This is a genomic window from Candidatus Flexicrinis affinis (genome assembly GCA_016716525.1).
Taxonomy (GTDB): Bacteria; Chloroflexota; Anaerolineae; order Aggregatilineales; family Phototrophicaceae; genus Flexicrinis; species Flexicrinis affinis.
Map to the genome: position 1 here is coordinate 1,730,145 of JADJWE010000001.1, position 57,671 is coordinate 1,787,815.

The following is a 57,671-nucleotide window of genomic DNA, read 5'->3' on the forward strand; positions in this document are numbered from 1 at the left end:
AACTGGCAATATTGAACGGAACGCCGAGGAAGAGGTCGGCGCTGCGCTGGAACAACATGCAGCTCAGGCGCCCTTCCTGCACGTTGAACTGAAATAGCGTGTGACAGGGCGGAATCGCCATCGACGTGCCGGGCGCGGCCATCTCGTAGATGTACTCCGGGTTCCAGGCGCTCACGACGACGTGCTTTCGATCCGGGTACTTCTTTAGTTTCTGCACTGCCCACGTCAACTGGTCGATCTCACGGCCATCCGAGGCGGGCCAGCGCCGCCACTGACGCCCGTACACCGGGCCAAGTTCGCCCCACCGGGCCGCAAAGTCGGCATCGTCGCGAATCTTGCCGATGAACGACTCCTCGGTCAACTCGGGCACGCTGCCGGCGGACGCGGCTTTCTTGTACTCCTTGTACGCCCAGTCGTCCCAGATGTGCACGTTGTTGTCGACCAGATACTTGATGTTGGCATCGCCGCGCAGAAACCACACCAGTTCGTGGATGATCGCCTTCGCATACACTTTCTTGGTGGTCAGCAGCGGGAAACCCTGAGACAAGTCGAAGCGCATCATGCGGCCGAACACGCTGCGCAAGCCGATACCCGTGTTGAACTCCTTCTTCTCGACGCCGTTGTCGAGCACGTCTTGAAGCAGGTCGAGGTACTGATGCTCCGGGTGTCGTGTCATGCGTCGCTCCTTTTCGTAGCAGGCTGATCGGGGTCGTCGCCGATCCTGCTGCCCTGCGCGCTGTCCTGATTCCGGTATTTCGCTTCCGCCTTCTTCCAGTACGGCGTGTCGACCGGTGTGCTCAGCGGTTCGAACGTCACCGAACACACGCGCATCCCCGGATAGAGCGCAACCGGCATCTGCCCGTGATTGGCGAGTTCGAGGACGATTCTTCCGCGCCAACCAGGGTCGATCACGCTTGCCGTGGCATGGACGATGATTCCGAGCCTGCCGAGGCTGCTTCGCCCTTCGAGCCGCCCGACGATGTCATCCGGCAGTTCAACGCGTTCGAGAGTGATACCAAGCACAAAGCTGCCCGGATGCAGCACGAAGGGTTGCTCCGGCCCTACCGTCAGCGACTTCATGATGCTTTGGCTGGCACTCGGGTCGCGCACGTCGATAAACGGGTGGCGGTTGTACTCGAACACGCTGAACTCGCCGCTCAGCCGTAGGTCAAGCGAGCATGAGCCAAGCTGTGTGGCAATGTCCGGCGCGGGGTCGACGATGATGCGGTTTTCCCCGAGCAGGCGCTTGATGTCGCGGTCGCTAAAGATCACCGCTCTTCCCCCAGCTGATGTCGATACGGATAGTTGGCAACCCAGTACGACTGCGCTTCAAGGACCCGGTCGCGCTTTACGTCGACCGAAATGCCGTACCCGTCCGGAACTTCGATGGTGCTGTTGATGCCCAACACGAACGGCGGTTCGGTCAAGTCGCGCTGATAGTACCGGTCGGTCGCGGAAATGTCACACGGCAGGTTGACTCCCGGAAGCGACGCGAATGCGAGATTGGCGGCGCGTCCAACACCGGTCTCCAGCAGCCCTCCGATCCACAGCGGAATCTCGTGCTCGGCGCACACCTTGTAGATCTCGAGGCTTTCGGTGTAACCGCCGACCCGCGCGGGCTTCAGGTTAATGATCTTGCACGCCCCGATTCCGATGGCCAGGCGGGCGTCGCCGGCGCTGTGGATGCTCTCGTCAAGACAGATCGGCGTGCGAAGCTGCGGTTGAAGCTTGCTGTGATCGTAGATGTCGCTGGAGCCGAGCGGCTGTTCGATCATCAACAAGTAGAACTCGTCCAGCTTCTTGAGGTGCTCGGTATCGGCAAGCGTGTACGCACTGTTGGCGTCCAGCATCAGCGACAGGTCGGGATGCTCTTCACGGACGGCGCGCGCGAGTTCGATGTCCCACCCGGGCTCGATCTTGAGCTTGACACGCCCGTAGCCCTGATCGACGCGCTTGTTGACGATGTCCATCGTCGCTTCGACCGAGTCCTGAATACCGATGCTCACGCCGACCAGCGCCCGACCGGACGGGGCATTGCCCTCTGGCAAGTGCTTTGCGAATGCGTCGGAAAGACCGATCAGGTTCGACTTTGCCCATGCGTCCCAAACGGCGGCCTCAAGCGCGTACTTCGCCATCGGGTGCCCACGAATCGGCGCAAGGCGCTTGGGGACTTCGGTCGGCGAGCTGAAGCGGTGGCCGACCAGCGCCGGCACAAGGAATTCGCGCATCACGTGGAGTGCAGTGCCCATCGTCTCGTAGGCATAGCTCGGGCGCATCTTGGTCGGGCACTCTCCCCAGCCCACAGCGCCTTCGGTGGTTGTTACTTCGACGATTATGGCGGACTTGAAGGGTTCGGCGCCGTAACTGGTCCGAAGCCGTTCAACGAGCGGTAGTCCGACCGGGTACAGCCGGACATCGGAAATGGTAATCGCGTGCATTTCATGCATCCTTATTGCGGTGAAGAGAAATCAAATCCATAGTCCGCGCTGAACAGGTAGAAGACGCGGTCGCGCCCATCCACCATCCCGCGCAGAAAGTCCGAAATGAAGTAGCCGTGCTGAAACAGCGGCAGCATGGCATCGCGTATGTGGGCCTGCCAACCCTGTGCGATCTGCGGCTCGGTATCGGCGATGGCGTCGAAGGCGAGCGGTACCTCGACCAGCGCAAACGACGTGTCGACGTCGTTGTAATGCTGACCGTAGACCGTCATGCCGTCAATCGTCGACGTCGGATTGACGATCACCGCGCCTGCGTCGAGGTACTGCTTCACCTGAAGGTCGACCCGGCTCCCAAACAGCCGTTCCTCGACACGACGGTGGGTAATCCACCACTGCACGCGCAGACGATCCGACCAGCCAAAGCGCGTCAGGCCGCCGCCGTCGCGGGTGCCATACGCGTTAATCTTGTAGTCGCGGACGATACCGCCTAGTTTACGTAAGTTCAGGTACGCGTTCTGCGCTCTGAGCGGATCGAACGTCCACGTAACAAGCCGGATCCCGAGGGCGCGCGCAACGTCACGCTGGGTGAGCTTGAGCCGATACCCGACCCCAGCGCCGCGATATTCGGGCAGCACGACCATCCGTTTGCTGCCGATCACCAGATTGGCCATGGCCGGACGATCCTTCACCTCCGTGTCAGTGCCGATCAGCCCGATCAACACGCCAACCATCCGTGGACCGTCATACGCCGCCAGCACGTGCCCGCCGTACTCGACGATCGAGTGCAGCATCTGTGCCGGCACGACCGACTCGGTGTCGTTTCCCCAGTACGTACGCTGGAGGTCTACCGCCTCGTAAAACTCATCGAGCGAACTCAGCGCCCGAATTTCAACCTCAGTCGTTCCCATGCCTCACCCTTTAGGCTTCGCGCGGGCGTGCGCGCAGGACGTACGCCAGCGCCCGCAGGAGATAGCGTTTGTTTGGCAGATAACCTACCAGCGAATCTTCGAGTCGGCGCGGCCGTACCCCGAACACGTCGTAGGCGTTAGCGATGCGTGCCGTGTGATTGGTGGCAAGCAGATCCAACCATTGTGGCGTCAACAGCGACCGGCGCCACACGGCCGCCGCAAGGCGCGCGGACATGCGAAGCAGATACGGTGGCGTCGGTATGATCAACCGCCGCATTCCGGTTACGCGCATTATCGTCCGTATCAGGTCGAGGAGCGTCGTGTATTCCGCTCCGCCAACCTCTGTCGTCAAGTCTACCGTATCGACCCGCTCGAGCGCCGCTACCAGCACCGACACGACGTCTTCCACGTGAATCGGATGCAGCACGATCTCACCACTTCCGGGCATGAGAAAAAAGACCGGGTTGGTGCTCAACATCATCGCGATGTGGTTGATGAACGCGTCGTCCGGGCCATAGATCAAGCCGGCGCGCACAACCGTATACGCCAGTCCGCTGGCCTTCACTGCCTCCTCAACCTGACCTTTGACGTTGAGCAGCGTGTAACCGCTCGACGGCGACGCGCCAAGGTGGCTGAGCACAATGATCCGCCCGACGCGCGCGGCACGTGCCGCGGCGGCAAGGTAACGAATCCCTACCAGCTCGACACGTTCGAGGTTGCGCCGCCTCCCCCACCACTGGGCACTGTCGAGGTGAAACACGACGTGCACGCCGGTCAATGCGCGGTACAACGTCTCTTCGTCGCTGAGCACGCCGGTGACGATCTCGACGTTCGGGTGTGACGACCACTCCGGCAAGCTGCGCGCTTTGCGCGCGCTAACGAGCACCCGTACCGGATAGCCCGCCTCCAGCAGTCGCTCCACCAGATGACGCCCGACGAATCCGGCCGCGCCGGTTACGAATATCATCGCGTAAGGTCCTACCACATTACGCGGTCATTATAAGCAGGATGTCGGGGCACGTCACCCATCAACGTCGTTGGGGTTCTATTCAATGTGAGACCGACTACGACCTTACCGGAGCGCCGCACGATGGGCTATGATTGGTGCTAAGTCAGCGGCGCTTTGAGGGAATGGAGATTGCGACGTGTCGAGGAGACGGGTTGTCGTTACCGGCCTGGGCATTATCTGCCCGATCGGAAACACGGTAGAAGAATCGTGGCAAAACGCCGCCAACGGCGTGTCAGGCATCGCGCCGATCCAGTCGTTTGATCCGAAGAACCTCGAAAACCGGTTCGCCGGCGAGGTGAAGGGATTCGACGCGGAGGCATTTCTTGGCAAGCGGGAAGCGCGCAGAACGGATCGTGTCACGCAGCTAGCGCTTTACAGCGCGTATTATGCGATGCAGGACAGCAAACTCGAAGTTACCGACGACAACCGCTATGAGATCGCGTCGATCGTCGGCACTGGTATTGGCGGCATCCACACCATCTACGAGAGTGTGCTCAAGTTCCTCGAAGGCGGCGCAAAGCAGGTCAGCCCGCTGCTCGTGCCGATGATGCTTCCCGACGCGGTCAGCTCGCGAATCTCGATGCAGTACGGCACACGTGGCCCGAACTTCTCGTTAGCGACGGCATGCGCAACCGGCAACAACTGCATTGGCGAAGCGACCGAGATCATTCGCCGCGGTCAGTCCGTAGCTGCCCTTGCCGGCAGCAGCGAGTCTGCGCTTGTCGAGCTGACGATCGCCAGCTTCAACAACATGACCGCCATCAGCCGTCGAAACGATGAGCCGCAGCGGGCAAGCCGCCCGTTCGACAAGGGGCGCGACGGCTTCGTGGTATCTGAGGGCGCCGGCGTCATCGTGCTTGAGGAACTCGAACACGCCAAGGCGCGCGGCGCGCACATCTACGCCGAGATTCTCGGCTATGGGCACACGTCCGACGCGTATCACGTGACCGCGCCGATGGAAACCGGTGAAGGCGCGGCAATGGCCATGACGCGTGCGATGGAAGACGCAGGGATCACGGCCCAAGACATCGACTACATTAATGCGCATGGGACGTCCACCCCGCTCAACGACAAGGCCGAGACGACCGCCATCAAGCGTGCGCTGGGCGAGCAGGCCTATAACATCCCGATCAGCTCGACCAAGTCGGTCACGGGCCACTTGATGGGAAGCGCAGGCTCGGTCGAGGCCGTCCTCACGATCATGGCCATGCAGAATAACTTCGTCCCGCCGACAATCAACCTCGACGACCCCGACCCGGAATGCGACTTGAACTACACGCCCCACAAGGGCATCCATCACACCATCGACATCGCTATGTCCAACAGCTTCGGCTTTGGCGGGCACAATGCCGTGCTCATATTCGGCAAGTACTCAGAGAATGGCCGCAACTAACCTCAACGGATCGTCACCATATTACGCGCATATCGTCGGCTGGGGGCTGGCGGTACCGGATAATGTGATGACCAACGACGATGTATCTGCCATCGTTGACACCAGCGACGAATGGATCGTCGCGCGTACCGGCATCCGCGAGCGGCGCATTGCCACCGAGCGCGAGTCGACATCGACACTCGGGCTGAAGGCGGCACAGGTCGCGCTGGAAAAAGCGGATATGCTGCCGATCGAGCTTGACTTGATCATTTGCGCGACATCGACGCCGGAGAACATCTTCCCAAGCGCAGCCAGCCTCATACAGGATTGGCTCGGCGCGTCGAAAGCCGGTGCATTCGACCTGAGCGCGGCGTGCTCCGGCTTCGTTTATGCCGTGCAAATGGCGGCGCAGTCGATTCGCGCCGGCGCGATTTCACGCGCGCTGGTTATCGGCAGCGAGACGATGAGCCGGGTACTGGACTGGCAGGATCGCGGCACGTGCATCCTGTTTGGGGATGGCGCAGGCGCGGTCGTTCTCGAGCGCAGCACCGAGCCGGGCGGGGTGCTATCCGGCGTGCTGCGGTCGGACGGATCGGGTGGCGACCTGCTCGGCATCCCGTCGGTCGGCAGCATCGACGTGTCGCTCGCTCAGATCATGGTGGACGGGCACAGGCCCTACAAGATGCACATGTCCGGCGGCGAGGTCTTCAAGTTCGCCACGCGCGTCATCGGCGACAGCATCCGTCAGGCATGCACCGATGCCGGAATCACCCTCGAGGATCTCTCACTAATTGTGCCGCATCAGGCCAACTTGCGGATCCTCGAAGCAGCGGCGCGCGCGCTCGGCGTCGATAAGTCGCTGTTCATGTGCAACCTTGATCGCTACGGTAACACATCCGCCGCAAGCATTCCCATTGCTCTGGCCGAAGCTGCCGGGCAAGGTCGTATTAAGCCGGGCGACTACGTAGCGATGGTCGGTTTCGGTGGGGGTCTCACATGGGCGGCGATGGTCGTCCAGTGGACCGAGCGCCAAGCCGGAACCCGCTTCGGCGCGCCGCGCCGGCAGTTCAGCTACACGCTGTCGTCCGCACGCTCGACCGCCCGCCGGATCGGCAAGCGCTATTCGGAGATCCTCAACCGCATTCGGCCCGAGCGCGGACGCATGGAACGCCTTCGCCGCCGCATCGAAAAAACCGAGCTTGAGTAGGTAACTGGCAGCGCGTTTCAGCGCTCGGTGTTATCTTCACTCGCTCAACATCCTCTATCCACACCAAGCAGGCCCCTTGCGACTGTTTCGCGTCGAGAGGACGCTGACATGATCAAACTCATCCGCCGTGCAATCGTGCGCTCGGCGTTGCCGCGAGTTATTGTCGGGATCGTTTGCGTTTCGGGTGCTCTGTTGGCCACGCAGTCCGTCCGCGCGTTCCGCACTGCAACGGCATCAGCTCCGGTCGAAATCACTGCATCGCTGCTCGCTCAAGTGAGCCCGCCGCTTCCTCTGTACAATGTGCGGGCACACGCTCGGAGAGTCTTCGCGACTGAGATCATGACGGTCGTAGCCAACGGGAGTACGGTCAACCACTATTACGTGCTCATCTTCGATGACGGACTTCTGCTGATGTCCAGCGAGGATCCGATCGACACTGCACAGCGTACGTGGAGCGGAAGTCTCGTTCCTATGGAGCCTGTCGAGCTGTCCGATGTCTATGCACCGGTTCTGCGCGGCAATCCGGAATTCGAAACGCGGTTCCCGCGCGCGATCCTGCGCGCAGGAGGACTGGCAAGCGAGAACTTCGATACGCTTGGTGTAGTCGGGCTAATTTTCGGAGTCTACGGCTTGGTTCTGATCCTGATCAGTACGTGGCGCGCCAGTCAGTTCAAGCTGCATCCGTACTATCGCGCGCTCAAGCGGTTCGGAAGCGATGCCGAGGTATTGACACTGCTGGAACAGGTTGAGGCGGAACTTCCCTCGGGAAAACGCGCAGGACGACTCACCGTGACGGACAATTGGGTCGTACTTGCGGATTCGGTGTTTGGCCTCATGCGCAAAGACGACATTGTGTGGATCTACGAAGCACGGGAACGCGGGATTGTCTACGCCACGACGGTGGGTCGTGTCCAGGTCATCGCTGTCGACCGCCTCGGCGGGAAACTCACGGCCAAGGGCTCCAAGTCACTGATGTTCGAAGATATGAGCGCACTGCAAGACGCTGCGCCGTGGGCAACCGTCGGTTTCAGTACGACCAACCGAATGCTTTGGGAGAGTCAGCGCGACACCTTCATCGCCAGAGTCGACGCTCGTCGCGCAGCGCGGTCGCAGACGCCACCGCAGTCGTGAGGGAACGAAACAGGGCGCCCCGCAAACGGAGCGCCCTGCTTGTCGATGCTGCGACCGCGGTCGAACTAGAACGAAGACGCAGCTTCCAGCTCGGCGTTAGCGAATTCGTTCAGCTCGTCGAGGATCTCTTGTACCGGCCGTGTGTCGCTACCGGTGAAGATCAACGGCATCACGCGCGCGGTTTCTTCACGGACCGGATCGTAACCCGGAACGGGCGGCTCGGCCTTGGTGTACGGCAGCAGGTCGAATGCAGCCTTGTAGGCCGGATACGACTCGATGTACTCCGCCAATGCCTCTGCGCTGCTGGCGCGCACCGGGAAGTAGTTGCTCGCCAAGCCCCACTCGGCCTGAACTTCGGCAGTGGTGTAGTACTTGACGAACAGCCACGCAGCCAATTCAGCCTCCGGCGTCGTACGCGGGATGCTCACGCTGGCACCGTAGATGTTCTGCACCGGGTTCTCGGTCGTGTGCGGGATGGCCGCGAGGCTAAACGTGTGTCCAGCGCCTTCGCTGACGGCGGTCTCGTAGAACGGCAGACCCGAGCTGCTGCCGACCGTGAACATCGTCACACCGTTACCGAAGTTCGTCTGGTCTTCGAAGCGCTCGAAGATTTCACCCGCGCAGCCCTTGTCGTACAGTCCCTTGAGGAACGTCATCGCCTCGACGGCCTCAGGGCTGTTCAGCGTGTATTGATTGGCCTCAAGGTCGAAGATGTCGCCACCGCGCGCGAACGTCCAACTCGCGAAGCGCGAGCCGTCGTAGCTGAGCTGATAGCCGATGGCCCCTGTATCGCTGGTCGCGCCGCTGAACGGATTCGCGGTTGCGGCGCAGGCGGCTTCTTCAAACTGCTCAGGGGTGGTCGGCGGGCCGTCGAAGCTGATCGCGCCGGCAGCGCGCAGCTCAGCAAGCCAGTCGATGTTGTAGTACATCACTTCCATCGAACGATTGGGCGGGAAGCCGAGGCGCACGCCGTCGTACTGCGGGAAGACGTCACCCTCATAGAAACCGGGGAAGAAGTCAGCGACCTCTTCCTCCGATAGACCCCACATCTCGCTGTCGATCAGACCGTTGATGTCGACCAAGCCATCAAGCAGGTAGTAAACGGCCGACTGATTGGCGTAGGCGACGACGAGGTTGGGAAGCGCCTCACCGGTAGAAAGGCTAACGGTCATACGGTTGTAGATGTCGTCGTAGCTGCCCTGATTGATCGCTTCAACCGTGATGCCCCACTCATTGCTCGCGTTGAAATCGGCGACGATCTTCGCCAGTTCCTCTTCACGAGCACCGCTGTGCTGATGCCAGAAAACGACAGTTTGGCCGGACGGGTCGACGCTTTCCCAGTCCATTGCCATCATGTCATCCTGCGCGCCTACCGGGAACACGAAGCCCGCCAGCAGCAGCGCGAAAACAAGCACCTTACCGAGTCTGCTAACCATGCTGATTTGTCTCCTCCTGATCAGCGTTCCTACACAGCCCCGCAGGCGATCTGCAGGGCGGGTTCCATTATACGGCGGTGCCTTTTCCGCACCTCCGCAGAACCTCCTAGCCTTTCAGCCCCGTCGTCGCGATACCTTCCGTAAACGTCTTTTGCGTTAGGAAGTAAAGCACGAGGATGGGGGCAATCGTGATCAGCGCGCCGGCCATCAAGAGCTGCGTTCGCGTACCAGCTTCGTCGCTGAAGTTGTACAGCCCGACCGTGATCGGCCGCAGGCGGTCGCTGTTGGTGACGATCAAGGGCCACAAGAACGAATTCCAGCTCGCAATGAACGTCAGCAGCGTGACCGTCATGATCGGCGCGCGGCTGATCGGCAGCACGATCTGGATCAAAAACCGGAAATGCCCCGCCCCATCGATGCGCGCGGCGTCCCACAGCTCGTTCGGAATGCCGACAAAGAACTGACGCAGCAGGAAGATACTGAACGCGCTGCCCATAAACGGGATCGTCAGGGCCGCATAGGTATCAATCCAACTGTTATCGTAGGACCATGAGAAGATACCCGCGTCGGTCCCAATCGCCGGCAGGGGAAAAATCCGGCCCGCAACCATCAAGTAGTTCGGAATTAGCGTCACCGACTCCGGAATCATCAACGTGATCAGCAGCAGCGTAAACACGACGTTGCGGCCGCGGAACTTGATTCGCCCGAATGCATACGCCGACAGGATCGACACCACGAGCAAGCCGGCGATCGTAATCCCTACGATGATGCACGAATTGAGGAAATAGCGGCTGAACTGCGCCTCTTCCCAAGCTTCGATGTAATTGTAGAACTGCGGCGACTCAGGCAGCAAGCGACGCACCTGAGTCTCGCCCAACGTCATCAGCGAGTTCGAGATCATCCACAAGAACGGAAACATCGCGACCAACGCGAAGATACTGATGCCCACGTAAAGCAGCACGTCGCCGACAGACACGCCAAGTTCCCGCAGCGGATTCCGCTGTGACGGGGGCGGTAACGCGGTGCGAGGCAGAGGTGCATCAACCATAGAACACCCGCTTCTCCAGCAAGCTCCGTTGAATCTGCGTCATCGCCAGCACGAGCAGCATGAGCACAATCGCTTGAGCCGTGGCTTCCGCCCATCGATTCTGCGCTCGGAACGTGTCAAAGATCACGAGCGCTGACGTGTCAAGCGTACCGGCGTTGGTCGGTGTTCGCATCACGAACAACGTGTTGAACGCCGTAAACGTGCCGATAAAACCGAGCACAGATAGGTAGAACGTTACCGGCGACAGCAGCGGCAGTGTGATGTGCCGAAAGATGTTCCAGTCGGTCGCGCCGTCGACGCGCGCCGCTTCGTACAGGTCGCCGGGAATGTTGCCCAAGCCGGCCATAAAGATGACCGCGTTGTAGCCGGTATAGGTCCAGATGCCGAGGATAATAACGACCACCAGCGCCATGCTGGGACCGGCAATGAACCCCTCCAGGTTCCACCCGAATGCGACGTTCAGGAATGGCCGCGGTTCTGCTAACCATCGCTGTACGTCGCCGCCAAACAACTGCACGAGCTGGTTCATCGGCGAAGTGTCGCGTCCGCTGAATACGGTACCGAAGACAACCGCCGCCGCTACGGTAGGCGTCACGTATGGAAGGAAGAAGATGGTCCTGAAGAACGCCTTCGCCTTAACACGGTGGTAGAGCACGTAAGCCAGGACCAAGCCGAGCGCAAGCTGCAGAGGAATGCTGCCGAATGCGTAGTAGATCGTGATCTGCAAGCCCTTCAGGAAGGCTTGGTCGCGCGGGCGCAGCGCGCCGGTCATGGTGTTGTAGCCTTCGCTGATGAGCGTAATGCCCACGGCCATCACCAACAGCCCGGCAACGATTCGCAGCACGGCGTAGACGTTCTCGTGCCGCTTCGAGAACAGGCGAGTCCACACGATGTACGCGACGAACAGTCCGACAAGTCCGAGGGCAAAGAGTGCCGCCCCGCCCCAATCGCCAAGCACAGCCGATTCGTAGTTGCTCAGGCAGCTTCGGACTAACGCAATAAAGTCAACCGGCTCGGAATCACACAAGATCGCACCCTGCCGGATGCGCCATGTGTGGATGCTCATGTACGCGGCGTAGCCGATGGGGAAGATGCCGAATATGAAGATCAAGATCACCGAAGGAGCGACGAACAACCACCCGGTGATGTTTTCGGTGGTCCGCTGATGCTTCAGGAACGAAAGCCACCGCCTCGAGTGTGCCGAAGAAGAGGCGCTGGTCGCTGCATGTTGCTCAGTGACGGTCACAAGCTGATCCCAGTGTCTTCGACCCGGCGGACAGATTGGTCCCGACTCTATCGGACCGTCGTTATGCGCGGGTCATCACGATGTTAAGCACTGTTTAAGGCGCTCAGCGATTGTACACATGCACAAGGAAGTCCAGCAAATCTTTGTTGAAAGCCTCGCTCTGTTCCTCCATCGGGATGTGGCCGGTCTCAGGATAGGTTATCAGTTCAGCGTCGGCGAGCACGTCGGCGAGGGATTCGCCGACGGTGAGCGGCACCCACGTGTCGTCCTCGCCCCAGATGAGAAGGATCGGCATTTCGAGATTCGCCAGTGCCGTGTCGTCGGTTTCCATGTCGGGCATGCCTTGCGTCAGCAGCTTGAGGAAGGCTGCCTCCCATCCCGGTAGTTCGAACGTCCTGCCGTAGACTTCAACGGCATCCGCCGGAATCTTGTCGGGGTCGTAATAGGTGCTGAAAAGAATATCCGCGAACCGTTCAGGCGTGAACACGGCGCGGACGGCCAACTGCGCCAACGGTGACTCCGGATCGATAGCGCTGATGCCGCTAGCCAGCCCGGCCAGCGGCGAATCTCCGGCCGGTGAACCCATCGCTTCCGCCGCTTGCCGCGTGAAGACCGCGCCCGCCGCGAACACCAGCCCGGCTACGCGTTCAGGATATGCGATTCCGACATTGGCAACGACACTGCCTCCGGCGCTGTGTCCCACCAATACGGCGCGATCGATGCCAAGCTCGTCCATCACACTGATCGTGAGGTCGCGGTAGAAGGCGTCATCCCACGTGATGTCGATGCGCTTATCGGCAAAGCCATACGGCGGGCGATCAAACGCCACAACCCGATAGCCCGCTTCTACCAAGGGGTCCATCGTGTAGCGCCATGTCACGACCGACCCTCCAAACCCGTGCAGAAGCAGTACAGCCGGAGAATCCGGATCTCCGCGGTCGATGGCGTATACACGAACGCCTTCAATCGTGAGGTAGACGCCTCCTTCATCCGGCACTGGCAGCGTTTCCTGCGCCTGAGGCAACAGTGTCATGCTTAACATCAACAGCACGGCCAGCACGACTCTTGTCATGATTTCGCTCCCTTGAAGGCATTGAGTGCGCGCAACCGCGCGTCCCGATGATCGACCATTGGCGGCGGATAGTCCCGCGGCGATTCCGGCGCTTCCCACGGTGCGTGTAGGTACTTCGCGGGCACGTCGGCCAGCTCCGGCACCCACCGCCGGATGAACGAACCGTCCGGATCGAATCGCTCGGATTGGTTGACGGGGTTGAAGATTCGGAAGTACGGCTGCGCGTCAGTGCCTGTGCTGGCAGCCCACTGCCACCCACCGTTGTTTGGCGCGATGTCGCCGTCGAGCAAGTAGCGCATGAAATGCGCCTCGCCATGGCGCCAATGGATCAGAAGGTCTTTAGTCAAAAAACTGGCAACGATCATGCGCGCGCGGTTGTGCATCCATCCCGTCGCGCTGAGCTGGCGCATTGCCGCGTCCACGACCGGAAAGCCGGTGCGCCCTTCCGCCCACTCATCGAACTCGTCACCCGCGTCGCGCCACGGCACGCCATCGTAGGCACTGTTGAAGTTTCGGCGGGTCACGTCAGGAAAGTGCCACAGGATATGCGTGTAGAACTCATGCCAGATGATCTCGTCCATCCACGCTACCACCGAGGCGCGTGCTTCGTCGTCGGGCGCCTCGCGATATGCGTCCGCGGCAGCCGCACGAATCTGGCGGGGCGAGGTCATCCCCCAACGAATGTACGGGGACAGCGACGAAGTTCCGCTGTTCGCGTCGAACGGGTCGGCAAGACGGTTGCGCGTGTCCCGATACGCGAAGATTCTATCATCCAGAAAGGTGGAGAGTCGGTCAGCCGCTGCGTCTTCACCGGCCGCGGGCAACGGGATGTCGTTGGTCATCCCAAACATGTCGAGTGCCGGCAGCGCGCCGGCATGTTCGTCCGGAATCTCTGCCAACTTACCCCTGAGGTCGTATGCGAGGGGTTCGCGATTCGACTTTGGCACACTGCGCCACCGGGTCTTGAACGGCGTATAGACCGTGTACGGCTTGCCCGACGTGCTCTCGATGTCCCACGGCTCGACCAGCAGGCGGTCTTGCACGAGCGTAAGCGGAATGGGCTCAAGCGCAGATTCGACGCGGGCTTCGCGGACGCGGGCGTAGGGGGAGTAGTCACGGTTGCCGACGACAGACTCCACATCGAGGGCCCGGGCGAGCCGCGCAATCTCAGCCTCGGGCTGGCCGCTCGCCACGACGAGTCGTCCTCCCAAGCCTTCCAAGTCCCGCTGGAGCGACCGAAGGCCAGCGAGCATGAACGCCGTGCGCGACGGGCTGGCAAATCGGCCGTTCAGCAAGCGGTCGTCAAACACATAGGCGAATAGGGGCGCAAGACCGCGCTGCAGTGCCCAATGTACCGCGGCGCTGTCGTGCAGTCTCAAGTCGCGACGCAGCCAAATCAGCGCGCGTCGACTCACGAGTCAATGTCCTGCGGCGAGTCAGGATTGACCGAATTGGCGCGAACGGCAACGATGCTGGCGCGGCTCGCACGCAGGGCCAAACTGCGCTTGACATCTTCGGCAACGCGCAGCGCACCGAGCGAGACCCCAGCGGTCGACTGGCCCGGGAAGATCGAGTCTCCGACGAGGCGCAGGTTCGCGACCCCTGTGCGCGGGCCGCGTGCCTTGAACAGCGACGTGATTGGAAACCCGCCGACCAGCCCGTCATGACGATCGGTGTAGTACTGATAGGTCACCGGTGTACCCGGCAGGGCCAGCGCAATGCCGTCACGAAGTCCTGGCAGAATGCCATCTACGGCAGCGATGATCTTCTCGCTGTAATCGTCCTTCTTCGCGTAGTATGCGTCGCGGTCGCTTTCAAGCTCGTGCCACCATTGTGACGGATCGGTATGCGTGGTGATGGTCACCGCCCGCATGCCCTCGGGCGCTCGGGTATCGTCCCACTCAGGCGAAACTGACATGAAGATACTGCGTGTCTCGCCCAACGGCCCGTCAAGATCGAGCAGAATCTGGTGATGATCCGGGTACCCGGTCGGGAATACGTCGCAATCGACGCCGAGGTGGAGCACGAACGCACCCCATCCGCGTTTCGGCCGTGAAATCTCGCGCTGCAGCTTGGGCGGGGTGTTCGACCCAAGCAAGCGAGCCGCATCCCACGGGGTCGTGTTTGCGACTACGAAATCGGCCGGCATGAACAGCTCCTCGGTCGAATGCCGGCTGCGTGTCACCCACACGCCAACGATGCGGCCGTCGATGACCTCGAGACGTGACGCCCGGTGCCGGTAAAGGATTTCGCCGCCATATCGACGCAGCGTATCCACAAGCGTTTGGGCCAGACCGCCGATTCCACCTCGTACATGGTAGACGCCCTGACGCGCGAGATCGAGCGCCGTTGCGCCCCACAGCGCATTGACGTGCCTGCTCGTTGTCTGCGCGCTAATCAAGAGCTGGCCGTCAAGAAAGCGCATGAACTGCGCGTCATGGGTCAGGCCGAACCTCGCGGCCCAATCGTATACGGTTGCAAAGACGTACGGCACGGCTTGTAGATCATCCGGAAAGTTGCCCAGCGCGATCCGCGCGAGCCGCATGGCCTCGTGGCCCGAAGTCGGCGGCCACGGCATGTTCTGCGCGGACAAGCGCCACGTCAAGTTCGCGAGACGGGACTGAGTCTCCCAGAACTTGGCGGTATGCGGAAACTTCGCCAGCACGTCCGCGTTGTCCGCTGTGAGCGAAACCTGCGTGCCCGGCAAGTGTACGACCCACGCGGGGTCGTGACGCCTCACCGGCCACTGGATGTTCAGCGCTTCGCCCACGACGTGATGCGGTCCGTTGGGTTGAAACCCGCCGGCGACCGTCGCACCGCTCTCGAATCGATAGCCCATGTGCGTCCACGTGCTCGCGCATCCTCCCGGATAGGTCTGCGCCTCGAGCACCTTGACGTCATAGCCTGCCTGCGCCAACAGAGCCGCCGTGGTCAACCCACCGACGCCTCCGCCGATCACGATGACTTGCGATACGACTTTGGTTGCCACGGCGGCCTAGTTCTCCACTGCTCGTGCCGTCCGCCAGTGACGGTACGCGAAGAGGATCTGCAGCGGGATACCGTCGAACATTAGACGTGTGAGAATGCCTCTCAGCCCCGGATGGTGCGCAATCGTGATTCGGTCGGTCAACGCCGCGCCGCCTTCGACGTCCTCCATGATGTGCTCATGGTTCCAGTACGCCAACGGACCCTTAACCTGATAGTCGCGAAAGCCGGTGCCGGTATCCAGCGAGGCATGGCGCGCCGTCCAACGGACGGGTAACGGCCCGAACCACAACGTGAACTCGATCTCACCTTCGGTGATTGAGGTGCGGCGATCGTCATGAAGCCGCATGAAGATCGGTGGCGGCGTTAACTTTCGCAGCGCACTTGGATCTTGATGGAAAGCCTGCAACTGCGCTAACGTCATCTTGAATACGCTGCGCTTTACGAAGACGTGTGTATTTGCTGGTAGAACAGTCACGGTGATTCCCTTCTCGATCAACGAGAAGTGTAGCGGAACTTCCCTAGCCCGGACTAACAGCACACTGAATTCTCGATAAGACGGATACGTTCCATGCCCTCGTCAGCAAGCCGCCGCTGGACTCTTCTGAGCCTGTGGCTCCCGTTCTTTGTGTTCGGCGTTGAGATCGCGAGCGTTGGCCCGCTGCTCAACGAGTTTTCCGCCAAAACCGGCGCCTCGATCGAATCACTTGGCACACTGTTCACTGCACAGTTTCTGCTTGGCCTCGTGTCGACAATCCTGGCCGGCCCCGCGATCGACCGATTCTCGTCGCGCCCGCCCCTACTCGTCGGCATTGCGCTGTTCGCGGCAGGCATCGGAACGCTGGCAATCGGCGAATCCCTCGTGGCGCTGCTGATTGGCGCGGCATTGTTCGGGCTTGGCGGCGGATTCATCGACATCGGCGGCCAGCTCATGATCTTGCGTTTGTATCGTGATGAGGCCGCACGTCCGCTCAACTCAATGCACTTCGTATTCAGTCTCGGCGCTGTAGCCGGCCCTCTGCTTGCTGTGCAGGCAAACCGTCTGCTGGGCAGCGGCATCGCGATGTTCTGGCTGGCCGTCGTGCTTCTGCTCATCGCCCTGCCAGCCCTTACTATCGTCGGCCCGCGTAACCTGCGCGGAGAAGTGCAGCAGTTGGGCGAACGCAGCATCTTCCGGTCGCCGACCTTGTGGCTGCTCGCAGCCGTTTTCCTACTGTATGTCGGCATCGAGGTCGGCGTCGGCGGGTGGACAACCGAGTTCACGTTTAACGCGGGCGTCTTCGACCGCGATCAGGGTGGCGTTCTCACCAGCCTGTACTTCGTCGCATTCATGGTTTCACGCTTGATCATGACCGCTGTGGGGTCACGGGTGTCGTTCCAGCGACAGTTTGTACTGGGAGTCGTGCTGTCTACGATCGCGTCTGCGCTCTACGTCTTCAGCGGTAGCAGTGCCCCGCTGATCGTGATCTCTACGCTGCTGCTCGGTTTCGCCTTCGGCCCGATCTATCCGGCCGGGTTTGCGCTGCTTGCCCGGCGTTTCACGTCTGCGGCTGGGTCGGCTGCGTCCGTCATCGGGGCAGCGGGCAGTTTCGGCGGTATGGTGATCCCGCCGCTGATGGGCGTTTTTCTCGAGCGGCTCGGCCCGGACTCGATGACGACGCTTGTACTGGTTATCTCGGCCATGATGACGGTCGCGGCACTGCTCAGCCTACGCGGCGTACGGGCGGCGCTGGTCATCCGACCGGCTACTGCGCCGTAAACGAACACGAGCCGCCGTCGCTCAGGTTGGGCGTGCCCGGCCCGAACTTCGCATACCCATCGTCGATGGAACGTACCCACGTGACGTCGATGGTCGTCCAGTGGGAGCCTGCGCCAACCTGCCCGACCGGTGCGTACAAGTAGACGGTCGGGTCGCCGCCGTTGGCCTCGTCAGGCGCGATGCGTGACACGAACACCCACGGCCGAACGACGACGCTGTCCAGCGTCAGCACGAATACCGCCGCATCGAGGTATTCGCGAACCTGCGCCTCGGTCGCGGCGTACCAGCTCCACACCAAACTGACCGTCTGCCCGCCAACCGGTGGCACCGCACTTGGACCGACACCCAAATCCGAGCAGGCGGCTACGACGTTCACTTGCCTCAGACCTGCGAGGAATTCGGCATCGAAGCTCGAATCCTCGGCTGACCACAAGCGCAGCGCCCCTCCGCCGACCGATGCGATCAGTGTGCCGTCCGGGCTGATCGCCACATCGCGCACGCCCGGATGAGCCAACGTCTCGACGGCAAAGGCATCCCGGTAGTGCCACACGACGACGGCGCTCTGCTCCGGAGAACGTCCTATTCCAGCGCCAGCAAGCAGATTGCCTCGCGGGTTGACGTCCCAGCCGTAAACCTGGCTGAACGCAGCCGGCAGCGCATACTCGGCTTCAACCGCGCCGTCGGCGGTCGCGCGTCGGGCAAAGGAGATCGGGCCGGCAGCAATCTGCGTTACGATCGATCTCTGCCCGGCCGGGGCGGCCGCAGCGCGCAGCACCGAATGCCCCTCCTGTTGAGAAACCAACGGTGACATTGATACAGTCGATTGGCGAAGGACAGGGTCGAGAATGACACCTCCCCCTAATCCGTCCGAGACGACGATAGACTGCCCATCGCGTGAGAATGCCACGCCTTCGGCCGGCGCCGTCACCGGCATGCTCGCAACCGAGCGATCCGTCACCGCGATGACATCGACCGTGGACTGACGGGTCAAGACCGCAAGACGCGAGTCATCGGGGCTGACCGCGATACGGCGCGCATCGACCACATAGCGTGCGGCAGTTGCGCCTGTGTCGACGCTCCACGTCGTAATGCTGCCCGCTTGAGCGATATACAGCAGCGCTCCGGACCGACTGAACGCCAAATCGACGACAGGCTGCGCGCTGCGGAGGCGGACCGGCTCGGCAGTCCAATCTGCGACCGTGAACAACAGCACATCCACATCATCGACGACGGCAAGCAGCGACCCGCCCGGCGACCACACAATTCGATCGGCACGGATGGAGCGCGCCATATACAACGACGCATCGACGACCGCTTCCGGCGAAAGCCGGCTGCGCGCCGGCAATCGAACAGTCTGGGCCGACGCGATCGTGGCGACAACCAGCATCAACACAACTACAATCAAGAATCGACGCACGTTAGTCCCCCGGGCGCACCCGGACGCGGCCAAGCAGCACGCGGTCCATGCCATCCGTCCCGTCGATCGTCAGGCGTTCACCTGTGAGCGTGTCGTAGATTCCCAGCGACACGACATAGCGACCTGAAGCGGACGGCCCCATAATGACAAAATTGTCCTGCACGATGACCGTTCCTGCGATCCACTGATTCGACGGCATTCCCATCAAATCACGCTGCGCATGAATCGTGCCGTCGCGGTTGAGGACGTGGACAAAGACGCTCAACGGCCGATCGTCTCGGGCCAGCGGCCGCAGGTAGAGCTGCAGGTTGACACCGTCGAATTCGGTCGCGATATCCCGGTCTGCCAGTTCGAACCCGATCAGCTCGACCACGCCGCCGAACGTCACGGGAAGCGTGAGCGAGTGGGCGTACTCAGCGAGGTCGCCGCGACCGAGTTCAATCTGCGGCCAAACATACACAGGAGACGCGGCGGCCGCCGCGATTCGCTGGCTGAGGCCGCCGGTGGACGCGAGATCGAAGCGCTCGAATGCAACGCGCCCGAATTGGTCTGCGATCGGTTCGCCGGGCACAGCACCCATGTCCGGCGCGGCAAACGGTATGTGTGGCGGGCTGAGCGGACTAAGGGCCGACAATGCTAACACCGCACCTTCACCCAGCGCGACCGTCGTGTCCCCGTCGAAGAATCCGACCCGGTGCATCACGTCCGACGCGTACAGCGAAAAAGTCAGCGCGTCCTGCTCGACATCGGGTGTACTGACCAACCACGGGCGGTCGTCTGCAGCCACATGGCGTGCCAATTGTTCAAGATCGTCGCGATAGATGGCCGAGACCTCGGGCAGTTGAGCCCATGTCGAGAAGTACGCCGGCACGTCCAGCACCGCCGTAAGCCCAATCCCGGCAATCATCACAGCTGGCGCGAGACGACCGGGCAGCAGCGCACAGCCAAACGCGAACGCAAGTGCGACTGCCGGCATCAGCGCGACCAAGCGCAGGTAAGCAGGTGCCGACACGGTGAGCAGGCTCGGCACAATGCCAGCGGCAATCACGCCGACCCAATACGCGTACTCCGGGCGGCGACGCGCACGCCACACGATGACTGCAAGGCCGGCGTATGCGATCAACCCGACTGGAAGCGCAAACAGCGGCCGGTCCGGGATGTTGTAGCGTGCTTCGGGGTCACCGGTGAACGCTAGCATCCCGGCGATTCGCAGCCCGTTATCGATCAGCTCTTGCGGCCGGCCCTCGAGCGCGTCGGCGAATGGACGCGTGATCGAGCTCGACCGGTTGAAGCCCTCAGGATCGGTTACGCGCGCGAAGATCATCGGAAGGCCGACCGCCGTGCCTATCACTGCCACGAGCACCCAGCGCCCCGCCGTCTCCCACCATATCCGGCGTGCCCTGATCACGGCGATAAGACCGGTAGCAGCGGCGCCGGCCCACAGCGCAAACGACGACGTATACGTGTACAGTGCTGCGCCCATGACTGCGCCGACGACAACCGCAGCCGAAACACGTGGCCGCTTCGCGAGGGAGATAACACACAGGCCCAGCAGCGCGGCAAACACCGGCAGCATTCCTGCACGAAGGCTCACACGGCTCGTGAACACTCCCCACATACTCACGGCAAGCAGTCCGCCAGAGGCGAGGCCGACCGAGCGCCCGCCGAGGCGAGCACCGAGCCGGGTCGTCAGCGCAACCGTCAGCATCCCCATAATGAACGCCGGGAACTTGATCGCTGCGACGTTTGCGCCAAACAATGCCGCCGAGGCGGCCAGCATCCACACATAGCCGCCTTCGTGACCTTGATTCGAAGGATAGAAGATCCGGAAGTAGCCGTCGGCGAGAAACTGACGCGCCTCGAGCGCCTTGAACATTTCGTCATGCTGGAGGCCGGGAGGAACTTCACCGAATGCGGCGAAACGCAATACGCCGGCCAGCAGCAGGATCGCTACGGCTGCGCCCAGCCCCCAGCCACGACTCACGGCAGGCCGCGGGCGGCTTGCGGCAGCATGTAGAACAGTGGCCGGGCCTTGGTGTACTGCACGTAGTCGTCTGCCATAACGAGCAGGCTGTAGCCAGCAATCTCGTCACGGTTCGCTAACGTAAACGGATTAGCGTAGTTCAGATTCCACAGGAACATCACGCCGATGTCCGAACGCGAAAGCCCGATCTCGAAAGCGCGAATGGCGAAGTTCGCCTGATCGATCGGCGAATTCTCGGACATCCACAGGTTGTCGGCCTGCGGTTCGGGGATGCCGACACCAAGATCGTCCCACGACGTCCAGCCGAATTCCGTCACCCACATCGGAATTCCGCCGTGCCCATTACGGTTCATGATCGCCCGCGTATCCTCGATCGTGTCGAGGAAGAAGAACTGCGGCTGATCGTCCCATCCGCGTTCCGGCGACGGGTCACAGCAGCGTGCGTCGGGCGGGTTGGCCCATCCATACGGATGCACGCCGATCACGATGTCCTGATAACGCCCGAGGCCGGCGTCGTACATCTCTTGCAGGAATTGGCGGTCGTTGCGCGTGCCTTCGCTGTTCCCCGTAGGCGCAAGCCCGGACGTCACGATGATAATGTCGCTGCGGTAGCCACGGATCGCGCCGTATGCCGGGCCGAAGAGCTGCATGTACCCTGCCCCGGTGAACGGGTACTGGTCGGTCACCCAGTCGATCATCAGGTTCGGCTCGTTCCAGACCTCGATCGCGTCCACGATCGGGCCCATTTTGGTCTGCAGCAGCATGGTCAGGAAGTTGCCCAGCTCCTGCGGATCGTTGGGCGGGCCGGAGAACTCGTTGGTAGAACGCGCCCAGTTCGGAGCCTTCGCAACGCTGAACAGGATCTTGAAGCCGAACTGATCGGCCGTCTCGATGTTGATCAGGAACGTGTTGACCCGATCCTCATTGGGATCATAGCCATTAGGCTGCAGATAGTTCCAGTCAACCTGCACCTTGATCCACTCTACGCCCAACTCTTTGGCACGCGTCAAGCTGGCATCCCACTCGACACGGCCCATGTTGCTCGCGAGCTGGATGCCCATGCGCGAACTGTCCAACTGCGGGATCGGGGTCGCTGTTGCCGTCGGTGGGCCTGCCAGCGGGTCAGGCGTCGGCGAGTTGGTGGGCCGGGTCGGGATCGGCGTCCAGCTTGGCCCCGGCGTGAACGTCGAGGGGCGTGGCGGGACGGTCTCGGTAGGCGGGCCAGCGGTGAAGCGCGGCGTGCTGGTCGGCTCGATCGTGTAATCGGCGCCCACAGCAGGCCCGAGCGTGACCGGCGCGCGCGTATCCGTCGCCTGCACCTGCGGCGCAAGCGTATTGATCGCCGTTGGCCCGGCCGCCTGCGGCGTCGGAGTCACGACAAGGACGTTTGGCTGTGGAAGTATCGTGCAGCCGACACAAATCAGCAGCAGCAGTAGAATTGCAGGTCGTCGCATTTAGCGTTCCATCTCAGTGGTGCGTCGTGCGCAGTCTACCATAACGCACGGCGGACGTTCCAGCATGTACGGGCCGCGCTACTCGTGCGATTCCCCGCCGTTTATGCTACAATAGAACATAATTTCTGCTATTCACCGGATCGCTGGTTTGCGTTAGACTACGCGGCGACCGCGCCGGTCAAGAGCAATCCTACAGGACGCCCTGATTCTTATGGACAACGGACATACCCGTCAAATCACGATCGAGCAGGAAATGCGTGACGCGTACATCGATTATGCGATGAGCGTGATCGTCTCGCGCGCGCTTCCTGATGCACGCGATGGCCTAAAGCCGGTCCACCGCCGCATCTTGTACGCCATGTACGACATGGGCGTGCGGGCCAACACGCCTTACAAGAAGTCCGCGCGTATCGTTGGCGAGGTGCTTGGCAAGTATCACCCGCATGGGGACGGGGCGGTGTACGAGTCGCTCGTGCGTATGGCGCAGAACTTCGCCATGCGCTATACGCTGATCGACGGTCAGGGCAACTTCGGTAGCATCGACGGCGACAGCGCCGCGGCGATGCGTTATACCGAGGCTCGTATGGCCGAGGTCGGCGACGAATTGATGGCCGATATCGAAAAAGAAACGGTCGATTTCGGCGACAACTTCGACGGGAGCTTGCAGGAACCGCTCGTCCTGCCCTCGACCGTGCCGAACCTGCTGGTCAACGGCGCCACCGGCATCGCGGTCGGCATGAGCACAAACATCCCCCCGCACAACCTCGGCGAAGTGGTCGACGCGCTGATTTACATGCTTGACCGTTGGGACTCGTATGAAGACCTGACGACCAACGACCTGATGCAGTTCGTGAAAGGGCCGGACTTCCCGACCGGCGGCCTCGTCTATCATCACGAAGATGGTGCCGAGGAAGACGGAGACAATCCTCTGGTCGCGGCGTACGCCACCGGCCGCGGCAAGATCACCATACGCGCCAAGGCGCATATCGAAGATATGGGGCGCGGCAAGCAGCGCATCATCGTCACCGAGCTGCCCTATCAGGTCAACAAAACGTCGCTGGTCGAACGCATCGCGTATCTGGTGCGCGAGGGCAAACTCGAGGGACTTTCCGACCTTCGTGACGAGTCCGACCGACAGGGCTTGCGGCTCGTGATCGAGCTGCAGCGCGGCGTCGACGCGGCCGAAGTGCTGGTGCGTATGTACAAGCTCACCCAGCTCCAAGAGACGTTTGGCATCATCATGTTGGCGCTGGTCCACGACGAGCCGCGCATCCTCTCGCTCAAGCAGCTTTTGCGCGTGTATCTCGATCATCGGCTCGAGATTGTGCGCCGTCGCAGCGTATACGACCTCGCCAAAGCGCGGGCGCGCGCGCACATTCTCGAAGGTCTGCTCAAGGCCATCGACGCGATCGAAAAGGTGATTCGCACGATCCGGTCGGCAGCAGATGCGGAGGCCGCGCGCCAAGGACTCATCAAGCTGCTTGGCATCACCGACGAGCAGGCCCAGGCCATTCTCGACATGCAGCTGCGCCGGTTGGCCGCCCTCGAACGGGCCAAGATTCAGGAGGAGTACGACGAGAAGCTCAAGCTGATCGCGTACCTCGAAGGGTTGCTGGAGAGCCAACCGCAGATGCGCGGCGTGATCGCGCAGGAGCTGCGCGACGTGCGCGCCGCGTATGGCGACAAGCGCCGCACCGTTATCGTAGACAGCACCGCCGGTACCGGGGCCGCCGAGGCGCTCTTCCTGCCCGAAGAGCCGGTCCTGTTGGCGGTAAGCCACAGCGGACGGATTGCGCGCATGACCGGCCAACAGGTCCCGCGAATTGCCGCCGACGTCAAGGATCCCCCGCGCGAGCTGGTGGAAGGCTCAGGCAATCACGTCGTTTACCTGATTACGACGCGTGGTCAATGTGCGACTGTTCCCATGCAACAGATTCCCGAGTTGGAAGACGTCGCCGCTGCACCGATGTTCCATGAGCTAAGCCCGTTCAGTTCCAGCGATGAACTCGCCGCCGTGCTGAGTCTCCCCGCCGGCAACGAGACGGGTTACCTGTTCATGGCAACTACACAGGGCATGGTCAAACGTGTGCGGCTGTCGGACTTGCCCGGGCTGGTTATGAAGCCGTTCCCGGTGATGAACGTCGCCGAGGACGATGCACTTGGATGGGCCTATACGACGACTGGGGCGAACGACGTGCTGCTGTCTAGCTCGGCAGCACAGGCCATTCGCTTCTCGGAAAAGGACGTGCGCCCGACTGGTCTCCCTGCGGGCGGCATGAAAGGTATCAAGCTGCCAAACGAACGGGCACGAGTGATCAGCGCGCACGTCGTCGCAGACGGGCTGTTCGTCGTCGCGGTCAGCGATGACGCGGTCGCGAAACTGTCGGCAGTGTCTGACTATCCTCAGCAGGGACGCGCCGGCGGAGGAGTCATTACCATGCGCCTGCCCAAGTCCAGCCGCGAACTTGCGGCCGCCGGCGTCATTGACGCAGACGGTACCGTCTATCTGCTAAGCAACCGCGGTAAGGCCGTCAAGGTCTCGGCGAAGCGCATCCCGCAGGTGATCCGCGGCAGGCCCGGCGGCGACATACTGATGTCGATGGATCGCAAGGACGAACAGATGGCGAAGGTCGTCACCGTCACGCCACGATTTGTCGCGCCGGAGCCGACGGATGAGAATGGCGGGGCCGGCGAGACCGACGAGGCCGCGGCGGAACCCGCTGCCGAGCTATAGGCGATGACACCACCAGAGATTAGGGCGCGTCAGCGCAGCGAAAGGAAGTGCCGCCTGACGCGCCATATTGCCAGAACGAGCAGCCCGGAAATCGCGACCTCATGCGTGAGGCACCAAATGCACCATGCGTGGATGATGTTGGCCTGCGCGTAAACGAGCCACATCGAGAAAAGCCAACCGAGCAGCACGACTCCGAAGAAAAGAATCTCGCCGTTTGACTCGAGGATTGCCACGCGGCCCCGCCCGAATTCGAGCACAGCGAGAGCAGCATACATCAGAAGCCCCAGCACGGAGACCGGTATTCCTGCGATCTGGCCGATCGGATGAGCTTGCACCGTTTCGCAGTTGAAGGCGGTGCCTTCAACACAAGCGACCGGGATGTCCGCAAGCTTTGTGTACGACAAGTACAGGCTGACGGAGAACCCAACGGCGATCAGAAGCAGGGCGACGACGCCAAATGCGCGAGGACTCGACGGCGAGGCGGATGTTTGCATGAGCAGACCTCCCCCCGGTGCATCTGGCTAGCTAGAATCAGTTTACGCTAACCGTGATTGGCACGCCATAGGTCCAATACACGCGATTCCTTGTCCGCAGCGAGGCCGGCGCGCGGCGCATAGTCTGAAGGCCGAGTTGCCGTCCAAGCCAACAGGTCGCGCACGGTATCGACCAGTGGTCGGTTTCGCAGTCCCGCGTCAACAGCCCGTTTGACCGACACTTTCGACATGTGCGCAAAACCCGCTTCGCTTTCCGGGATCCACAGCGGAAGTTCCATCCACATCTGCACGTCGTTGTCGGACAAGAATTGGGCGTCGACGTAGATCGGCGCGGCGTCGCTGCCCGTGACCTGCTGCACCGCTTGGACGACGTCACCGAACAACATTTGTTCGCTGGTGACGTTGAACGTGCCAGCAGCGCCTGATTGTGCCATCCGCAGCACCCAGTCGACGATGTCGCGCGCGTCGATCACCTGTACGCGATATGCCGGGCTTTCCGGCGCGAGGAAGTCCCCGCCGCGCTGGATGCGGGTCGCCCAGTATGTGAAGCGATCGGACGGATCGTACGGCCCTACGATGAGACCGGCACGGACGTTGAGCGCCTTTCCCGGGAACGCATCCTCGACAACCTGCTCGCACAGTGCCTTCAGGGGGCCGTACGTCTCGTTGTTGACTTCGGTGACGGTCGGATCGTCAATCGTGCCAACCGGATAGGTTTCATCGATTCCGGGCTGCATGAAATCCCGATACACGCTGATGCTCGAGATGAAGACGTAGTACCCGACGGCCCCGTGCAGGGCGTCCACGGTTTGCCGGACGACGCCGGGCAGGTAGCCGCTGGGGTCAAATACAGCGTCCCACGTGCGTCCCGCCAACTTGGCGAGATCGTCGGGGTTCGTGCGGTCGCCCGTGATCGTCTCTAGGTCAGGAAACAAGTCCGGGCCGGACATCCCCCGGTTAAACAACGTCACTTCGTGTCCGTCGGCAACCGCCTGTTCGACAAATGCACGACCCAAGAAACGTGTACCGCCAATCACAAGCCACTTCACGATGGATTCCTTTCAAGATTCTTCCAATGTTGTATTCCAGTCTAACACGCTTGCAGCGTGCGTTACAATCCCAGCCGGATCTTGAGGAGGTCACCGATGAATCGCGAAGATGCATGGGCGCTAGTCACGGAGTACACCGAAAGCGATTCGCTTCGCAGGCACATGCTCGCCGTCGAAGCTGCGATGCGCGCCTACGCCCGCCACTTTGGCGAGGATGAGGAGCTTTGGGGGCTTGTCGGGCTGCTGCACGACTTCGACTACGAGAAGTATCCGGACATGGAGAATGGCGGCCATCCGATCGTCGGCAGCCGCATTCTGCGTGAGCGTGGCGTGAACGAGGTCGTCGTCAGGGCAATCCTGTCGCATGGCTACGAACGCACCGGCGTCATGCCGGAATCGTTGATGGAGAAGTCGCTCGTCGCCGTGGATGAACTTACCGGTTTCCTGACAGCCGTTACGCTCGTGCGCCCGTCAAAGAGCATCGCCGAGGTCGAACTCAAGTCGGTCAAGAGCAAATGGAAGGACAAGGCATTCGCCCGCCCAGTCAACCGGCAGGAGATCGCGCATCACACCGAAGCGCTTGGCGTGCCGCTGGACGAGCACATCGTGCGTGTGCTCGATGCGATGAAGGCCGAGGCGGCGGCGCTCGGCCTTGCGGGGAGCTAGATCACGGAACGCTAGATCTTGACGTGAACCGGCGTGCCGATGGTGGCCCAGTTGTACAGCCAGTACGCGTCGGCATTGGTCAGGTTCACGCAGCCGTGGCTCATGGGCTGGCCAAAGTTGTTATGCCAGTACGTGCCGTGTAGTGCGTATCCGGAGTAGAAGTACTGCACCCACTGGACACCCGGCAGGTAGTAGCCGGGCCCACTCATCGTCTGCGAGTCGAGCCGGTAGTACACCTTGAAATCGCCGGTCACCGTCGGCGTGGCCGGCAGGCCGGTCGATGCGATCGCAGTCCAGACGAGCGTACCGTTTTCGAAAGCATAGACGCGCTGCTCGCTGAGGTCAACAACGACCTGCTTACCTTCGGTGATGGTCGCCTGCGGCGGCGTAACTGCAGCGAGCGCGTCGGCAGACGAGCCGGTTGACGCGTCGGCGGTGCGGCCGGGGATGACGAGGCTGGTACCGGCATAAACGTAGTTCGGGTTGGCGATATTGTTGGCTGCCACTAACGCCGATAGACTGACCCCGTAGCGCGTCGCAACTGCGCCCAGCGTCTCTCCCGCACGGAGGGTGTGCATTAGCGGCGGTGCAGAAGCCTCGACCGCCGCCGCTGCATCTGTCTCGGCTGCGGCCGACGCTTCCGTCCAGATGCTCAGGACTTGACCGTATAGGATCAGATTCGGATTGGTGATGTTGTTGGCGCGCATCAGCAAGTCCACCGATACGCCGTATCGGGTGGCAATCGCGTTCAACGTCTCGCCGGGGCGGATCGTGTGTTGAATCGGCGCCGAAGCGACAAGCGGGTTTGCCACATCGACATCGCCGGTCGGGTCTTCCAACCCCGGGATGACCAGCACCTTCCCGATGTCGATACGCCACGTGAATTCGATATCGTTGGCCTCTGCCAGTTCAGCAACCGTGACGCCATAGCGTAGGGCGATGCTGTAGAGCGAGTCGCCATACCTCACCGTATAGGTTTGACCACTGCTCTGCTCTTGTGCCACCGCGGACTGAGCGACCAACACCATTCCGATCACCGCTAGTAGGAAACGCATCGAGCGCATGGCCCCCTCACATAAACCCTTGTTACGCGTACCGGCGCACGATTATAGAGAGCGCGCGGCGCGAGTGCTACTAATCGTCAGGGTTCCGTCAATTGCCGGCACCGATGATTGTGTTTACAATTCGGCGGTGTCGTCCACGCATTAGAAAACGACTGCATGCTCCTTCGCGCGTATCGCCTGACCGACCGACTTTCGCTCATCTTCCTGAAGACCATCGGCGTATTGTCGTCGCTGCTGGCCGATGGACTGCTGATCTTTGCGGGCAAACCCGTCGGACAGCGATCCGGCATATTGGGGTTGGTCGGCTTCGTCGTGTCGGTGATCGTGGCGATTCTCGCTGCCATCGGCACCGTCCTGGCACCTGTCGGCAGGTTGATATTACGGCTCTTCGGCATCAGCGTGACATCGACCGCCAGCGGGTATCAGGGCGCGATGGCCCGCCGTTCGGCACGTTCGGACATGCGCTCTGCCGTGCAAGAGGACCCGCTGCGCGCACGTAACCGCGCCTTGAGCGCGCTGCTCGCGCTGAGCTTGATCGCCGTTATTGTCGTGATCCTGTGGGCCACCCAGCCCCGGCCGCAAACCGTGGCCGTTCTGCCAAACCCCGACCTTGCGATCGTCGGCGCGGCGACCGCAACGCCGACCAATGTAGTTCCGATTGCCGTCGCGTCGCCAATCCCGACCGCCACGCAAATCCCGGCCGTGCTTCAGTCACGCGGGAGCATTTCGTACACCGTGCGCGAGAACGGCCAGACCGACCTGTGGGTTGTGCCAGTCACGAGCCGTCAGCCCCTGCGCATTACCAACGACGCAGCCGACGAACGTGACGCAGTATGGTCGCCTGATGGCACAAAGCTCGCCTACGCCTCGAATCAAGACGGCAATTGGGAACTGTACATCTACGATCTCATCACGTCGCAGACCCGCCGCATGACCTTCAACCTCGCGTTCGAAGGCGCACCGTCGTGGTCGCCGGACGGCAACTGGCTCGTGTATGAGACGTATCAAGGCGGCAGCTTCGACGTCTACGTGCTGCCCGTGACCGATGTGAACGCAAGCGTGCAGGCGATTGTGCAGCATCCCAGCGCGGACATGCGCCCTGCGTGGTCGCCACAAGAGGGACAGCAAGGTCGGCTGATCGCGTTCGTCAGTTGGCGCGACGGAAACGGCGACATCTACATCGTGTCGCTAGACGACATCGGCTCGCCCTACAACCTGACGCGCACGGCCGGAATCGACGAGGATTACCCGTCTTGGTCGCCGGATGGCCGCTACCTCGCCTACAGCGCACTGGACGCTGGAATCGAGAAAGTCTTCGTACACGACATGAACGATCCCAACGCGGCGCCGCAGGTGATCGGGCGCGGGCGCGCACCGGCATGGTCGCCAGATGGCACGGCGCTGGTCGCGGCGGTCGATACGCGCAGCGCAACCGACCTAACGGTGTATCCGTTCGGCGGCGCGGATGCGATCCCGCAGTTGATCCGCGTGCCGGCGCGTTCGAACAGCCCATCGTGGACGGGTCAACCGCTGCCCTCTGCCCTCGTCAACAGCGGAGGGCTGCCGTCAGGCACGTCGGCGTTGTACACGGAGCAGGAGACGCAGTTCGCCAACGGGCTGTACCCGCTGGGTATCCTGACACGCAACGTGCAAGCGCCAAGCCCGCGGCTCAGCGATCGAGTCAACGATTCGTTCAACGCACTGCGCGAGCGGGTCAATTCGCTCACCGGGCGCGACTTCCTCGGGCGGCTTGACGACGCGTTCTGGGACATCAATCAACGCCCGCAGTTGGGCGAAGAAGTCCGAAATTGGCATAAGACCGGCCGCGCCTTCTCGATCAACAAGAACAGCGCGCTCGCCGGCTTCCCGCGCGAGGTCGAGATCTTCCGCGAGGATACCGACATCGAGACGCGCTGGCGCGTGTTCGTGCGGGTCGCTGAAGATGCCCAGTCCGGCCAGCTTGGTGAACCGCTGCGCGGCCTGCCGTGGGACTTCGAGGCTCGAACCAGCGGCGACGTCTCGGCCTACGAGGCCGGCGGCAAGCTGCGCGACTCGATCCCTGAAGGCTATTATGTCGACTTGACCGACGTTGCTGCGGACTTCGGGTGGCTGCCCTATCCCGCTTCTTCGGACTGGCGCCTCAATTTCAACGCCATCAATTACTGGATGTTCCACAAGCCCGACGGCTTGAGTTGGTTGCAAGCCATGCAGGAACTGTGGACAGACGATCAGCTCGGCGGGTTCCTGCCCACCCCCACGCCCAACCAGCAAGCATCGACCGGGGGCTGATATGGGTCGGAGTAGCTTCGCCGCCGCGGTGATCCTGTTCGCAGCTGTCGCCGGACTGGTCGCGCTGCTGTCCAGCAACGCCGACCCGACTGCTGGAACCCTGCGGCCCGTCGTCCCGACCGAACCGGTCAACACCGGCCCTTCACAGCCGTGGCAGGACATCCTGCGTATCGGCGTTAGCGGCGCTGGAACACCAGTACCGACGGTCGCGCTGCCCGGCCAGAGTTTCGTCGTGCCAACGCTTCCGGTCGACACGCAGCCGACGTCTGCCCCGCTTCCCGCGGGTGAGCTGGTTCAACGAGTCGTGATCGACGCGCCGCTGTCGGGAGTCACCGCGACCCCGGCCGCAGTCGCCGCGCTTGACACGACGGCCGTGCCGATCGCGACCCGATTGGCGCAGACCCCGCGCCCGGTACCGACCAATCCACCGTCGCTTCCCGTCCCGCTGGCGATCGACCCGCGCGACCACTACTGGTTTGTTCGGCCAATCGACGCCGACCGCACCAACCGCGGCCTCGACTACTATGAATACGGCACCGATGGTCCGCGCGAAGACCCGTATCCGATCCACCACGGTATTGACGTCGCCAACGAAATCGGGACAACCGTACGCGCCGCTGGCAGTGGCGTTGTGATTTTCGCCACCAGCGAGGACACGCCGATCTTCCAGGGTTCACCGTCGTACGGAAACGTGGTCGTCATCGAGCATGACTACGTCTATCAACGTCAGCCGCTGTGGACCCTGTACGCCCACCTCGAAGCGCCGCTCGTTTCGGCTGGGGAGCGTGTGGTCACCGGCCAGGCGATCGGACTGGTCGGCAACACCGGGCAGACGGGCGGCCCGCACGTCCATTTCGAGGTCCGCGTGGGCACCAATACGTATGGATCGACGTACAACCCGGTGCTGTGGCTCGCGCCGTATGTCAACCGTGGCACGATTGCCGGCAAAGTGGTCGACGCACGCGGCAACTTCATCGACGATGCCGACGTCAGCCTTGTGATTGCCGGCACCACGCGCGATGTCACGACGACCTACGTCTTCCGTGGCAGTGGTTCGCAGGTCAACCCGGACCCAGTTTGGGGCGAGAACTTCGTATTCAGCGACGTTCCGGTCGGCCGTTATGAGGTTGTCGCGACAATCAACGGCCGACGCGTCTCGCAGACCGTCTCGGTGCGTCAGGGCGTGACCTCATTTGTCGAGCTCGCGCCGCCAGAAGCCGAAGTCGCCACCCAGACCCCTTAATTGGCGCTATACTTGAGGATGCGTCAGGCAGTCGGCGGGAATACGCGGTTGTCACCGTTCGCGCGATTACGCTAGACTGCAGACCTTGCAGCCGTTCATATTGACGGAGCCGAGCATGAAGACTCGCTTTGTAGTTCGACTCGCGGGGATCGTCGCCGCACTCGCCGCGCTCGTTGTTGGCGCCAGTGCGCAGGGTCAGCGCAGCATCACGCTGGGCGAGCCGATCGTCGGCGAAATCTCTCCGCTAACCCCAGCGCAAATCTATACGCTGTCCGCCGCTGCTGGCGACGTCGTCAACGTCGGCCTCACGTCGCAGCCCGGGTTGGTCCTCTCGTTTGTGGTGACTGACAGCGCGGGCAATCAGCTCGCTGCCGCCAGCGATGCCAGCGGAAGCGGCAGTGTGTCCGCCCTGAATATCACGCTGGTCGAAGGCGCCAACATCATCGCCATCTTTGCCTCGATCGACTCGGTCGAGCGAATTGGCCAATATCGGCTCCTTGTTGAGGCCGCCGGGGATACACCCGCTCCGGCCGAAACGTCGGCACCGGAGGCCACAACCGACGCGCCTGCCGCGACGCCTGAACCTGTCGCGACGACCGAGCCAGCAACCGATGTCAGCGCCGACCCGACCGATGGATTCCAACTCGGTCAGGTCCTGACCACCACAGGCTTGCAAGTACAACTCGACTGGCTGTCCACGGCCGACCTCAATCTCGAGGTTCGCGATCCGTTCGGCGAGCGCCTGTTCTTCGACAGCCGCACGAACCAGAACGGCGGGTCTTTCGGGTTTGACGTAAACGGCTTGTGCGAAGTCCTCAACAGCCCGGCGACCGAGACCGCCAACTATGCTGCCGGTGCAATCCCCGTTGGCAGCTACGAAGTGCTTGTGTACTACCGGCAAGACTGCGAGAACAATGGGCCTCAGCCCTTCTCGGTCACGATTACGGTCGACGGCGTGCAGCTTCCGGTTGTCAACGGCACTCTGACGCCTCCGATCAACGGCAACTCGACCGTGTACATCACCAGCTTCGTGGTCAACACGGACGGCACGGCAGCAGCGGGCGCATCGGGCCCGTACACCGATACGCGCAGCATCCCGTCGACCCTGCGCACCGCGCTGGATACGGCGCAGCGCACCGCCCTTACCGATGGCCTGCCGTCACGCGGGATCATCAACGGCGATCGCTATTTCGACCTGTACTCGTTTGACGGCACCGCCAATCAAGTCGTGTCGATCAGCATGACACGCGTGTCGGGAAGCCTGGATACGCTGCTTCTCGTGCTCGATCCGTCCGGCGGCATCATCGCCGATAACGACGATATCGTGGCCGGCAACGTCACGGACTCGGCCATCAACAATCCGCCGCTGCGGCTTCCGGTCGATGGCCAGTACACCGTGGTCGCGACGCGCTACGGCAAGGATGTCGGCGGCACCGCCGGCGAGTACGACATTCTGGTACAGACTCAGACCACGGCCCTGCCCCAAGAGGTCGTCGACCTCGGCCTGCCGACCGGCGACATTCAGATCACGCTGGTTTGGAACACGAACGCGGACTTGCAGCTTCTCGTTCGCGACCCGTCCGGGCAGTCGGTCTACGACGATCAGCTTACCGTGCCGTCGGGCGGGCGCATGTTCGCGCAAGGCAACGTAAACTGCACGGTGTCGCTGGCAACTCCGGTCTCGCACATCTACTGGCCGACCGGCCTCGGCCGCGGTGGAAGCTACGAAGTCGAGGTGTGGTACCAGAACCAGTGTGCGGACACGCGCGCGGTCAATGCAACGCTGTACATTTCCGTCGCGGGTCAGCAGATCGGCGCGATCCCTGTCAGCCCGAATCTCAACAGCCGCTTCGTCACCAGCTTCGTCATCGAACCGACGGGAGTCGCGTCGCTTGGCGAAGGCGGGATCATCGGTGGCAGCGAGACGCTGAATTTCTCCGGCGAGCTCGAATCGGCCCCGTCGCTGCTGCCCAATCAAGTGGTTCGCGGCACGATCAGCGCAGACAACAAGTTCGACGTCTACACGTTCAATGGTGAAGCGGGTCAGGTCGTTGACGTTCGCATGGAACGCACGCAGGGCTCACTCGACACCAGCCTGTTCCTGATCAGCCCCAGCCTGTTCGAAGTGGCCGCCAACGACGACGCGATTATCGGAACCACCACCGACTCGCTGATCGACGGATTTACGCTTCCCGAAACGGGCCGCTACGTCATACTCGCCACGCACTTTGCCACCATTTACGGTGGAACGACCGGGACCTATCAGCTGTCCTATTCGGTCGAATAGCTGCGGCACGAATGGGTCGGGCGCTCAGGTCAAAATCGGCTGTTGGCGCCCGACCCGTTCGTGACAAACCGCACTAGAATTCGCATTTCCCCTGCGATACAATTTCGGTTCGGTTCCAAGCCCCGTGCCGGAATTTCACCGTCAGCACGGTTTTGTCCATGTGACATTGAAAGTTGCCCCGCATGAAACTGCGTATCTTGCTCCTGCTGCTGTTCGTCGTGGTCGTGGCTGCTGCATGCGCGGCGCCGCCCGAACTGCGTAACCCTCAGTTCCTGATCGATAACAGCCTCGTGGACAATGAACCGTGCAGCGCCCCGTGCTGGAACGGGATCACACCGGGTGTCACCGACTGGGGAGACGCCCTCACCATCCTCGAGGACACAGAAGGCATCGCTGACCTCAAGACCGAGACCAACGACGAAACGGGCGAGATCGCCGCGACCTTCCAGCGCGACGGCGGCGTACCGTGCTGCCTCGTTTACTCGCGCAACGGCGAAATCGTCGACCAGATGCTGCTCCAGCTTGCCCCTGAGAACACGCTTGCCGAGGTGATTGACAATCTCGGAGAACCGGTGTACTTCAGCGGGACCGAAGTATCGCCCGAGCAGGCGGCAGCGGCCTTGTTCTACCCGGAACGCAGCCTCGTGGTTTATGCATTTGTAGCGGGCTCGGAGTCCGGTACGGTGAGCGAGACCAGCGAGATTTTTGCCGCGCTGTACCTCAGCGCAGAAGACATGCAGCAGGTCATCGAGACCAGCCAACTTCACGACTGGCTGGGTTACGACAGCTTCCAAGCCTATGTAGCACGTCCCTTTAACGTCACGCCTATTCCGACCGAGGAAGGCGATGAAGACGGCGCGGAGACTCCCGAAGCGAACGAAACACCTGAAGGCTAAATCGGGACGTTTCATCGCCTGCGGGCGCGTCCCAGCAAATTCGTCAACCTATCCCAAGAGGAGAGGCCCACCATGAACGACACCCCATCCCTCGCCAGCCTGCAGGTTGGCGAAGAACGCACGGCCACGGTTAAAGCGATTGAGCTGTACGGCGCGTTCGTCGATATCGGCATTGGGAGCGACGCGCTGCTGCACATCTCGCAGCTCGGCAAGCCCAACGTCCGCAACGTCGGCGACGTCGTCAAGATCGGCGACTCGCTGAAGGTCTATGTCTTGAAGGTCGACGCCGAGAACAAGCGCGTCGCCGTCTCGCTGGTCAAGCCGGCGAAGGTCAACTGGGAAGAGATCAAAGAGGGCGAAACTTACGACGGCGAAGTCGTGCGCGTTGAGAGCTACGGCGCGTTCATCGACATCGGCGCGGAGCGCCCGGGCATGGCCCACATCAGCGAGCTGGCCGAAGGTTTCGTCAAGCAGGCCTCGGATGTCGTGAAGGTCGGCGACAAGGTCCAGGTGCGCGTCCTCAAGTACAACCGCAAGAAGAAGCAGATCGACTTGAGCATGAAGCCTGTCGAGGAGTCGATGTCGTCTTATCAGGACGACGAGGACGACGAGCCACAGCTCACGGCGATGGCGCTCGCGCTGCAAAAGGCCATGAAGGGTGACTCGTCGGACGGCGGGCGCTCATCCGCGACCAACCGTAAAGAGAAGCAGCGCCAGCAGCAGGAAGACATCATCGCGCGTACGCTGCGCTCACACGGCAGCAACTAGCACACAAACTCGACGGGCGGAGGCATCAACCTCCGCCCGTTTTTTGTTCTCAGCGCAGAAGCTGCACCTGTACGGGCTGTCCCGCTTCTACGTACCGCACGCCTTCATCGACAATCAGCAAGCCGTCGGCAACGACGAGCGAGTACAGCGCCCCGCTGCTTTGCGTCCCGGTGAGGCGGGCCGTCCATCCGTCCGGCGTCGAGGTGAGCGCACAGCGCAAATAGCTTCGCCGCCCGTCAGACTCGATATCGTGCTCGGTCGTCGCGTTGACGACTTCCGTATCGACGACGCGGCCCAGCATCGCGTACACCGCGTGCTTGACGATCAGCTCGCAGGTCACGAACGCGCTGACCGGATTGCCCGGCAAGCCGAAGAACGGAACTGCGCCAAGCCGGCCATACGCAAGCGGCTTTCCCGGGCGCAAATTGATGCGCCAGAACCCGACTTCACCGAGCTGGTCGAGAACCTCTTTCACGAAATCCGCCGCACCCACCGATACGCCGGCCGAACTCACAATCATGTCGGGCTTGAGCGCAAGTGCGGCTTCGAACGTGCTGCGTACAGACTCGAATGTGTCGCGCGCCGGAGCAAGGACATCAGGCGCCGCGCCGAAACGGGCCAGCATCGCGGCGAGCATGGGCGTGTTGCCGTCGTAGATCTCACCGTCCCGAAGCGGCCTCCCGTAAGGCGCAAGTTCGTCACCACTGGTGAGAATCGCTACGCGGGGCTGGCGCGCGACCGCGACCGTCCCCAATCCGAGCGAACCAAGCATCCCCACATCCACCGCGCGCAGCCGATGACCCGCACGCAGCACAGTCTGCCCGCGCGCGACGTTCTCGCCGCGCTTGCGGACGTTGCCGCCCGTTGTCGCTGCAATCCGCACCGTGATGGTCGCTGGAGACTGTCCTCCACGCCAGTCGGCATCGGTATCTTCGACCGGCACGACGCTGTCGGCTCCGTCCGGCAGCGGCGCTCCGGTCATTATGCGCGCTGCTTGCCCTGCCCCGAGTGCGCGATCAGGCCAACCGCCAGCGCGGATGTCCTGCACGACACGGACGCCCATGCCTTCGCCGGCATCAGCCGCACGCACTGCATAGCCGTCCATCGCGGACGTATCGAACGGCGGCAGATCGATTGGGCTGACTACGTCTTCCGCCAATACGCGTCCTGCCGCCGCGAAGAGGTCAACACTCTCAGTCGACATGCGCGGCATATCGGCTTCGATACGGGCGATAGCTTCGAATAGGGATAGCAGGTCGGACATTGGTCCTCCGTGGTACGCGTTTTCGAGTGAACGTGTTAAGATTGGGTTGTCAAATGGATCAAAGGCGCCGCAACCGATGGTTTCGACCGTCTACACCGCTCCTTCGCTCGAAGCGCTCGTTGCCCCGCTGCCCGCGCTGTCCCCGAACGACCGCGCGATTATCGAACGCGCCTACCACAAGGCCGAAATCGCACATGCAGGTCAGAACCGCAAGTCGGGCGAGCCTTATTTTACCCACTGTGTTGCCGTCGCCGCGATCCTGACCGACCTGCGCCTCGACGCCGAGGCCATTGCCGCCGCTCTACTGCACGATACGCTCGAAGACACGGACATCACGTTCGACGAGTTGGTCGAGGAGTTCGGCCTCAACGTCGCCAAGCTCGTGGATGGGGTCACCAAATTGAAGGTGATCCCGATTAGCATCGAGAAAGAGATCGGGCGGCGTACCAGCACCGTCAACAAGGAACTCGAATACATCCGCAAGATGTTCATGACGATGGGTCAAGATATCCGCGTCGTGCTCATCAAGCTTGCCGACCGCCTGCACAACATGCGCACGCTGCACCACATGCCGGAAGACCGCCAGCGCGGCATCGCCCGTGAGACGATGGACATCTTCGCGCCCCTCGCCAACCGGCTCGGCATCTGGCAGATCAAGTGGGAACTCGAGGATCTCAGCCTGCGTTACCTCGAGCCGGATATTTACCGCACGATTGCGAGCAAGATTGACGAACGCCGCGCCGACCGCGAACGTTACATGGACGAAATCGTCAATGCGCTCAAGAACGCCATGGCCAAAGAAGGCCTCGACGGCGTGACGGTCAGCGGGCGTCCCAAGCACATCACTAGCATCTACAACAAGATGCGGCGCAAGAACCTCCCGTTTGAGCAGATCTACGACGTGCGCGCCATCCGTGTGATCGTCGACAACGTCGCGCAGTGTTATCAGGTGCTGGGCATTGTCCACAACCTTTGGCAGCCCATTCCGCGTGAATTCGACGACTACATCGCCCGGCCGAAGGATAATCTCTACCAGAGCCTGCATACGGCCGTGTACGTCAACGGCAAGACTGTCGAGGTCCAGATCCGGACTTGGGAAATGCACCAGCACGCCGAGTATGGTATCGCCGCGCACTGGCGCTACAAGGAAGGTGGCAAGCTCAACGATCCGGAGTTCGAGCGACGCTTGACCATCCTGCGCAAAATGATGGAGTTCGGCGACGAAGTCAACCAGAACGCCGAGCAGTTCGTAGACGCGATGAAGACCGAGTTCTTCCAGGATCGCGTCTATGTGGTAACGCCGAAGGGCGACATCATTGACCTGCCGGCAGGCGCGACGCCGGTCGACTTCGCCTACCATATCCACACTGATATCGGGCATCGGACGCGCGGCGCGAAGGTTAACGGGCGGCTGGTGAACCTCAACTACCAGCTCCAGTCCGGCCAGCAGGTCGAGATCATGACCGCCAAGCGCGGCGGCCCCAGCATGGACTGGTTGAACCCTGATACAGGCTATGTCGTCACCAACCGCGCCCGCGAGAAGATCCGCTACTACTTCAAAAAGCTGAACCGCGAGCAGCACATCCAACTGGGCCGTGAGACCGTCGACCGCGAGCTGCGTAAGGTAGGCCTAGCCGACGCCATTTCGCACCACGCATTGGCCGAGCTGTTCGGGATCGAAAGCACCGAGGATTTCCTTGCCGCAGTCGGCGCCGGCGACATCAACGCCGCGCAGATCACGAACCGGGCGCTCGAGGAAGATCGCCGCCGGACGCGCGCGCAGCAGGCGGAGTCCGAACTACTCAAACCTAAGCGCAACCTGGCGCCGTTGGTCGTCGATCCGTCCCACGGCGTGCAGATTAAAGGCACGAGCAACATGCTCAACCGCCTTGCCACCTGCTGCAATCCCGTGCCGGGCGACGAGATCGTCGGCTACGTGACGCGCGGGCGCGGCGTGACCATACATCGTCAGGACTGCCCGAATGTGGCCAACATCAGCGACCGCGAGCGCCTGATCGAAGTGACGTGGGGCGGCTCGACGGACGACCAGAAATTCGTCGTGCCGATCGATGTCGTGGCCTATGACCGAGACGGCCTGCTGCGCGATATCAGCACCGTGATCGCCGACGAGCGCATCAATATCTACGGCGTCAACGTCGATATCCGGGGCGATGTTGCCATTCTGCACCTTAAGCTGCAGATCAGCAGTCCGCGCCAGCTCACCCGAATCATTTCGCGCATTAGCATGACGCCAAGCGTTACGGATGTTTATCGCCCCAACGCGGGTTAGTTTCGGGTCGGGGTCTGGCCGTCTCGCAACGTGTTGACAGCCGCGCAGTTCGCTCCTACACTGGAACTTGTGACATAATTCACACACTATTCCGGGGGTAGTACCGATCATGACGCTCACCATCGCGCCGCGCGGCCAGTGGTTGATGGGCCATATGCCGCAGTTTCAGGCCAACGCGCTCGAGTTCCAGACACACGCATACACCCTTGGCGCGCTCGTCCGCTTCCGCTTCGGGCCGTTTCCGCTGTACGTGGTGAACTCGCCGCAGGCTATCCATGAGGTCCTCGTAACGAAGGCCGATTCCTTCTACAAGAGTCGCGGGACCAAAGGTGTGCTCAAGCCGCTGCTCGGTTCAGGCCTGTTCACGTCGGATGGCGAGTTTTGGCGCGGCCAGCGCAAACTGGTGTCACCCGCGTTCCACACCAAGCGCATCGCGAAGTATGCGCAGATCATGGTCGATTACGCATCGGCGCAGGCGGGCACGTGGCATGAGGGAGTCGAGATCGACACCGAAGCCCAAATGGCCGAGATTACCATGCGCATCATCGCAAAGGCGGGTTTCGACGCCGACGTGACGGGAGACGAGCGCGAGCTGCGTGAAGCGGTCGAAGAGGCGCTGTCGGTCGTAGACGAGAATTTCAACACGCTGCTGCGCTGGCCCTACTGGGTTCCAACCGAAAAGAACCGTCGGTTCCTGCGTGCCATCGCGCGTCTCGACAAGATGATCCAGCGCGTGATCGACGATCGCCGCGCCGGACGCACCGGCACCGACAGCGACGACAAGGGCGACGCGCTCTCGATGCTGATGGTGGCCATGCACGAAGAGAGCGGCCGAGGCATGACCGATAAGCATCTGCGGGACGAGATCATGACGCTGTTCGGCGCCGGGCACGAGACGACCGCTAAAGCCCTGACATGGGCGTGGTACGTCCTGTCCCAGCGCCCCGACATTCAGGCGCGATTGCACGACGACCTTCACACCGTCCTCGGCGGGCGAAAGCCGACGATGGACGATCTGCCCAACCTCACCTACCTCGATCGGTTTCTGAAAGAAGTGCTGCGGCTATATCCGCCGGCATGGGCCACCACGCGCGACGCGATCGAGCCTGTCAACGTGCTCGGTGTCCCGCTCAAGAAGAACGACATCGTCATCGTCAACATCTACGGGGTACACCGCGATCCAGCCATCTACGCCGACCCGCTGCGGTTCGACCCCGATCGCTGGACCCCGGAGTTCGAGCGCAGCCTACCCAAGAACGCCTATCTGCCTTTCGGCAACGGGCCGAGGGTGTGCATCGGCGGCGCGTTCGCCCAAATGGAAGCGAAGCTGGTGCTGGCCGTATTGGCGCAGCGTTTCACGCTCAGTTTGCGCCCGGGTCACGTCGTCGAGCCTGAAGACCGGTTCACCCTGCGGCCCAAGTTCGGGCTACCGATGACCATACATGAGCGAGTTGCGGAGTTCGCGTAGTGTAGGCTGGTCTGATCTACCTTCCGAAAGGCTGTGCTAAGCGGGGTCATCGTGACCTAGGTCGACGTGAAGACGACCTGCCGACGCAGGTCGACAATCGCCTGATCCAGCACGGCCTCAAGGCTCATCAGCTTGCCGCGGTCATGGGCTTCCGCAAACTCGTCGAGGTTCATCTGCTTGGAGATCTCGTCGACGATCTGCGAGACGCGCGTGTCCACGACGTGCTTGTTCAAGCTCACGGAGAGCAGTCCGGTCAATTCTGCCGAACGAACGAAGCGTTTTTCGCTGGCTAGCATGCGCGCGTAAACCGCCATTGTCTCGCATTCGAGGCTGACCATGCTGCGGTCGCGCGCTCGGTCCATCAGGTCGGCTAGCCGTCGCTTGACTTCGGCAGGATCGTGCATCGAGGTCGCCTGCTTGGCAATGTTCCACAGCAGCGAACACTCGAGAAAAGGCGCGTCGAGCTGCCGCGCCGTCTGCAGCGCCTCGACTTGCCGCAGGCCAAGCATGACCGACGTGTCGAGAAGATCTTGCGCAACTGCCGGGATCATCTCCATCGTGCGGGTCAACGTGGCGACCGGTGCGCCGATCGCCCGAAGAGTCGAGATGCCTTCGGTGTAACAGGCAACCGCGACCTTCGCCTCGTTGAGCTGCTCCAGCACCGCGCCGAGTGCGATCACGATATAGCCGGTGTTCCGGCGGTCACCGATCTGCCGGTACAGTTCCAGTGCGATTTCGTAGTAGTCGCGCGCTTTGTTGACCTCGCCGAGGTAGACCAGCGCCTGCGCGAGGTTGCCGTAATTGCGGGCGACGCGCCACAGCTCGACGCCGTCTTGTGCCAGACGCAGCGATTTCTCGAGCTTTTCGCGCGATTCGGCAAAATCGCCTTCGTCAAACGCCACAATGCCGAGGCCGTTGTATGCATCTGCCTGCGCGTCAATGCTGTTTGCGCGCTGTGCCAACGCCAGACCTTCGCCGAAAAGCTGCAGGGCCTGACCGAGCGCTCCCTGTCGCCAGCTTACCGTCCCGAGGCCGATAAGGGCTTCTGCAGCGCCGCTGATGTGGGTCAGGCGGCGCGCCAGCTTGAGGCTTTCGTGATACGTCTTTTCCGCCTGCCGGTAATCGTTCGTGTCGGCGTACGTGTCGCCCAACAGGCGCAAGGTCTGCATGCGCTGCTCGTCCGGATGCGTGAGAAGCTCCAGCGCCTCCTGACACAGGCGGCGCGCTTCTTCGTGTCGGCTGATCGCGCGAGCTTGGCGGGCGGACAGCAGCAGATAGTGCAGGTGCCTGTCCCCGTCGCCTGCCACCCGATAGTGTTCAGCGAGCACCACCGCGCGCGTGGCGTCGTCCGGATACGCTTTTTCGATGGCCTGCGCGACCGACCGATGTAGCCGTGGCCGGACATCATCAGACACCGACTCCAGCAGCGTCTCGCGCAGCTTGTCATGCGTGAACCGCCACTCGTCGTCCACGAACTCCAGCACCGCGGCATTGGAGCAGCCATTAAACCACGCCTCGAGGCGTTCAGGCGTGCCGGTTACATGGTTCATGATCACCGGATCAACCTGACGACCGGCGATAGCCGCAAGCTGCAGCAGCTCGACCGCATCGGCCGGCAGGCGTTGGATGCGGCGCTGCAGTACAGCGCGAACGCCGCCTGTGACCACCGCACGGGGCAGTGTGACATCGCCAATTTCGTCAAGTCGACCAGCCGAGTCTGCCAATGCGCGCAGCACCTCGATGACGAAGAAGACGTTGCCCTCCGTCTCGCGCTCAAGCAGGGTCAGAATGTCTCGCCGGTTACCCAGCGGACCGAGGATGGCCCGGCTCAGCTCGGCAATCGTCGTGTTCGAGAACCGCTTGAGCCGCACGACGGTGGCGTTCCGCAGCAGATCGGGGATGTCCGGGCGTTCGTCGTCGCGGTAGCTGCCGACGATCAGCACCGGCAGGTCGATCACGCCGTGGGCAATCGTCTTGAGCAGGTCGAAGCTCTCGCGCGTCCAGTGCAGATCCTCGAGCAGGATCACCGCAGTCTGCCGCTGCCGTCGCAGCATATCGAGGATGGTCTGCGCGAGACGAAGGCGTGCGGGTTCGGCGTCAAGCGGCGGAGCGTCCTCCACCGTGCGCCCGATCAAGCGGCCAATGTCGGGGACCAGCGGCTTAAGAACGCCCGCTTCAAGGTCGCTGAGCGCGGCGGAAAGCACAAGGCGGCGCACAGGCTCGCGCCACACCTGATACGGCAAGCTGCCCTCCGCGGCAGCTTGACCGCGTACCACCAGCGCGCCGCGCACCAGCGCAAACGCGCGGAGTTCTTCAAGGACACGGCTCTTGCCGACACCACTCTCGCCGCCGACGAGCCACATGCTTCCGCGCCGCAGCGAAGCCTCCCCGAGCGCATCGCGCAGTCGCGCGAACTCCTCGGTGCGGCCGACAAAGCGAGCCGACTTGAGGAAACTGTCGCGTATCTCGCCGGTCTCAGGTGGTGCAGGGATGCCCGCCGCCGAGCACAGCAGCTCGATGACCTGTCCCGCACGCTGGTAGCGGTGCTCGGGATGTTTGTAAAGCAGTTTGCGGATCACCGACCGGAGCGCGGCGATCACCTGCGGAGAGTCAGCCGCGCCGGGCTGGATGCGATTCATGTCGACGTCGGTGTTCATCACGTCATACACGAGTGATGCGGCGTCGTTGACGTTGAAAGGGTGACGGCCCGCGAGCATTTCGTACAGCAAGATGCCTACGGCATATAAGTCGGAGGTCTCGGCCGGCGCCGCGCCGCGCAGCAGTTCGGGTGCCAGGTAAGCCAGCGTCCCCCCGATCGTGCCCGGGCTGGCGACGCCGAGCAGGTCGGCGGCAGACGAGATGCCAAAGTCGAGCAGCTTGAGCTGTCCGTTGGTTATGAGCAGGTTTTCCGGCTTCAAGTCGCGGTGGACGATCCCGCGCCGGTGAAGATATGCCAGTGCCTGCAGCATCTGCGCGACCAACGTCACCTTGCCATTGAGGTCGCGGCGTTTCGCGACGGTGATGATATCTTGCGCGTCCTCCAGCATGTCCATCGCGAAGAACGGCTGACCGTCGTCATCGAAGCCGTAGTCGAGCACGGTGATGACGTTGGGGTGGCGCAAGGTCGCCAGAAGGCGAAACTCCTGTGCCAGCGCCAAACGCGTGTCGAGGGTCGCGTTTCCGTCTTGATCCTTGGCCGTGCGGACGCGCTTCAGAGCGACAATCTGGCCGGTTAGGCGGTCGGACGCACGATATACAGTGCCCATCCCGCCTTGCCCCAGCTGTTGCAGCAAAACGTAGCGGTCGCTGACGACCGCAACCTCCTTTGCGGACAACATCGCCCCTTTCAAAATCCATGGCCCGCCGGCCACATTGTCTCATTGTAGCCCATTGTAGACCTTCTCGCGTATTTCAGTCTTGAGACCTTGCACGCGAATGCGTCTGCGGGGTATCGCTGCGCCGCCGCTTTCCCTACGCGGTATCGCACTCGTTGGCGATGAACTTTATAATCGAGAGGTTAACGTAGATAGCTAAATCGAGGTGCACGCATGGCTGTTCATCGCAGCGTGACCGGCGCGTGGAAGCGTACCGTCTTCGTTCTGGTTGTTCTCCTGCTGCTCGCTGCGCCGGCGAGCGTGTTCGCGCGGCAGTACAAAACAACCAGCCGCATCAGCATCAGTTCAACCGGCGTACAGGGAATCAACATTCAGCACCCTGTCATCAACGGCGACGGGCGATACGTCGCCTTCTGGTCGGACAAAGAAGGTTTGGTCGTTGGCGACACGAATTTCGTGGGCGATGTATTCGTTCGCGACACCCAGACCAATACGACCACGCGTGTCAGCCTCGGTTTCGGCGGCGTGCAAACCGCCCGCACCGGCGGGTTGCCAACCTCCTACCCCGACATCGACATCAGCGACAGCGGCTGTATTGTCGTTTACGCGTCCGACGCGACCAACATTCGCAACGTGCCGGATACGAACGAGACCGCCGACGTGTTTGCCGTAGATCGGTGTGCGGGCGGCTTCCCGACCGTGCAGGTCAGCGTGCAGGACAATACCGGCGCAACAGGAATTCAGGCGAACCAGGGCGGTACGAACCCGCGTGTAAGCGGTAACGGTCAGTTCGTCCTATTCCGTTCGGCATCGACGGACATTTTGTTTGACAGCAACGGCCCGGTGCCGGACATCTACATCTACGATCGTGCCAGTTTCCGTACGTCCCGCGTCAATGTGTCGAGCGGCGGAGCTCAAGCAAACATCGAGGACGGCAGCTCCGGCTACGGCTTGTCGGACGACGGGTTCATCGTCGCCTTCGCATCGGTCGCCACCAACCTCGTCGGGGGCGACACCAACGGGCGCAGCGACATCTTTATCCGCGACCGCCCGAACAACACGACCGTCCGCATCATGGGGCTGGGCGGTGCTCAACCCAACGGCAACAGCTTCAATCCGACGGTGACCGGCAACGGGCGGTATATTGCCTTCCGTTCGGACGCGTCCAACCTCGTCGCGGGCGATACCAACAACCGCAGCGATATCTTCGTGTATGACCGCAACACTGGCGACATGGAACGTGTGAGCATCAGCAGCGAGGGCGCACAGGCCAACGCCAGCAGCGATCGTCCGTTCATGACGGACAATGGCCGGTTCGTGTCGTTCTACTCTGACGCGAGCAACTTGGTCGATGGCGACACGAACGGCGCAGGCGACATCTTCGTTCACGACCGCACCACGGGTATCACGACACTCGCGAGCGTCACATCAGGCGGCACGCTTGCCAACGGACCTGCGGGCCAGTACAGCGCGCTGAGCGATGACGGCGCGTTCTTCGCGTTCGAGTCGAACGCCAGCAACATCGTCCCCGGTGACACCAATGGTACGTCCGACGTGTTCCACAGCGTCGCCGGTCCGATCTCGCCCAACAACCTGTCGCTCGTGAACAAGACGACCGACGCCGTCACGATGAGTTGGGACGACAACAGCAGCGGCGAGGACAACTTCGTGATCGAGCGCCGCCGGCTGCGTGACGACGGCACGTTGACAAGCTGGTCGATTGTCCAGACCCTCGGGCCGAATTCCGAGCTGTTCACCAACTCGTCGTTGGGCGCATGTCGCACCTACGACTTCCGCGTGTTCAGCGTCGATAACGGCATTCGTTCTTCGTCCAACATACTGCGCGTCAAGACGCTCGGCTGTCCGCCGGGGCCGTTCAGCCTGATGGATCCGATCAACAACGAGGTGGTGATCAATCGGGCACGTGTCGACTTCCGCTGGACACCGTCGGAAGAGGCGGAAGACTTCGACATCACGGTCACAAACACCGGATCGTTGGCCGTCGTCCACACCGAGACGTTGGACGCGGCGACGATCTGCGACGCCAATCGGTGCTTGTACGCTCCGCCGCCGGCCGTCTACAACTTGCTGACCAACGGGTCTTACAGCTTCACCGTTCAGGCGCGCAATATCTACGACCAAGGCGTGCCGACACAGGCGAGCAACAATCCGGGCTTGTTCAGCGTCGACGACACCCTGCCCCCGCGCGACTTCGACCTGTATACGCCGGCACAGGATACCTTCCTGCGCAATCTAAACGGCTGGGCCGGATTCACGTGGCGCGACAACAAGGACGCGGGAACCTATAACCTCGTCGTTATCGAGATTTCGAACAACAACACACGTCTCGGCACGGTCATCAACCAAATCGGCCTGACACCGGCCACCGATGGCGACGGGCTGACGTGTAACTTCGAAACGCGCATCTGCACGTACGAACCGACCGTGGGAGAACTCGCCGCGTTGTCGGAAGGGACGTTCGCGTGGACTGTGTTCGCAGTCAGCCCGGGCGGCAACCCGCGCGAAAGTTCGATGGGCGCGATCACGTTCCGCATCAATACCGGCGACATCGAGATGCTGGTCAACGGCGGCTTCGAGGAGAAGGACCCGGTAACAGGTGCCGCGATTGGATGGACCGTCGAGAACAGCACCGGTGACACGGTCAAGTGCAACAAACCGGGCAAGACGTTCACGAACTTCGGCGAATGCGCATTCCGGTTCAAGGGTGGCGTCGGTGAATCAAGCAAGCTAGTTCAGTTGGTGTACGACTCGCTGTGGAACATGACAACCGGCGACGTCATCCAGCTCGAAGGCATCTTGAACGCGGCGGCACTGACCGAAGGCGACATCGTGGTACAGCTCAAGGTGGCGTACGTCGACGGCGGCCTGCCGAAGGATAAGGCAAAATATAAGCCGCCTACCGGGGTCTATGTCGACCAGGCGATGGCACCGCTCTCTATCGTTATCGACGGCGCGGTTGCCGAAATCACCGTTCAGATCAAGCACAAGGCCGACAGCGGCAAGATCTATCTCGACGAACTCGAACTGCTGCTGCTCGCCCCGGGTGGTCCTCGTGGAGACGGCGTGCGCTATCTGCCCAACACGCGCATCCCGGTCACGGGCGACAGCCCCGACGGCCTGCTGCTGCCCCCGCCGCCGCCCGCGGTGGACGGCTTCCGCGGCCAGAACTAGCCGCGCTACAGGACGTTCGACCAAGAGGCATCCAAGCGGGTGCCTCTTGTCGTTATGCAGGGAGGTCCTTTGGCCGAATACCTGTTTGAGACCGATCGGACTCGCGTCCGCCGCCTGACTCTCGCCGATAAGGACGCGGTGTTTGCACTGCTGTCGGACCCGGAGGTCATGCGCTACGTAGACGACGACCAGCCCAAGACCCGCGCTCAGTCCGATGCCTATCTCGAACGCCACTTGAGTCACTACGAAACGTACGGCTATGGTCAGTTCGCAGTTGAAGACATCGAGTCTGGCGCCGTGATCGGTCTGGTCGGGCTGGTGCCTCCGAGCACGCACGGGGCCGACGTTGAAATTGGCTACACGCTAGACAAGGCGGTCTGGGGCCGCGGTATCGGCCGCGAGGTCGCTTCGGCCGTGTTGGCATGGGGAATCACGACATTCGGGTTTACTTCTGTCGTGGCAACCGTCGACCCGCAGAACATCGCATCAGCGCGCATCGCGCTCGGATTGGGATTCACCTACGAGCGGTTCGAGTTGGATGAATACGTCTTGCCGACGGATGTGTATATATTGCGCGTAGGGCGCGGCACGCCGGAATAAGAACGGCCCCACACGACGCGATGTCATGCGAGGCCGCCTATGTTGTTGGAGTCGTGCGGCTAGCCGCCGCCCTTCACGTCGCTAATGCCACCTTCAGTCATCGCCCGGGCGTCAAGCACCTTGCGCGCTTCGTCCTCGCTCAATAGGCCCTCGCTCACGACGATGTCGAGAAGCGTCCGGTTCTCCGCCAGCGACTTCTTGGCGACTTCAGCGCCCTTCAGGTAGCCGATAACCGGGTTCAGCGCGGTCACGAGGATCGGGTTCTTGAGCAGCCACGCCTCCGCCTTCTCCGCGTTGGCGACCAGCCCGACGACCAGCTTCTCGGTGAACATCTTGACCGAGCCGATCATGACGATCATCATTTCGTTCAAGTTGTGGGCCATAATCGGCATCATCACGTTGAGTTCGAGCTGGCCGGCATGCGCCGCCATCGTGATCGCGTGGTCGTTGCCCATCACATGGAACATCGCCTGATTCAACATCTCGGCCAGCACCGGATTGACCTTGCCCGGCATGATCGACGAGCCGGGCTGAACCGGCGGGCAGGTCAGCTCGCCGAGGCCGGTGGTCGGGCCGCTCGACAACAGGCGGATATCACTGGCGATCCGCGACAAGTCCTGTGCGGTCGAGCGCAGTGCGCCGCTGAAGAACACCGAGTCCTGATGTGACTGCATCGACTCGAACAGGTCGTCGCTGGTGTAGAGCGTCAAACCGGTCAGCCGGCTGATCGCCGAAACCATCCGGCTGTGATACTCCGGATGCGCGTTCAGGCCGGTGCCGGTCGCCGTGCCGCCGATCCCGAGACGCCTCACGCCTTCAGCCGCGACCTTGATCTTCTCGATGTTGCGCTCAATCGCCTTGGCCCATGCGCCGACTTCCTGCCCCAGCCGAACCGGCACGGCGTCCTGCAAGTGCGTGCGACCCGACTTCACGATGCCGTCCCACTCGGCGGCCTTGGCACGGAACGCGTCGGCACAAGCCTTGAGCGTGGCCAGCAGCTCGTCCAGTCTCCACAGCGCGCCGAGGCGCAGCGCCGTCGGGATGGTGTCATTGGTCGACTGCGCCATGTTGACGTGATCGTTCGGGCTGACCGGCTTTTTCTCGGTCGAGTTTAGGCCGAAGCCAAGAATCTCGTTGGCCCGGTTGGCGATCACTTCGTTCGCGTTCATGTTGTGGCTGGTACCCGCGCCAGCCTGGAACGGATCGACGACGAACTCGGCATCCCACTTGCCGGCGATAACCTCATCCGCCGCCTGTATGATGGCGTTGGCGAGGCGCGCGTCGAGTACGCCGAGGTCGCGGTTAACCTCCGCCGCGGCGCGCTTGATGACCGCCATGCTCCAGACGAATGCGCGGTACGGCTTGAGGCCGCTAACCGCGAAGTTGTCTACCGCTCGCTGCGTCTGCGCGCCGTAGTAGGCCGCCGCAGGAACACGCACCTCACCCAGCGAGTCTTTCTCAATACGAAACTCGGACATAGGTCCTCCTAAGTTGGAACAGAACACTAAACACGAGAGCGTTATAACACGAAAAAGGCGCCCGTTCACGAGCGCCTTCTTGTCCAAACAAGTCCATCAGCCTACTTGTTGGCTGCGTACAGTTCGGCGACCTTGGCCCAATTGACCACATTCCACCATGCGGAGATGTAATCGGGGCGGCGGTTCTGGTAGTTCAGGTAGTACGCGTGTTCCCACACGTCCAGACCGAGGATCGGCGTCTTGCCCTCCATCACCGGCGTGTCCTGATTCGGCGTGCTGGTGACGCTCAGACCGCCGCCTGAGGCAACGACCAGCCACGCCCAGCCACTGCCGAAGCGGGTCGCGCCCGCCTTGGCGAACTCGGCCTTGAAGTTGTCGAAGCTGCCGAACGCCGCGTCGATCGCAGACGCCAGCTCGCCGGTCGGCGCGCCGCCGCCGTTAGGGCCCATCACCGCCCAGAACAGGTTGTGATTGACGTAGCCGCCGCCGTTGTTGCGGACAGCCGTGCGGATGCCCTCAGGGAGGCTGTTGAGATTCTGCAGCAGCCATTCCGCCGATTTGCCGGCGAGATCGGCGTGCCCTTCAAGCGCCTTGTTCAGGTTGTCGGTGTACGCCTTGTGATGCTTACCGTGGTGAATTTCCATCGTGCGCGCGTCGATATGCGGCTCGAGCGCGTCTGCGGCATACGGCAGTGCAGCCAGTTCGAAAGCCATGCGGTTTGCTCCTTATGGTTGAATAAGCCGTGAACATCATGCAGTCTATCACGCTCGGATAAGAAAACGAGTAGAATTGAGCGCCTACACCCTGTACGTTAGGCCAGCATATGTCCGCTCCTCGTGTCGCCGAGCCACGCAGCACGCCTACATCCGCGTGGATCAGTCTGATTGTCGGTATCTGCGCCGTCTCGACATCCGCCGTCTTGATTCGACTTGCGCAGGACGAAGGGGTGCCATCACTGGTAATCGCCGCGCTTCGTCTGACGATCTCGGCGCTGATCCTGACGCCGATCACGCTGTCGCGTTATTCCGGCATGCTGGCAACGCTCACACGGCGGGACTTGTTTCTGCTCTCGACGTCCGGCGTGTTTCTGGCGTTTCACTTCGCCTCGTGGATCACGTCGCTCTCGCTGACCAGCGTGCTGATCAGCACGGTGCTGGTGACAACCACTCCGCTGTGGGTAAGCGCACTCGAAGTCGTCGTACTGAAGGCTCGACTCAACCGGTGGATCCTGCTCGGACTCGCACAATGTGTGGTCGGCGGGCTGGTTATTGGCGTGACAGGCGCCTCGAACGCCGACATAGGATCGTCGCCCGTTCTAGGTGGTGCGCTTGCGCTGGTGGGCGCAATGACCGTCGCCGTCTATATGGTGATCGGACGCGGCGTGCGCGGCAGGCTGCCGCTGCTTCCGTACATCTGGGTGGTGTACAGTATCGCGGCCGTCGTGCTGATCCTGTTTGCTGCGCTCAGCGGCGCGTCGTTCACCGGCTATAGCGCAAGCGCCTATCTGTTCATCGCGTTGACAGCGCTGTTCCCGCAGCTTCTCGGGCACAGTTCGTTTAACTATGCCGTGAAGTACGTGCCGGCGACGTACATCGGCATAATCACGCAGCTCGAGCCGATTGCGAGCGCTGTGCTCGCTTTCTTCTTGCTCGGCGAAGTCCCAACCACGGTACAGGCCGTCGCCAGTGCACTCATCCTGTTCGGCGTCGCCAACGTCGTCCTTTCGCCGGGAACGGCCCGCACCGCCGCATCCGCCGATTAGTACCGACCGTACGCCAATCGTCGAGTAAGGGACGGCGGGTGTCCCGGCCTCGCGTGATATAATGGCCGGCCGGTGCTGGCTGAGCACGTTGGGAATTCATGCGGAAAATCGTCATCGCACTGGCCGCAGCGACGGCCGTGATCCTCATACTGGTAGGCAGCGCAGCCGCCCAAAACACGGGCGTTGTCGCTGAGGCAATCGGAACCGCCAACCTTCGCGCTGGCGTCGGTACAGACTTCGACGTCGTCGGAGAGATCGCTACCGGCACGCGCTATCCGGTTGTCGGCCGAAGCGCGCGCTTCCCGTGGCTGCTGCTGGGTGATCCTGCATCGTTCATGCCCATAGGCTGGGTGTTTCAGGACCTCGTCACGGTGAGCGGAAGTATCGTCGTCGTCCCGGTCACCGAAGACCTCGTCGTCGGGCAAGCGCCAACGTCCACGCCGCAGCTAACTGTCGCCGCTGTGCAGCCATCCGCAACGCAGCAGCCCGCCGAGGCCACCGCCGTTCCTGCATCGGCTACGCCGCAGCCGCCAGCGCCCGCCGTGTTTGGCGACGTCCAAGGCGAGATCAATTTGCGCTACGGACCGGGCGCGGACTACCCGCGTGTCGGTGGCGCTTTTGCCGGCGACAGGCTCGAAATTATCGGCTATCACACCACGCTTCCGTGGGTGCTTGTCCGTTTCGGGGGAGCGCCGAACGACGTCGCGTGGGTTAGCTCCGACATCATCGAGATCACTGGCGATCCGCGCACGACACAGCCGATTGCCCAGACCGACTTCAGCAATCTGCCCACGCTCACGCCGACGCCCGCGGTGCAACAGCAGAGCAGTATCCCGCGTGATGGCACCCCAGTGCCGGTCAGCCCCGAACTGCAAGCCCTCGGCAATCTGATGTGGGATGGTGTGCTGCGCGCAGGCTTCGATCCGGCGACCAGCAAGTTCGCCGCCATGTATCTGCAGAATCTGGGTACTGGCGAGGAGATCACGTTTGGCAACCAGTACGCTTTCAGCGGAACGAGCATCAACAAGGTCGCCATCCTTGCGGCGCTGTTCAGCGTGATCGACGGCCCGCCGGACTACGCGACTGCGGTTGATATCGCTAACACGATGATCTGCAGCGAAAACACGTCGACCAACAACCTGTTGGCTCGCATCGGTGGCGGTGATCTGTATCTGGGTGCCGAGCGGACGTCGCAGCTCCTCAGCACACTCGGCCTGCGCCGAACGTTTATCACCGCGCCGTACGTAATCGCGGGCGTCGATCTGCCTCAGCCCACCAGCCCGATCCGTTACCCGGATACCGACGCCGATCAGGTCAAGGCCCGTCCTGACTCGACCAATCAGATGACCGTCGATGAAATGGGCTACGTGCTATCGAGCATCTACGAGTGCGCCTACGACGAGACCGGGCCACTGATCGAACGGTCGACTGCATTCACGCCGCAGGAATGTCGCAAGATGCTGCACGTCATGTCGAACAACACCGTCGACGCGTTCGCCAAGGCGGGCGTACCCGACGGGATCACCGTCGCGCATAAGCACGGCTGGACGGCGGAGACGCACGGTAACGCGGCAGTCGTATTCACGCCGGGCGGAGACTACGTGTTGGTGATGATGATGTATCAGCCGGAGTGGCTCGTGTTTAGCGAGTCGCTGCCGCGTGTCGCCGAGACCTCGCGGCTGATGTTTAACTTCTTGAACCCGTTAACACCGTTGGGCCAGATCCGCGACGGCTTCATCCCGCCGACGGAATCGTGTAATTACGCCGGTTCGCAGTTGGCCGACGAGCTAATCTCGCCATACTTCCTCGAGACCAATACCGGATCGCCTTAGAGTGATGTGGCCACTCCCTGAATCGAAAACGCCTGAGCACAATGCCCCGGCGTTTCGTTTTGAGTAGGAAGGACTAGCCTTTGACCGCGCCTGCGGTCAAGCCACCGACGATCTGCCGCTGGAGCGACAGGTACACGATTACGACCGGGATGCCCGACACGAGCGCGCCTGCCGCAAATTTGCCCCAGTCGCGGTTAAAGTCCGCGTTGATGAACTGGAACAAGCCCACCATTAGCGTCCAATTCTGCGTGTCACGAAGAATTAGGCGCGCAAGCACGAACTCGTTGAACGTGCCGACGAATGCCAACACGCCGACGACCGCCAAGACGGGCCGCACCAGCGGGAAGATCAACTGCCAGAAAATCTGCCAGTCGGTCGCGCCGTCCACATGGGCCGACTCGTCGATATCACGCGGGATGCTGTCGAAGAACCCCTTCATCAGCCACGTGTTGACGCCCATCGCGCCACCGAGATAAATCAGAATCAAGCCGCCAAGCGAGTTCAACCCGAACGTGTTCAACCACTGCCATGTCCCGGAATCCGCGAGAAAACCGAGGAACGAGCCTTGCAGGAATGTGAAAATTTCGGGGATGATCCGCGAGAGCGCGCTGATTTGATCCATCATCAAAAAGAGCGCGACGAGGGCCAGCAGGTTCGGAAACACCTGCACGAGCAGGATGCCGAGCAGCATCTGACGACGGCCGCGGAAGCGGAAGCGCGAGAACGCATACGCGGACAACGCGCTGATCAGCACGGTCAAGATAGTGCTTGTCGTTGCGACAATGAACGAATTAGCAATCCAGCGCCAGAACGGCCAGATGTCCAGTTCAGTCACCAGCAGGGCTTCAAAGTTGTTGAACAAGTCGCTGAACTCATTCACGCGCGGGATCGATAACCCCGACGACAACTGACCGGTCGGGTTGAAAGCCGACAATACGATGAACAATACGGGGAACAGAGCAAACACGATTGCAATGCCGACGACGATCAGGCGCAGCGTGAGGCCCACTGCGCGTTCGCGCCCGGATTGCACCATCCTGCCCTCTTCGTGGACGTATTTGGGTGCCTTTGCGCTGCTAGACATTTTCGCCCACCTGTTCCCACGTCTTCGTGTAGCGGTACTGCATGAGTGTCACAGCGGCGACAACGACGAAGATGACGATGGTGATAGCAGACGCATACCCGTAATCGCTGCCGCGATTTCCGAATGCGATGTTATAGGTATACGAGATCAGAATATCCGTATACCTTGCTGGTACAGGCGAGTTTGGTATGTTCGGAGCGTCTGTTCCGGTAAGCGCCTCGATCAACAAGTAGTTGTTAAAGTTGAACGTGAACGATGCGATGAGTAGTGGACCGACGCTGACGAGCAGCAGCGGGAGCGTGATGCCCCAGAAACGCTGCCACGGCTTGGCGCCGTCGACGGCAGCAGCTTCGTACACTTCCGAAGGGATGGCCTGAAGTGCGCCGCTGCAGATCAGCATCATGTAGGGATAGCCGAGCCACGTGTTCACCAGCAAAATCGAGAACTTCGCCAGCCACGGATCGATGAGGAATCCCGGACGCACGCCAAACAGGTCGTTCCACACATTCGTGACGACACCGAGGTTCAGGTTTAGCATGCCTCGCCATACGACGATGCTGATCACACCCGGAATCGCGTATGGGATAATCAGCAGCGACCGGATAAGCGTACGCGCCGGCATTCGCGGGTCATTCATGACAAGCGCCATCGCAAGGCCGACCACAAACGAGAGCAAGACCGACAAGAACGCAAAGACCACAGTCCACACGAAGATGTCGATCAGCGGGCCGCGCAAGCCGGGATCGGCAATCATGCGCTCGAAGTTGAAGAGCCCGACGTTGACGCGATAGCCCGGCTGGTTTTGCAGGGGCCGACCGTTCGGTCCGACGAAGAAGCCGTTCTCCTCATCAGCGCGATACAGCGTTCCGTCGGTCTGATCGACAATGGCATCCTGCACTTCATCATACACGAAGCGCTGGACGAGCGTTGCTCGAATCGCCTCGCGTCCGCTCACGGTGATGACGTCGTCTTCATCGCCGAAGGACTCATTCTGGGCACGCCGAAGGACTTGAAGCAATTGATTCCGCGGTACCAGCGAGTAGCCGTCGTATTCCGCCGGCGGTTCGGCCGGAGGATCGGCAACTACTTGGATCGCACCTCCGGCCGGAACGAACAGAGTCTCATCCGCATTCGTCAGCCACAGAGCGATGTTGTCTTCCGCATTCAGGTACGGGACGACGGAGTACCTCGCCGCATCCTCCGGCACGATGTTGCCACCGATGCGCTCGATCTGCGTAATGGCCTGACTCTTGGGCAATCTGTGCCCGTCACCAAAGTTCGTGAATGACGTGAGCACCGTATAAATGATCGGGTAAATGACGAGCAGTGTGATCAGCGCGAGGCCGGGCGACATCCACCGCAAGGGATAGAGCGCAGGCACGAAGAAGATCACGTTCAGGCCGACGCCAATCACCACAAAGACAAGCGCCAAACCCAGATTTTCGTCACGAAAAAAGGCGTATACGAGCAGCAGCGTGAAGGCATTGAAGAGCGCGAGGCCGAGGTACTTCAGCACCGTCGACAGGGTGGAATTCTCAGGGAGTGAAGATGGGGTCCCCGAAGGGACCCCAACTTTCGCGTTTGCGACCGCCATGGTCGTCTGTCTTTACTCGACCGTCGCCGTGACGACGTAGGTCGTGTCGTCATAGACGAAGGTCACTGTGCTGTCGGCAGCCAATTCGAGGACGAGGTTCGGGCCGTCTTTGACGCCATCGGCACCGTAATTCTCGGCCCAGCTCAGGTTGATGGCAACCTTGTACTCGTAGGTACCGGCCGGGATGTCGAACGTGCCAGTATACGTCCCGTCGTCCTGCAGCATCAGTTCAGAGTTGCGGCAGGCCGGATCCCAGTCGCCCGCACAGCCCAACGCGGCATTGAATGCGCCGGGCAGCGTAACAATTCGCTCGGTGCTGCTCATCAGTCCGATCGCATTGGCGATCTGCGCAACCGCGCCATCGACCGCCTCAACCGCGTCACCACCGGTGCTGATCGACGTCAGTGCGGCATCCGAAGCGCCCCAGACCGCGGCCATTTCGGGAATGGCCGGCATCGGGATTGCACCCTCGCCTGCGGCGATGAACGACGCGATGTTCGGGTCGGCGCTGGTGTCAACAGCCAAGAACGCAGGCGGACGGCCACCCTGATCGAAGATCGCCTGCATGAACTCGGTCGTCGCGACGAAGTCAAGCAGGAAGGTTTCGGCCTCGAGCTGCTTCTCGCTGAATGCGCTGATCACGAAGCCCTGACCACCAGCGAACGGCGTACCGACGTCTTTGCCGCCTTCCGCGCCGGGAAGCGGGTCGATCGAGTAGTTGACGCCGCTGTCGATGATGCGCTGGCTGAACCACGGGCCAGTCACGAACATGCCAAGCTCACCGGCGCCAAAGAACTCGAACACGACATCGTCGTTGACATTCGGGACCATTAGGCCGTCGGCATACATGCCGGATAGCCACTGGGCAGCGCTTACGCCACCTTCACTGTTCAGACCGACATCGGCAACGTTGAACGTGCCGTCTTCATTCTGACCGAAGATGTAACCACCCCACGCCGACGTAATCGGGAAGTTGTGGTAGGTGTTACCGGTCTGGACAAGGAATGCGTAGTCGGCCGTGCCGTCGGCCGCGAACTGCTCGGCAACCGCGCGAACTTCATCCCAAGTCGCGGGGGCTTCCGGGACCAGATCGACATTGCGGATCAGCGCAATGTTTTCGGTCGCGTAAGGGATGCCCCAGAACTGGTTGTTGTACGTGAACAGGTTGATGCTCAGTTCAGTGAACTCGGACGTCCGGTCACCAAGATTGAGCGGGACGATTGCGCCGTTGGCGACAAACTGCCCGATCGAGTCGTGCGCGGTGATCAGGATGTCCGGGCCTTCGCCTGCCGGGCCGGCGACCAGAAGCTGATCGCGCGCTTCACCAAGGCCAAACTGCTGGATTTCGACGGGAACGCCGAACTCCTCGGTAAACTGAGTGGCCAGTTCGGCCAACAGCGGCGCACGCTCGCCATCCGCCCAGATTACAAGGGCGTCGTCCTGAGCGACTGCGCCGAGGCTGACCGCCAGCGCGACCAACACCAGTACAACTATGGTCAAAAACTTGCTGCGAAGCATTTTGGAGTGATCCTTTCGTCGCGTTTCGCCATCCCTTCACACGGGAAGAAACGCAAAATTACGATAGCCGACATGTAATCGGCGTACCGGAATTATAGCCACGCGCAAGCGTACGGCCCAATGCTAACAAGGCTCTTGCTTGGGTGAGTTGCACAAACTTTGATTAGAAGGGGAGTCCTAAAACGCTTCGCCCGACGTTAACGTCGGCCCTGATCTGCGCGACGAGCGCGTCGATTGAGGGAAACTTGATCTCACCGCGCAGGCGCTGGACGAAGGAGACGGTGAGGTTTTCCCGTAC

The 57,671-nt window shown here is 61.7% G+C and carries 43 protein-coding genes (2 of these 43 cut by a window edge); 17 read left to right on the forward strand and 26 right to left on the reverse strand.

Annotated features, from left to right (window positions below):
• The 5 genes in view from thyA to IPM16_07515 are tightly spaced (at most 11 nt apart) and all read right to left on the reverse strand, a layout consistent with a single transcriptional unit that may run on beyond the window.
• Nucleotides 1-676, reverse strand: the 5' portion of a protein-coding gene (gene thyA, locus IPM16_07495) for a thymidylate synthase (GenBank protein ID MBK9122954.1). Its footprint begins 305 nt before the window's first position; 676 of the gene's 981 nt are visible here — the first part of the coding sequence; the start codon lies at nt 674-676; its stop codon lies off the left edge, out of view.
• On the reverse strand, nt 673-1,272 hold the full coding sequence (locus IPM16_07500; GenBank protein MBK9122955.1) for a dCTP deaminase: 600 nt from the start codon (nt 1,270-1,272) through the stop codon (nt 673-675). Before IPM16_07500 ends, thyA begins: the two co-directional genes overlap by 4 nt.
• Nucleotides 1,269-2,438, reverse strand: coding sequence for an o-succinylbenzoate synthase (gene menC / locus IPM16_07505; protein MBK9122956.1), 1,170 nt, complete (start codon nt 2,436-2,438; stop codon nt 1,269-1,271). Before menC ends, IPM16_07500 begins: the two co-directional genes overlap by 4 nt.
• A gap of 11 nt (nt 2,439-2,449) precedes the next feature.
• Nucleotides 2,450-3,346 carry a GNAT family N-acetyltransferase gene (locus IPM16_07510; protein ID MBK9122957.1) on the reverse strand — a complete coding sequence of 299 codons (897 nt, stop codon included), beginning with the start codon at nt 3,344-3,346 and terminating at the stop codon, nt 2,450-2,452.
• A 10-nt stretch (nt 3,347-3,356) separates the two neighbouring features.
• The gene (locus IPM16_07515) at nt 3,357-4,313 is read right to left on the reverse strand and encodes an NAD(P)H-binding protein (GenBank protein ID MBK9122958.1); all 957 of its coding nucleotides are present in this window, start codon (nt 4,311-4,313) and stop codon (nt 3,357-3,359) included.
• 178 nt (nt 4,314-4,491) lie between these two features.
• Here IPM16_07515 and fabF point away from each other — a divergent pair, with 178 nt between their 5' ends.
• The 3 genes from fabF (at nt 4,492) to IPM16_07530 (ending at nt 8,065) form a co-directional block, all read left to right on the forward strand.
• Nucleotides 4,492-5,748 carry a beta-ketoacyl-ACP synthase II gene (gene fabF / locus IPM16_07520; protein ID MBK9122959.1) on the forward strand — a complete coding sequence of 419 codons (1,257 nt, stop codon included), beginning with the start codon at nt 4,492-4,494 and terminating at the stop codon, nt 5,746-5,748.
• Nucleotides 5,735-6,934 (forward strand): ketoacyl-ACP synthase III, encoded by a 1,200-nt coding sequence (locus IPM16_07525; protein ID MBK9122960.1) that lies wholly within the window; start codon nt 5,735-5,737, stop codon nt 6,932-6,934. The genes fabF and IPM16_07525 overlap by 14 nt, the downstream gene beginning before the upstream one ends.
• Nucleotides 6,935-7,042: 108 nt before the next feature.
• On the forward strand, nt 7,043-8,065 hold the full coding sequence (locus IPM16_07530) for a hypothetical protein (protein ID MBK9122961.1): 1,023 nt from the start codon (nt 7,043-7,045) through the stop codon (nt 8,063-8,065).
• Between the two features lie 65 nt (nt 8,066-8,130).
• Here the strand turns inward: IPM16_07530 and IPM16_07535 are convergent, their stop codons facing one another.
• The 7 genes from IPM16_07535 to IPM16_07565 all read right to left on the reverse strand — a co-directional run bounded on the left by IPM16_07535 (nt 8,131) and on the right by IPM16_07565 (nt 16,330).
• Nucleotides 8,131-9,501, reverse strand: a complete 1,371-nt coding sequence (locus tag IPM16_07535) for an extracellular solute-binding protein (GenBank protein MBK9122962.1) — start codon at nt 9,499-9,501, stop codon at nt 8,131-8,133.
• Nucleotides 9,502-9,607: 106 nt separating this feature from the next.
• A complete protein-coding gene (locus IPM16_07540; GenBank protein ID MBK9122963.1) occupies nt 9,608-10,420 on the reverse strand; it encodes a carbohydrate ABC transporter permease in 813 nt (270 codons plus the stop codon).
• Nucleotides 10,421-10,541: 121 nt separating this feature from the next.
• Nucleotides 10,542-11,795 (reverse strand): sugar ABC transporter permease, encoded by a 1,254-nt coding sequence (locus IPM16_07545; GenBank protein ID MBK9122964.1) that lies wholly within the window; start codon nt 11,793-11,795, stop codon nt 10,542-10,544.
• A gap of 103 nt (nt 11,796-11,898) precedes the next feature.
• Nucleotides 11,899-12,867, reverse strand: coding sequence for an alpha/beta hydrolase (locus IPM16_07550; GenBank protein ID MBK9122965.1), 969 nt, complete (start codon nt 12,865-12,867; stop codon nt 11,899-11,901).
• Nucleotides 12,864-14,267: a deoxyribodipyrimidine photo-lyase gene (locus tag IPM16_07555; GenBank protein MBK9122966.1), complete on the reverse strand. Its 1,404-nt coding sequence runs from the start codon at nt 14,265-14,267 to the stop codon at nt 12,864-12,866. Before IPM16_07555 ends, IPM16_07550 begins: the two co-directional genes overlap by 4 nt.
• Nucleotides 14,268-14,278: 11 nt before the next feature.
• On the reverse strand, nt 14,279-15,856 hold the full coding sequence (locus IPM16_07560; GenBank protein MBK9122967.1) for an FAD-dependent oxidoreductase: 1,578 nt from the start codon (nt 15,854-15,856) through the stop codon (nt 14,279-14,281).
• Nucleotides 15,857-15,862: 6 nt separating this feature from the next.
• Entirely contained in the window at nt 15,863-16,330 is a 468-nt protein-coding gene (locus IPM16_07565) for a hypothetical protein (protein MBK9122968.1), read from the reverse strand.
• A gap of 93 nt (nt 16,331-16,423) precedes the next feature.
• On the opposite strand from IPM16_07565, the gene IPM16_07570 reads away from it, so the two are divergent.
• Nucleotides 16,424-17,611: an MFS transporter gene (locus IPM16_07570; protein ID MBK9122969.1), complete on the forward strand. Its 1,188-nt coding sequence runs from the start codon at nt 16,424-16,426 to the stop codon at nt 17,609-17,611.
• On the opposite strand, the gene IPM16_07575 is transcribed toward IPM16_07570, so the two are convergent.
• Genes IPM16_07575 through IPM16_07585 form a run of 3 tightly spaced genes read right to left on the reverse strand, consistent with a single transcriptional unit; the run spans nt 17,598 to nt 22,466 of the window.
• Entirely contained in the window at nt 17,598-19,028 is a 1,431-nt protein-coding gene (locus IPM16_07575; protein ID MBK9122970.1) for a WD40 repeat domain-containing protein, read from the reverse strand. The genes IPM16_07570 and IPM16_07575 overlap by 14 nt on opposite strands.
• A gap of 1 nt (nt 19,029) precedes the next feature.
• Nucleotides 19,030-21,012, reverse strand: a complete 1,983-nt coding sequence (locus tag IPM16_07580) for a glycosyltransferase family 39 protein (GenBank protein MBK9122971.1) — start codon at nt 21,010-21,012, stop codon at nt 19,030-19,032.
• Entirely contained in the window at nt 21,009-22,466 is a 1,458-nt protein-coding gene (locus tag IPM16_07585; GenBank protein MBK9122972.1) for a hypothetical protein, read from the reverse strand. The genes IPM16_07580 and IPM16_07585 overlap by 4 nt, the downstream gene beginning before the upstream one ends.
• 211 nt (nt 22,467-22,677) lie before the next feature.
• On the opposite strand from IPM16_07585, the gene gyrA reads away from it, so the two are divergent.
• Nucleotides 22,678-25,200, forward strand: coding sequence for a DNA gyrase subunit A (gene gyrA / locus IPM16_07590; protein MBK9122973.1), 2,523 nt, complete (start codon nt 22,678-22,680; stop codon nt 25,198-25,200).
• Nucleotides 25,201-25,229: 29 nt separating this feature from the next.
• Here gyrA and IPM16_07595 read toward each other — a convergent pair whose 3' ends face one another.
• Together IPM16_07595 and IPM16_07600 are read right to left on the reverse strand one after the other, a co-directional pair.
• Complete coding sequence (locus tag IPM16_07595; GenBank protein MBK9122974.1) at nt 25,230-25,694, reverse strand: vitamin K epoxide reductase family protein; 465 nt, start codon at nt 25,692-25,694, stop codon at nt 25,230-25,232.
• 47 nt (nt 25,695-25,741) lie between these two features.
• On the reverse strand, nt 25,742-26,743 hold the full coding sequence (locus IPM16_07600) for an NAD-dependent epimerase/dehydratase family protein (GenBank protein ID MBK9122975.1): 1,002 nt from the start codon (nt 26,741-26,743) through the stop codon (nt 25,742-25,744).
• A 96-nt stretch (nt 26,744-26,839) separates the two neighbouring features.
• Here IPM16_07600 and IPM16_07605 point away from each other — a divergent pair, with 96 nt between their 5' ends.
• On the forward strand, nt 26,840-27,409 hold the full coding sequence (locus IPM16_07605) for an HDIG domain-containing protein (protein ID MBK9122976.1): 570 nt from the start codon (nt 26,840-26,842) through the stop codon (nt 27,407-27,409).
• Between the two features lie 11 nt (nt 27,410-27,420).
• On the opposite strand, the gene IPM16_07610 is transcribed toward IPM16_07605, so the two are convergent.
• A complete protein-coding gene (locus IPM16_07610) occupies nt 27,421-28,473 on the reverse strand; it encodes a LysM peptidoglycan-binding domain-containing protein (protein MBK9122977.1) in 1,053 nt (350 codons plus the stop codon).
• A gap of 156 nt (nt 28,474-28,629) precedes the next feature.
• On the opposite strand from IPM16_07610, the gene IPM16_07615 reads away from it, so the two are divergent.
• The 5 genes from IPM16_07615 to IPM16_07635 all read left to right on the forward strand — a co-directional run bounded on the left by IPM16_07615 (nt 28,630) and on the right by IPM16_07635 (nt 35,956).
• On the forward strand, nt 28,630-30,762 hold the full coding sequence (locus IPM16_07615; protein MBK9122978.1) for a PD40 domain-containing protein: 2,133 nt from the start codon (nt 28,630-28,632) through the stop codon (nt 30,760-30,762).
• Nucleotide 30,763: 1 nt separating this feature from the next.
• Nucleotides 30,764-32,005 carry a peptidoglycan DD-metalloendopeptidase family protein gene (locus IPM16_07620; protein ID MBK9122979.1) on the forward strand — a complete coding sequence of 414 codons (1,242 nt, stop codon included), beginning with the start codon at nt 30,764-30,766 and terminating at the stop codon, nt 32,003-32,005.
• Nucleotides 32,006-32,120: 115 nt separating this feature from the next.
• On the forward strand, nt 32,121-34,292 hold the full coding sequence (locus IPM16_07625) for a pre-peptidase C-terminal domain-containing protein (GenBank protein ID MBK9122980.1): 2,172 nt from the start codon (nt 32,121-32,123) through the stop codon (nt 34,290-34,292).
• Between the two features lie 182 nt (nt 34,293-34,474).
• Nucleotides 34,475-35,188 (forward strand): hypothetical protein, encoded by a 714-nt coding sequence (locus tag IPM16_07630; protein ID MBK9122981.1) that lies wholly within the window; start codon nt 34,475-34,477, stop codon nt 35,186-35,188.
• Nucleotides 35,189-35,260: 72 nt separating this feature from the next.
• Complete coding sequence (locus IPM16_07635; protein ID MBK9122982.1) at nt 35,261-35,956, forward strand: S1 RNA-binding domain-containing protein; 696 nt, start codon at nt 35,261-35,263, stop codon at nt 35,954-35,956.
• A 49-nt stretch (nt 35,957-36,005) separates the two neighbouring features.
• Here the strand turns inward: IPM16_07635 and IPM16_07640 are convergent, their stop codons facing one another.
• On the reverse strand, nt 36,006-37,220 hold the full coding sequence (locus tag IPM16_07640) for a molybdopterin molybdotransferase MoeA (GenBank protein ID MBK9122983.1): 1,215 nt from the start codon (nt 37,218-37,220) through the stop codon (nt 36,006-36,008).
• A gap of 76 nt (nt 37,221-37,296) precedes the next feature.
• On the opposite strand from IPM16_07640, the gene IPM16_07645 reads away from it, so the two are divergent.
• Together IPM16_07645 and IPM16_07650 are read left to right on the forward strand one after the other, a co-directional pair.
• Complete coding sequence (locus tag IPM16_07645; protein ID MBK9122984.1) at nt 37,297-39,510, forward strand: bifunctional (p)ppGpp synthetase/guanosine-3',5'-bis(diphosphate) 3'-pyrophosphohydrolase; 2,214 nt, start codon at nt 37,297-37,299, stop codon at nt 39,508-39,510.
• 109 nt (nt 39,511-39,619) lie between these two features.
• Nucleotides 39,620-40,978, forward strand: a complete 1,359-nt coding sequence (locus tag IPM16_07650; GenBank protein ID MBK9122985.1) for a cytochrome P450 — start codon at nt 39,620-39,622, stop codon at nt 40,976-40,978.
• Between the two features lie 56 nt (nt 40,979-41,034).
• On the opposite strand, the gene IPM16_07655 is transcribed toward IPM16_07650, so the two are convergent.
• Complete coding sequence (locus IPM16_07655) at nt 41,035-44,316, reverse strand: protein kinase (protein ID MBK9122986.1); 3,282 nt, start codon at nt 44,314-44,316, stop codon at nt 41,035-41,037.
• A 210-nt stretch (nt 44,317-44,526) separates the two neighbouring features.
• Between IPM16_07655 and IPM16_07660 the strand changes: the two genes are divergently transcribed.
• Both IPM16_07660 and IPM16_07665 read left to right on the forward strand, forming a co-directional pair.
• Nucleotides 44,527-47,505: a hypothetical protein gene (locus IPM16_07660; GenBank protein MBK9122987.1), complete on the forward strand. Its 2,979-nt coding sequence runs from the start codon at nt 44,527-44,529 to the stop codon at nt 47,503-47,505.
• A gap of 69 nt (nt 47,506-47,574) precedes the next feature.
• Nucleotides 47,575-48,105 carry a GNAT family N-acetyltransferase gene (locus IPM16_07665; protein ID MBK9122988.1) on the forward strand — a complete coding sequence of 177 codons (531 nt, stop codon included), beginning with the start codon at nt 47,575-47,577 and terminating at the stop codon, nt 48,103-48,105.
• Nucleotides 48,106-48,164: 59 nt separating this feature from the next.
• On the opposite strand, the gene IPM16_07670 is transcribed toward IPM16_07665, so the two are convergent.
• Nucleotides 48,165-49,583, reverse strand: a complete 1,419-nt coding sequence (locus IPM16_07670; protein ID MBK9122989.1) for an aspartate ammonia-lyase — start codon at nt 49,581-49,583, stop codon at nt 48,165-48,167.
• 101 nt (nt 49,584-49,684) lie between these two features.
• Nucleotides 49,685-50,296, reverse strand: coding sequence for a superoxide dismutase (locus IPM16_07675; protein ID MBK9122990.1), 612 nt, complete (start codon nt 50,294-50,296; stop codon nt 49,685-49,687).
• A 110-nt stretch (nt 50,297-50,406) separates the two neighbouring features.
• Between IPM16_07675 and IPM16_07680 the strand changes: the two genes are divergently transcribed.
• Both IPM16_07680 and IPM16_07685 read left to right on the forward strand, forming a co-directional pair.
• Nucleotides 50,407-51,345, forward strand: a complete 939-nt coding sequence (locus IPM16_07680) for an EamA family transporter (protein ID MBK9122991.1) — start codon at nt 50,407-50,409, stop codon at nt 51,343-51,345.
• Between the two features lie 98 nt (nt 51,346-51,443).
• Nucleotides 51,444-53,177: a serine hydrolase gene (locus tag IPM16_07685; GenBank protein ID MBK9122992.1), complete on the forward strand. Its 1,734-nt coding sequence runs from the start codon at nt 51,444-51,446 to the stop codon at nt 53,175-53,177.
• 73 nt (nt 53,178-53,250) lie between these two features.
• Here the strand turns inward: IPM16_07685 and IPM16_07690 are convergent, their stop codons facing one another.
• The 4 genes from IPM16_07690 to ribF form a co-directional block, all read right to left on the reverse strand.
• A complete protein-coding gene (locus IPM16_07690; GenBank protein ID MBK9122993.1) occupies nt 53,251-54,213 on the reverse strand; it encodes an ABC transporter permease subunit in 963 nt (320 codons plus the stop codon).
• 40 nt (nt 54,214-54,253) lie between these two features.
• A complete protein-coding gene (locus tag IPM16_07695; protein MBK9122994.1) occupies nt 54,254-55,855 on the reverse strand; it encodes an ABC transporter permease subunit in 1,602 nt (533 codons plus the stop codon).
• A gap of 12 nt (nt 55,856-55,867) precedes the next feature.
• A complete protein-coding gene (locus IPM16_07700) occupies nt 55,868-57,373 on the reverse strand; it encodes an extracellular solute-binding protein (GenBank protein MBK9122995.1) in 1,506 nt (501 codons plus the stop codon).
• 177 nt (nt 57,374-57,550) lie between these two features.
• On the reverse strand, nt 57,551-57,671 hold the final stretch of the coding sequence (ribF, locus tag IPM16_07705) for a riboflavin biosynthesis protein RibF (GenBank protein ID MBK9122996.1). It continues 794 nt past the right edge of the window; the window shows 121 of its 915 coding nt (coding positions 795-915); the start codon falls outside the window, past its right edge — the gene reads right to left on this strand; the stop codon is at nt 57,551-57,553.

Coding starts and splice junctions, on each gene's coding strand:
- menC (MBK9122956.1), bottom strand. CDS start 2,438: ATGCACGCGATTACCATTTCCGATGTCCGGCTGTACCCGGTCGGACTA.
- IPM16_07510 (MBK9122957.1), bottom strand. CDS start 3,346: ATGGGAACGACTGAGGTTGAAATTCGGGCGCTGAGTTCGCTCGATGAG.
- IPM16_07515 (MBK9122958.1), bottom strand. CDS start 4,313: ATGATATTCGTAACCGGCGCGGCCGGATTCGTCGGGCGTCATCTGGTG.
- IPM16_07525 (MBK9122960.1), top strand. CDS start 5,735: ATGGCCGCAACTAACCTCAACGGATCGTCACCATATTACGCGCATATC.
- IPM16_07530 (MBK9122961.1), top strand. CDS start 7,043: ATGATCAAACTCATCCGCCGTGCAATCGTGCGCTCGGCGTTGCCGCGA.
- IPM16_07535 (MBK9122962.1), bottom strand. CDS start 9,501: ATGGTTAGCAGACTCGGTAAGGTGCTTGTTTTCGCGCTGCTGCTGGCG.
- IPM16_07540 (MBK9122963.1), bottom strand. CDS start 10,420: ATGTTTCCGTTCTTGTGGATGATCTCGAACTCGCTGATGACGTTGGGC.
- IPM16_07550 (MBK9122965.1), bottom strand. CDS start 12,867: ATGACAAGAGTCGTGCTGGCCGTGCTGTTGATGTTAAGCATGACACTG.
- IPM16_07570 (MBK9122969.1), top strand. CDS start 16,424: ATGCCCTCGTCAGCAAGCCGCCGCTGGACTCTTCTGAGCCTGTGGCTC.
- IPM16_07585 (MBK9122972.1), bottom strand. CDS start 22,466: ATGCGACGACCTGCAATTCTACTGCTGCTGCTGATTTGTGTCGGCTGC.
- gyrA (MBK9122973.1), top strand. CDS start 22,678: ATGGACAACGGACATACCCGTCAAATCACGATCGAGCAGGAAATGCGT.
- IPM16_07595 (MBK9122974.1), bottom strand. CDS start 25,694: ATGCAAACATCCGCCTCGCCGTCGAGTCCTCGCGCATTTGGCGTCGTC.
- IPM16_07605 (MBK9122976.1), top strand. CDS start 26,840: ATGAATCGCGAAGATGCATGGGCGCTAGTCACGGAGTACACCGAAAGC.
- IPM16_07610 (MBK9122977.1), bottom strand. CDS start 28,473: ATGCGCTCGATGCGTTTCCTACTAGCGGTGATCGGAATGGTGTTGGTC.
- IPM16_07615 (MBK9122978.1), top strand. CDS start 28,630: ATGCTCCTTCGCGCGTATCGCCTGACCGACCGACTTTCGCTCATCTTC.
- IPM16_07620 (MBK9122979.1), top strand. CDS start 30,764: ATGGGTCGGAGTAGCTTCGCCGCCGCGGTGATCCTGTTCGCAGCTGTC.
- IPM16_07625 (MBK9122980.1), top strand. CDS start 32,121: ATGAAGACTCGCTTTGTAGTTCGACTCGCGGGGATCGTCGCCGCACTC.
- IPM16_07630 (MBK9122981.1), top strand. CDS start 34,475: ATGAAACTGCGTATCTTGCTCCTGCTGCTGTTCGTCGTGGTCGTGGCT.
- IPM16_07635 (MBK9122982.1), top strand. CDS start 35,261: ATGAACGACACCCCATCCCTCGCCAGCCTGCAGGTTGGCGAAGAACGC.
- IPM16_07640 (MBK9122983.1), bottom strand. CDS start 37,220: ATGTCCGACCTGCTATCCCTATTCGAAGCTATCGCCCGTATCGAAGCC.
- IPM16_07645 (MBK9122984.1), top strand. CDS start 37,297: ATGGTTTCGACCGTCTACACCGCTCCTTCGCTCGAAGCGCTCGTTGCC.
- IPM16_07650 (MBK9122985.1), top strand. CDS start 39,620: ATGACGCTCACCATCGCGCCGCGCGGCCAGTGGTTGATGGGCCATATG.
- IPM16_07655 (MBK9122986.1), bottom strand. CDS start 44,316: ATGTTGTCCGCAAAGGAGGTTGCGGTCGTCAGCGACCGCTACGTTTTG.
- IPM16_07660 (MBK9122987.1), top strand. CDS start 44,527: ATGGCTGTTCATCGCAGCGTGACCGGCGCGTGGAAGCGTACCGTCTTC.
- IPM16_07670 (MBK9122989.1), bottom strand. CDS start 49,583: ATGTCCGAGTTTCGTATTGAGAAAGACTCGCTGGGTGAGGTGCGTGTT.
- IPM16_07675 (MBK9122990.1), bottom strand. CDS start 50,296: ATGGCTTTCGAACTGGCTGCACTGCCGTATGCCGCAGACGCGCTCGAG.
- IPM16_07680 (MBK9122991.1), top strand. CDS start 50,407: ATGTCCGCTCCTCGTGTCGCCGAGCCACGCAGCACGCCTACATCCGCG.
- IPM16_07685 (MBK9122992.1), top strand. CDS start 51,444: ATGCGGAAAATCGTCATCGCACTGGCCGCAGCGACGGCCGTGATCCTC.
- IPM16_07690 (MBK9122993.1), bottom strand. CDS start 54,213: ATGGTGCAATCCGGGCGCGAACGCGCAGTGGGCCTCACGCTGCGCCTG.
- IPM16_07695 (MBK9122994.1), bottom strand. CDS start 55,855: ATGGCGGTCGCAAACGCGAAAGTTGGGGTCCCTTCGGGGACCCCATCT.
- IPM16_07700 (MBK9122995.1), bottom strand. CDS start 57,373: ATGCTTCGCAGCAAGTTTTTGACCATAGTTGTACTGGTGTTGGTCGCG.